This window comes from Streptomyces sp. NPDC058678, from assembly GCF_042714835.1.
Lineage (GTDB): Bacteria > Actinomycetota > Actinomycetes > Streptomycetales > Streptomycetaceae > Streptomyces.
The window spans coordinates 6,786-61,992 of sequence record NZ_JBHXSG010000053.1 but is presented as its reverse complement, the minus strand read 5'-3'; the positions used below and the strand labels follow the sequence as shown (position 1 = coordinate 61,992).

The following is a 55,207-nucleotide window of genomic DNA, read 5'->3' as shown; positions in this document are numbered from 1 at the left end:
TCGCGGCCACGCGCACAAACTAGCCACACCCGCAAGTAGAGATCAAACCTGCCCGTCAGGGCACTGCGATCCGCCCTGGCGGCAAAGCCCAGCTCCTTGCCCTGCTCCGCAGAGATTTCGTTTCCTCCCCCGGCTAAAGCCGGGGGTATCCACGAAAGGGACTCCGATGACATCAACGGCAGTACCGGCGACGGTCGTCGTGGACGGAGCCTATGAACTCGCCGAGGGCGGCCGCTGGGTCGACGGCCGGTACGTGTACGTCGACATCCTCAGCGGTCGGCTCTTCGAACTGCGCGACGACACCGAACCGGCGGCTCCGCGCGAACTGGCCCGACTGGACGTGCCGTTGGGGGCCGTCGCGCCGGTGGGCGACCAGCCGGGCGCCTGGATCGCCGCCGCGGGCACCGGCATTGCTCTGCTCACCCCCGACGGCGCCCTGGAATGGCTGGACCGCCCCGAGGACCGCACCCCGGTCCGCAGCCGGATGAACGACGGCGTCGCCGACCCCGTCGGCCGCTTCTGGGCCGGCAGCATGGCCTACGACGGCACCCATGGCGCAGGTTCGCTGTACCGAACGGACTCCGACGGCACGGTGGTACGCGTCCTCGACGGCCTGACCATTGCCAACGGCCCGGCGTTCACCGCCGACGGCACCACCATGTACCTCGCCGACACGGCCGTCGGCACCGTCCTGCGCTGCCGGGTCGACACCGTCACGGGCGACCTCACCGGTGTCCCGGAAACCTTCGCCCAACTGCATGACGGCGAAGGCAGCCCCGACGGAATGACCGTCGACGGGGAGGGCTGCCTGTGGGTCGCGATGTGGGGCGCGGGTGCGGTCCGCCGCTACCACCCCGACGGCCGCCTGCTCCACACCGTGACCGTCCCCGCACCGCACCCCACCTCGGTGTGCCTGCACCCTCACGACAACCGCCTCTTCGTCACCACAGCCCGGTACGGGGTGAAGAGTCCGACCGCCACCTCCGGCGCTGTGCTCAGTGTCGCCGTCCCGATCAGGGGAAGCGTGGCCTGCACCTGGCGCGGACGACGCTGAAACCGACCGCCCTCGTCCCTTGAGCGTCACCATGTTTTCAGCGAATGAATCCCGGTAGCGAGTGCGGGCAGCGGTGGGCTCGGATGTCAGAGGGGTCTGGAATCCTCTGGGCATGGATATGACGTGGCAGTTGACCATCGACTGTGCAGACCCGGAAAGGTTGGTTTCCTTTTGGTCGGATGCGCTGGGGTATGTGCCGGAACCTCCGCCGGGTGGGCACTCCACATGGCGTGAGTACTGGGCGGATATGGGAGTGCCCGAGGAAGAGCTGGAGGGCGCGGGGGATACCCCGGAGTCGATCGTCGACCCGACGGGGAAGGGGCCAAGGGTGTGGTTCCAGCACGTTCCCGAGCCCAAGATCACGAAGAACCGGCTGCACTTCGACCTCAAGGTGGGTGGAGGGCGGAGTGTTCCTCTGGCTGCCCGCACGGAGCGGGTAACCGCTACGGTCGAACGGCTCACGAAGGCCGGCGCGACCGTTTCGCGGATCACGGATGAGCCAGACTCGGAGCACTACGCCGTGCTGATGCAGGACCCCGAGGGCAACGAGTTCTGCGTCGTCTAGACACCGTGTCGACCATGCCGGTACGTCGACTCCTACCGGCTCGCCCGGACGCAGTAGCGCCGCCGCCGTTGATTTTGGTCGCACACGGCCTGAGTCGAGGTGAACCACACCCATACATCCCGCCTGCGACGGCGCCGCCCCGCCGACCACGGGGGTCGTCGGGGCCGCGCCGTTGTGTCGTCGGTAGGCGTCAGCTGATGTAGCCGGCCACGTCCGCGAGCACCTGGGTGGTGCTGCTGGCGTAGAAGGCGACCTTGCCGTCGGAGCCGACCGGCACGATCACCTGGTTGGCGATCGTCTTGCCCTGCACCCAGTTCAGGTTGGAGGCCGTCGGACGGCTGCCGCCGTCGGCCCAGGCGGTGAGGTAGCCGCTGCCGGTGGTGCCGGTGACGGTGACGGTCAGCACCACGGCCTTGACGCCGGTGGACGGAATGGCGTCGCGACCAGAGATCTGCAGGGCCAGCGTCTTTCCGGCGCCCAGCGCCGTCGTCGTACGGGTGTCCAGCAGGCGCAGCGGGGTGACCGTGTGGAAGGCCGAGCCGCTGGTGGAGAAGTAGCCGGAGACGTCGGCGATCACATGGCTGGTGCCGTGGACGTAGAGGCTGACGTTGCCGTCGGAGCCGATCGGCACGACGACCAGGTTGGGGATGGTGGTCCCGGTCGCCGACCAGTTGACGTTGGAGGCGGTCGGGCGGGTGGCGCCTTCGGGGTAGGCCTCCAGGTAGCCGGAGCCGACGGTCTGGGTGGCCGTCAGATTGAGCACCACGGAGGAGGCGGCGGTCGGCACGCCCCCGTGGCCGCGGACCTTGAGGCTGACCACGGCGTTGGTGATCTTGGTGGTGGTGGAGATGCCGACCTTGGAGCGGGTGTCCAGCAGGCGGGCCGGTTTCAGTGCCGTGTACCTGGAGCCGGTGGTGTTGTTGGTGTAGTAGCCCTGGACGTCGGCGATCAGGTGGGTGGTGCTGCTGGTGTAGAGGTCCACCACGCCGTCACCGGCCACCGTGACGGTCGACGAGGCGGCGATGGTCTGGCCGGCGCCGGTCCAGTTGAGGTTGCTGGTCGACGGCTTGGCGGTGCCGTCGGCCCAGGCGATCAACGAGCCCGCGCCGGTGGTGCCGGTGACCGTGAGGTTGAGTACGACACCGGTCACGCCGCTGCTGGGGATCCCCCCGGCGCCCTCGATCTTGACGGGGGCGGTGCCGCCCGCGGCCAGGGGTTTGGTGGACGGGATGGAGCTGAGGCCCCACCCGGTGCCGTTGCGGGTGTCCAGTAGGCGCTTGGGACTGCTGAGCGGGTGGAAGGTGGAAGCACCGGTGGCCGCGGTGCCCTTGGCCGCGCACAGGGAGGTGATCAGGCCGGCCTCCTTGGGCGAGCCCAGGCCGGTGACCTCGTCGTAGCCGGCCGCCGCCGTGTAGCCGGTGGCGTATACGGAGTTGTTGCCGCTGGTGACGTCCCAGAAGTTCGTCGGGTAGCTGCTCCGCGCGGCCTTGTAGAGGGCGTTGTTGAGGAAGCCGACCCGGCCGTTCGTCTGGCAGGCCGTGCCGGCGTTGGCCTGGACGATGGCGGCGGCCCACGTCGGGGCCGCGCCGCTGGTGCCGCCGATGATGCCGGGGACGGGGCTGGAGGAGACGCTGTCGTCCTGGTAGTAGATCGGGTATCCGGTGTACGGGTCGGCCAGGGCGGAGACATCCGGAACGGCACGCTTGGCGGTGGTGGCGACACCGCCCTGGTAGACAACGGGAGCCCAGCGCGAGGAGATGCCGCCGCCGGTACCGCCGGTGTCGTTGTTCCACGCCGTCTGCGTCGCGGTGCTGCCCGAGCCGGTCATCGTGGTGCCACCGACGCCGGTGACGTAGGGCTGGCTCGCAGGGTCGTCGACGGCCTTGGCGGTGGAACCGGTGGAGAGGTAGCAGTCGCTGGAGCCGTCGTCGCCCGAGGCGGCGACCACGCTCTGGCCCTGCGCCGCGGCCTCCGCGAAGATGACGTTCTCGGCGCTCGCGGTCGCGCTGATCTCGGCGGCCTCGCACAGACCCCAGCTGGAGGAGATGACCTGCGCCTGGTCGTCGGTGACCATCCGCTGGTAGACGTCGAGCACGTTCTGGTCGGTCGCGGACTGGGCGTCCACGCCTTGGTAGTCGACGATGCTCGCGCCCGGCACCAGACCGATCAGGTCCTCGATGTCGAGCGCCGACTCCACGCCGACCGATCCGTCGGTGGCAGGCGCGCCGGCCCCTGCCGCCGTGTCGACGTACACGGTGGAGACGGGGGTGCTGGTGCCCACGCAGGACTGGTACGCGGCGATGCTGCCGGCGTCGACGTTCTCCAGCTCGAACACGGCCACGGTCTGCCCCGCGCCGGCAGTGCCGGAGCTGCTCATACCGTAGGTGCCGGCCAGCTTGCCGGGGCTGTAGTAGTCGGTGCCGTCGGTGAGGCCCGAGCTGGTGAAGTCGGTGCACAATCCCGGGCTGTAAGCGTGCGGGGCCACGGCGCGCGAGCCGCGTCCGGCGGCAGAGCTGGTCTTGCTCGCCTCACGCACGCGTGAGTGGTGGCTGGTGATCGTGTTGATGTCGCTCAGGCCGACGATCCCGGTCACCGACGCCGCTATGTCCGCGGGCAGCGCGGGGGCCGCGGTGTTCATGTAGTCGGTGGTTCCGTCCTCGAGCCGGACGTTCCGGAAGCCGGTGTCGAAGGCGTCGGACGCCTTTGCGACGGTGGTGGTGACCGGGATGGACAGGCCGTCCGGGCTGACCTTGCCGGGAGTGAGGCCGGCCGCCTTCAGCGCCTGGGATATTCGGGCGATGGTGGCCGGCGTCGGGCCGAAGACCGAGGCGAACTGTCCCTTGGCCAGGTACTGGTGGTACCGGGGGTTGCCCGGGGTGGACACCGCGGTGACGAAGTCGGCCAGCGTCTGCGGGTCACGCGGGGCGAGGTTCACGCCGATGTGCAGCGTGGTTCCCGAAGCTGTCGTGCCGGCCGCGGTCGCGCCGGCCGGGACGCGGGGGGCCGTGCCTATGCGCTTGGGCGGGTGCGATCCCGTCTCGGCCCCGTCGGTGACCGCGCCATAGGCGGCGGTGGCAGCGACGGCGACGGTGAGAGCAACAGCGGCGGTGGTTACCGCCGTGATCCCCCGAGCTCGTCCGCCGTTCTTGCCCGCCGCGTGTCTGGGACGTCCCAGCGCGGCATGGACCTTCTTGGACATGCAGAAACTCCCCTAGAAACTGACACACCGTCATATCTGCAGTTCAGGTAAGAACGGTGGTCGAAGCCCGCACTCTGGCAGCCGGCCCGCGCGCCAGCATGTGCGCACGCAGGAGCAAATCCTCCCTGACCAGATGTGTGTGTTTTTCTTATCAAGTGTTGACAGATGTTGTCTTCAGTCCCAGGGGAACCATGGAGGGATCTTTGCGACACACAGAGACGAGGGTGAGGTTCCCGAGATGCGATAGGGGGTGACCGAGAGTCAGGTGGTTCTCGTGAGCCCATCGGACCTGAGAACTCCGCACGCGTCATGCGTCCGGGCTGGTCTCAACCCGTCTGGTGCTGATGGCGGAAGACCTCCTGGAGCGCTGCTCCAAGAGGCGGCCTGAGCCAGGAATCCCCTGCCCTTCAGGGCGGGGAGGATTCAAAGTGAGCGTTCTTCACCTGAGTTTGAGCAGGTCAGACGGAGGGTGAGGTGGCACGGCCGCCGGACGCCCGCAGGGTCACGGTGGCCGCGACGCCCGCGAGGGCGCCCCAGAGCAGTGCGGCGGGCACCCCCTCACCGAGGCCGGACGCCACGTACAGCAGCCCCGAACCCATCTGCGTTCCATCCTCGCCATGCGCAGCGACTGCTCGGCCAGCAGTCCGAGGACCACCGCGCAGACCCCGCCCGCCGCCATCGCCGGGACGGACACCCGGGTGAGTAGTCCGGGCAGCCACCGCAGGGCGCACCAGACCACGGCGAGGAGCAGGACGTCCCCGAGGCGGTACAGGAGCCAGTCGCCGAGCGGTGTGCCGGCGGGACCGGACCAGGCGCCGAGCAGCAGCCACTGGCGCAGCAGGTCACCCGGCTCGGCGAGCAGCCCGCCGCCCGTGAAGGCCGTCTGCAGGGCGGCCGCGCTGGACTGGTGTGACAGGACGACCAGAGAGACCGCGACCACCGCGGTTCCGACGGTGGCGGCCAGCAGGGCGGCCCGCGCCGGAACGTCCTCGCGCGGCTGGGGTTCGGCGCCCTTCAGCGCCAGCCGCGCCACGAGCACCGTCCACGCGGCCGCGGCCAGCGCTACCGGTACCACGATCTGCCGCCCGGCCGAGGAGAGGGACGCCAGTTGCGGCAGGAACCGGTAACTGCCGTGCCCTTGGGCCGCTATGAGCCAGGGAGCGGACACCGTCACCGCCAGGGCACCCGCCACCAGGCCCCAGGCCCACAGCGCAAGCAGTGTGGCCCAGGTCCGGCTGCGTTCCGCGGGAAGTCGCCGGACCAGGAGGAGCGCCCCGGCCGCGTAGAAGACGAACACGGCGGCGAAGCGGATCTGGATCGCCGTGTGGTGCAGGCCGAGATAACGGGAAGCGTCGGTCCCGTCGAGGTACCCGCCCGCGGTCCCGCCGGAGGGTTCGTACGCCCAGGGCAGCAGCCAGCTCTGGAGACGGGCGACAGCCTCGTAGCCGAGCACGTCGCCGGCGCCGTCCAGTTGCAGCGCGTCGGCACTCGCCCCCGCCCACCACAGGAGCAGCGTCAGCATCATCCCGCCCGCCACCGCCGGTATCACCGCGCGCCGGTATTCCACGTCCTGCCCCCTGGGTGTTCGCGTGCTGTCGCCACATGTCACCGTGGCCCAGGGGACCTTACGGGGCCGCGGTCACATGCGGATCACAGCCCGCTTCGTCTTGCCCGCGCTGCGGGTTCCTTCGCCATCCCCCGGGGCCGAAGCGCGTACCGCCGTGACCGTCGCATCGGACCCGATGACGCAACGGCGTGCCCTGTCTGCCGCACCTGCCTTCAGGGACCCACGGCTTCGGCGCCGGGAGCAGCGCACCGGCTGGCTCACGGCCTCGCGATGGTCTACCTCGTGGCCTACGCGCCTCGTGGCCTACGCGGTGAGTACGCGAGCCGGCGGCTGACCGCTGACCTCGCGCACACCCGGTTCCTCGAGGGCGCGAAACCCTTGTCGAGGGAACGGGCGGGCCTTCGCCGAGCGTTTCGGAACCGGATCCAGCAGCCACGCCGCCTGATGCCGCCGTTGCTCGACGGATGCCTTGCGGGCACCGGCCTGATCACGAACGGCTGACCATTGCTCAGCCCTCCCCGTCGTAGTACCTGTCGTAGAAGGCGGAATGCTCCTCCACCGAGAAGCCCTCGAACGCACCCTCCGCCTGGAGCTCGCGCAGGCGGTCCAGCGCCGCTGCAGCAGAAGGCGAGGGATGGGCCGAGAGGTGGGCCTTCGTCGCCTCGAGTCCGTGCCCGAGCAGAAGCTCGATGTCGATCGAGCACGCCGCGTCGAAGCTGGCTTCCTTCGCATTCCAGACAAGGAGAGCGTCGTCGATGTCGCCGCTGTTGAACAGCTGAACGCAGCAGAGTTTCAGCAGCTCGGTGTCGCCTTCGCCCTGGGCGCGCCGCTCACGCTCCGTGTGTTCTCTGAGCAGTGCCCGGATCTCGTCGAGGTCCGGGCCAACAGGGCGGAGCCCGTAGCGGCGCAGACTCTCCTCGTCATCCATCGGCGGTCTCCCTTGGTCGTCCGGCCAGGACCGTGCCCTATCGTCCCGCAAGCAAGCTTCGGCCGGACGGGCGGTCCCACTGCCGATCGCCCCATGTCCACCGACCCCGGTTTGGGGTCATCGGTCACTGGTGCGGACGACGGCCCGCGGCAGCCGACCTCACCCAAGCAAGTTCAGCAGCGGTTTCCCGCCAACGGTGCGGCGCCGTCCTGCGCTTTCGCAGCCGATGCCATCACCATCTCGGTCCAGTACTCCGGTCGCAGCTGTGGATCTTGGTGGATTGCAGTCGACAAGCAGCCGAGTACGGAAAAGTAAGCGGAGTGAGGACTCACTCATTGACGGAGTGAGTCCTCACTCCGTACTCTCGCAGTCATGACAGCACCCAAGGAGAACCAGACCACCCGCCGCCGCGCCCCCGGCATGTCGCCGGAGCAGCGCCGCCAAATGATCATCCAGACCGCGATCCCGCTGATCGCCGAGTACGGCGCCGCGGTGACGACCGCGAAGATCGCCCGCGCCGCGGGCATCGGCGAGGGCACGATCTTCCGGGTCTTCGCCGACAAGGACGAGCTGCTGCAGGCCTGCGTGGCCGAGGCGCTCTCCCCCGAGCACGCGGTCCGCGAGCTCGACGCGATCGACGTGTCCCAGCCGTTGCCCGACCGGCTCGCGGAGGCGGCCGAGGCGCTGCAGGCGCACATCGCCAGAATGGGCGCCATCGCCGGCTCGCTGGGGCATCGCGGCGGCAAGCACCCCGGCACGGTGCGCGGCGCGGGCCGCCACGAGTCGACGACCCGTATCCGCGCGGCCCTCGCGGAGCTGCTGGAGCCCGACAAGGCTGCCCTGCGCCGACCGCCGGAGCAGATCGCGGCCATCTTCTTCGGGCTGCTCTTCACCCAGCCGCGTACGGAGGACGAGCCCGACCTGACCCCGCAGGAGCTGGTGGAGGTCTTCCTGCACGGGGCGCTCTCAGGGGATGCCAAGTGAGCGCGTGGAAAAGGCGCCTGGGGGTTACGGCCCTGGCCGTCCTGGCCCCCGTCCTGGTGTGGCTGCTCGCGGACCCACTGCTGGGGCACCGGCTGCGGCTCGCCGACGGCGAGCAGACGCTCGACATCGGCGCCGTGCCCGTGGCGGTCGTCGCACTGCTCGCGTCGCTCTCCGGCTGGGGACTGCTGGCCGCCCTGGAGCGGTTCGGGGTGCGGCGCGCCCGCGCCATCTGGACCGGGGTGGCCGGCGCCGTGCTGGCCGTGTCCTTCCTGCCGTTCATCGGTGACGGCATGGACGGCGGCACCCGGGTCTCCCTCGTTCTGATGCACCTGGCGGTGGCGGCGGTGCTGATCCCGGGGCTGGGCGGCAGGCCCCCCGAGGCAGGAGCCGGTGCCGCCGGGGGGTGACCGCCAGCACCGAGTACGCCGCGAGCAGCACCAGATGCACTGGTAGGCAAGGTGCCGCGCACCGCCGGGCAGCGAATTGTCCCGCCGGAGGCGGCGCGAAAGGGCCGCGCCATGACGACTGGGTCGCCATCGGCCTGCTTGCGGAGCCCGTCGCGGGCGTCTACCGGTTGCTCATCCGCCGCCGCCACCGCACCACCGGCGAACTGGCCTACTCCCGCTGCTGCAGCCCCCATCCGGTGCCGATCGGCACGCTGGTAGGCGTCGCCGGGATGCGCTGGAGGATCGAGGAGACCTTCCAGACCGGCAAAGGACTCGCCGACCTGGACGAGCACCAAGTCCGCCGCCGCACCCCCTGGCTGCGCTGGGTCACCCTGGCCATGCTCGCGCATGCCTTCCTCGCCGTCGTCCGCGCCCGCGAGCACCGCGCCCCCCGTGCCCGACGGGCTCATCGCACTCACCTGCAACGAGATCCAGCCAGGCGTCCGCCTCGGGCGGCGGAGCAGGGCACAGTCAAGGTCGACTTCGCTCGGGCCGATGACTGCGACCGCGGGCTTCTCGCCGATCCGCCGCCCGGGACCGACCCGGGGCAGATCGACGCGGCCCGGCGCGCCCTGCGCTGCGGGGCGCTCGCCGCACTGCGCGCCGCGACGCGGGACCCCCTCACGCCGGGACGCTTCCTGCGGAACGTGGCAGGGGCCTGGGAACGCACGGCGTTCCGCTTCCCGAACGATCCGGTGCGGGCCGAACGGCAGTTGTGCGGCAACTGAGTTGGCGGACAGGGCCCGGCGTCGGCGGCCGGGAACAGTGGCTATACGTTGCTTTCCGACCGCCCCCCCCCCCACGGAAGGAAAGCCCGTGCGCCCCCAACGCCTTCGCTCCGTCCTCGTCGCCGTGTGCGCCACTGCGACCGTCGCTCTCACCGGCGCCGCCCCGGCGGTCGCCGCTCCTCCCGTACGGGTGGCGACCGTCGCCCCCGGACTCACCCCGCTCACCGACCTGTTCGCCGAGCGGCTGCTGCTCGCCGACAAGGTGGCCGCCGCCAAGTACGGCACCGACAAGCCGATCGACGATCCCGCGCGCGAGCAGCAGGTCCTCGACGACGTGGCCGCGCGGGCGGCCGGGCTCGGACTGGATCCGGACGCGGTGAGCGCGGTCTTCCGGGACCAGATCGAGGCGAACAAGCTGGTGCAGCGCGGGCTGTACACCCGCTGGGACACGCATCCCGAGCAGCGGCCCAGCGAACGGCCGGACCTGGTGAAGGAGGTCAGGCCGGCGCTGGACCTCATCACCACGCAGGTACTCGCCGCGTTGCAGGAGACGGAAAGGGCGCGGGCCTCGGCTTCGTGCGAACCCAGGCTGTCCGTCGCCGCCGTGCGGTCCGCGTACGGGCATGACCTGGACCTCCTGCATCTGGCGGGACTCGGACGGGCGCTGCCGTCCGTGTGCGGCGGCTAGTCCCCGCTGTGGTGCGGGCGTAGGGGTGGGCCGGGCACCTAGTCCGCGAGGTGCCGCGCCTGGCGGATCGTCTCGGCCAGCTCCCGTACGGACTCGTCCTCGGTGGTGTCCGCCAGGTCGTCGGCGTGGGCGGCCAGTTCCTTCAGTGGCCGGGCGCCCGGCAGTGCGGCCCAGCGGTCGTCGCCCCTGCGCAGGGCATCCGCGAAGTAGGCGGCGACGGCCGTGACCTGAAGGCGGGGGCTCGCACTCCACAGGGAGTCGTCCAGGGAGCTGGACTCCAGCTGGCCGGATTCCTCGTGCGGGGTGCGGGTCTTGGGGTCCTGCCAGCGGACGGTCGCGGTGGCGAGGTGGCCGTCGGCGCCGGGCTTGGTGCGGACGGAGTAGAGGGCGGTCACGGTGTGGCCGGGGCCCACCTCGCCGCCGTCCACGCGGTCATCGCGGAAGTCGTCGTCGGCGACGCGACGGTTGTCGTAGCCGACCAGACGGAACTCGGCGACCGTCTGTGGGTCGAAGGCGACCTGGGCCTTGGCGTCGCGGGCCGTGAGGTCGATGTTCTTCGGGAGCTGCTCGCAGAAAACCGTACGTGCCTCGTCGGGGTCGGAGACGTACGTCGTGTGGCCGTCGCCCTTGTCGGCGAGGCGTTCCATCAGGGCGTCGCCGTAGTCGCTGCCGACGCCGACGCCGAACAGGGTGATGCCGTGTTCGCGGCGGGCGCCGTCGATGCGTTCGAGGATGGAGTCGGGGTCGGTGTCGCCGTCGTTGGCGAGGGCGTCGGAGACGAGGACGACCCGGTTGGTGGCGCCCTCGCGCAAACCCTTGACGGCCGTGGCGTAGCCGGTCTCGACGCCGGCGCCGAGGTTGGTGGAGAAGGTGGGCTCCAGGTTGTCGATCGCGTCGTGGATCTCACCGCGGTTGCCGTCGAGGCGGGTCATCGGCAGGACGGTCTCGGCCTTGTCGCTGAAGGTGACGATGGCGACCGAGTCGTCGTCGCGCAGCCGGTCCGTCATCACGCCCAGGGACTTCTGGGCGAGGTCGAGGCGACCCGGTTCCGCCATGGAGCCGGAGATGTCGATGACGAAGGTGAGGGCGGCGGGCGGGCGTTCGCCGCTCTGCTCGGCCGCACCCCGGGTCGCGAGGCCCACGCGGACCAGGGACCAGTCGTCCTCGTCGGTGCGGGCGCCGTCGACGGTCACCGTGAAGCCGTTGCCGTCGGGGCGGTCGTAGTCCTGACGGAAGCTGTTGACGAACTCCTCGGGGCGGATCGTTGACGGGTCGGGCCGCTGTCCGTCGGCAAGAGTGCGGCGGGCGTAGCCGTAGGAGGCGGTGTCGACGTCGAGGGCGAAGGTGGAGAGGTAGTCGGGCGAGGGGGCGACCTCGCGCGACTCGTCGTCGGGGCTGTCACCGTCCTGTTCGCCGGTGCCCCGGCTGTAGTCGGGAGCGGGAAAGCCGGTCACCCCGTCCGCGCTGCTGTGGTCACCGCTGTCACCCGCGCCGCACCCGGTGAGCAGCAGGCCGCCCGCCGTAGTGAACGCGAGCAGGGCGGCGCGCAGCCGCCGTATTCGATATCGCTCCATCTTCCATGCCCCCTTGGTCTGTTGACGCCTTGTCTGTGACTGTGACGGCGCAGGGGGACGGAACGTGCGCTACGGAGCGTTGCGGATGGATCTCGAAGAGGGCACGGAAGACGGCCACCGAGACCGGTAGGTGATCCTCCGGTGACCTACGACCCCACGTCCTTGCGGGCGAAACCCCGGAAGGCCAGCGCGAACAGCACCACGGCGTACGTTATGAAAACGGCCCTGCCCTGGATCATGCCGGACCACGCCGGACCACTCCGGACCACTCCGGATTTGGGCTGGATGGCGCCCGGACTGGCACTACCTCGGCCAAGCGCCGCTCGCCTGGTAGGGGGTGGGAGAGGAATTCCCCGATCGTGGCGACCAGTTCGCCTTCGGGGAGTTTCACCCCCGTACGGCGACGCCGGCACTTCGGCCCGGGCCGGTCCGGCGACCACGCGGGGCGCCCCGGTCACGGCGAACGAGGGTGCATGCGCGTCGGCTGTTGATGACAGCCGCGCCCACCGCGATCCGCACCGACGGATCCTGCACCGTCCACCAGTGATGCGCCGCTGATGCCCCGAACCGATGCAAGAGCAACAGGGCCACAACCGCCCAGAACAACAGACACGGCACGACGAGTGCGAAGAACTCACGCACCGAAAGCCAGCCGGACACCCGCTGCGTCAGACCTGTGACCATCAGCGTCACCACACGAAGGTATGCACTGCCAAAGCCGATGACTCGCATCGTGGCATGCGCTGCGGATAGGACGAGAACCGCCGAACAACGCGACAGCTCTCGTCGCCCTCGCGGTAGCCACACCGCCGAATGATCTGCGGAATGTGCGGATCCCCCGCAAGAGTCGGATGGGCCGACAAGGGGACCCCGAACGCCAGGACCTCCTGCAGATGCTCTCCGGCCCAGACCCCGCACACTCGTTCACCATCGGCGACGACCACGGCCACCGGCCCGTCATGCGCCTCAAGCTGCTCAAACGCCCACGTCGTCAACGCATGCACCACGACGCTCTCCGGATGTACGACGACGAGACGGTACTCCTCACCACCGCCGTTTCCGGGCGTCGACGCGACGGATGCCGTCCCACCGGGCGGCACTGCCTCCAGCACCGACTGCGCGTCATCGACGATGACACACCACGCGCCGCTGACATCGCCGTTCACCTCGTACGGCTTCCGCACAACCCCCGCGACCAGCGGCATATCCCGGAAACGACTCGGAGCTACCGTCCGCGTCTCAGTTCCCATCCACGCCTCCCCCCGATTTCTCCCGATCGAGCATCTCACCGGTAGGGCCCGACTCACAGCGGTACTCGAACTCCCGGCCCGCGCTGTCCCTCTGCAACCGGGAGCCGTGCATCCCAGCACACGCTGCGCTCCCTCGTGCAACCTCCAGCTCGTGACAGGACCTTGCTGAGGTGCCCCGGTCGGGCGTGACCGTCGTGACGATCCGACGTTCGGCGGGTTGTGACGACTCGGCCGTGGATCATGGACGATGACTTGTGGGCAGGGGTCGAACCGCTGCTGCCGCCCTGGCCGAAGCGGTCGCCGGGGCTGAGGCCAGTAGATGATCGGCCCTGTCTGCAGGGCATCCTGTATGTCCTCCTGCACCAGGACATCGCCTGGCAACTCCTCCCGCCCCACGCGTGCGTGGACGGCTCCCACGTGCGCGCGAAAATGGGGGAGCTGCGACCGGTCCGTCTGCTCCGCCAGTCCAAACGCCTCGCGGTCCGCCCGGAACGACGTGTCGAACTCCACGACCCCCTCCTCTCGTTGGCTTGCGGCCCCATCTGCTGCAGACGCCTCAAGAAGGCCGGATCATGATCGCGCTACGAGCTCATACGAAATGGTTTGAGCGAGGCCGTGCCCCGCTGCTACTTTCGTGGCGGACCGTGAAGCCGTCGTATGGAGGTGAGACCCGTGAACACAGTTACCCATGGGTGCTCCCTCAACCCGTCACGGTCCGGCGGCTGACGTTCGGTGTCGCCAGGAGCGCCTGAGATCGAGGCACTCCTGGAAGGACACTCCGATGAACACGAAGCCCTTCACATCTGGCCTGAGCGAGAACGCGGTGATGATCACGCGCGTCGCGGACAGGCAATGGCATGCACTGGATGACGACCTCGTGGTCGGCCGCGGGCATGCGCAGCACCGGCCCGACGGACGCTTGTTCGTCAGCATCGACGCCTGGCACGACTCCGTCTTCGACCGGCTCGCCAAGGCGATGCTGGCGGAACTGCCGGCCCCGCTGTACACGGTGGTCGACGAAGCCGACGTCGAGCTGACGGCCGGCTGGCGGCGGGCCGGTTTCACGATCCGGCGCCGCGAGTGGGAGTACGCCGTGCCGACCGACCCGCGGGTCACCGGGCTCGAATCCGTCCAGCCGCCTTCGGGCGTGACGATCGTGCCCGCCGGTGAGGTGGACGAGAGTCTGCTGCGGGCGGTGGACCGCGCGATCCGTGACGAAGTCGAGGCGACCGTCGGGTGGCAGTCGATGCCCGCGGAGGTAATTCCCCGCCCCGAAGGCGACACCATCGTCGACCCGTCGAAGTACGCGGTGGCCGCGGCGCCGGACCGCTACCTGGGTCTGATCCGGGTGGTGACGGTGAACCGGCCACGCATCGGGCTGCTCGCGGTCCGGGGCGGCGAGCAGCGCCGCGGCATCGCGCGGGCGTTGCTGGCCCACGCGCTGGGGACGCTGCACCGCTCCGGGTTCGCCGCGGCCTGGACTGAAGTCCATGAGTCCAACCAAGCGGCCTCGGCGCTGTGCGAGGGCATCGGCGCCCGGCCGATGAGCAGCAACCTGGAGCTGGTGCGATGACGAAGAACAAGAACGTCATCGAAGTCGAGGGCAAGGTCGTCGAGTGTCTGCGCAGCGCCATGTTCACCGTGGAGCTCGAGAACGGCCACCACGTGCTCGCGCACATCAGCGGGAAGATCCGCAAGAACTACATCAAGATCATGCTGGAAGACCGGGTGCTGGTGGAGCTCCCGCCGTACGACCTGACGCGCGGCCGGATCGTGTTCCGGTACCGGAACTAGCGGGGGGTCGGCACCTTTCGCGGTAGCTGATCCCGGGGCCCCGGTCACGGCGTTTCCGTGACCGGGGCCCCGATGATGGCTCGCACAGCCGCGGCGGCCACCGCTCCAGCCGCCAGCAGGTCCGGCCCGAACCGAACCCCAGCTTCAGGATCTCCGAACGGCAGAGCCGGTCCCTGATCATCACCAGCAACCGCGCCCAACGACTGGCATCCACGCTTCCCCAACCTGTCGTCGCCGAGTCCCTCCTGGACCGGAATGACCAACGCCAACCACCAGGTGATCACGAACGGCCCAGCCACTGGCCGAAGAGGCGACCCAAGAGCTCCACTGACAAGCCCGGCACCCCTTCGAGGCTGACTAGAGCACGGGCGGCCCCGCCTCGATGCGGCGGAGTACGGGAGGCAGGCGGTCCAGGTCGGGGCCGGTCTGGACCTGCCGCTCGTCCCACCAGGTGGCGCCGGCGTCGCGCAGCGGACCGATCACGTCCTTGGCCTTGGCCGCGTCAGGGGGCGTGGCACCGCCGAGCACGACCTCGAAGGGGTGCTCGGCCCCGGCCGCACGGTGCTTGCGCACATAGCCGACCAGATCCCTTACCTCGGCCGCATCCGGTACATGACCATGCCGGGCCGTCTCGAAGAGCGGCACCGCACCATCCCACCGCGCTGCCCGCCGCATTGGCGGGCGACGCGGCCAGAAACCGCCGATCCACACTGGCGGACCGGGCCGCTGCACAGTGGCAGGCACCAGTGTCACGTCCCGAACCTCGTGGTGCCGGCCGTGGTGGTTCACCGGCTCGCCGGACCAGAAGCGCCTCAACAGCTCCAGTCCCTCGTCCAGCCGCTCGGCAAGGAGGCGTGGCTCGGCATCGTCGCCGAAACTGCGGTACTCGTCCTCGATCGGACCGCCCAGGCCGGCGGCGAAGATCACCCGGCCGCCGCTGAGGTGGTCCAGGGTGGCCACCTGGCGGGCGAGTTGCTGCGGACGGTAACGGGGGACCGGCGTCAGCAGGGTGCCCAGCCGGATCCGGGAGGTCGCCAGCGCGGCCGCGGTCAGCAGCATCCAGGGGTCCCCGAAGGGACGCCCCTGATGTTGTCGGTGCAGAACGTGGTCCCAGACGAAAAGCCCGTCCCAGCCGGCCTGTTCGGCGGCAGCCGCCACGGTCGCGACGTTACGGGCGTCCGCGAAGTCACCGAAGTTGGGGATGTTGATGGAGAAGCGCATCCCAGCAGGATGCGCAGTTGGCCGCGAAGGGGCAATCGGAGTCCTGGCCAGGCGGCTTCACAGCACACGGCCACCTGGTGCATTACGTGACCGCAGCCCTTGGGGAAGCACGGGTTCCGTCCACACCTTCTTGACCTGACGCCGGACTCCTCCCATGCCCTGCAGTCGTTGCGGTTGCCCGCGACCGGTCGGCCGGCAGCGACGACCAGGCTGGTATTCGCGTCGATGACGACCTGGTGGTTGGTGGAGTACCGGTAATTCTTCGACGGGTTCGCGATGCCGTGGTCGCGGGGGCCGAGGTCGTCGATGATCCGCCCGGCCGTGGACTTCGAGACGCCGAAGAGCGGGGCAAGCTGCCGCAGGGGCAGGTTCGTGCGCCAGTAGGCGGCCATCAGCAGCGCGCGGTCCTGAACGGCAGGCTCCAGGGCCTGCCCGGCCTCACCGCATCAACGCCCTCACGGCGCAGTGCGGTCACCAGCTTGCGGAACAACCGGGGGCTCAACCCGGTGAACGGGGCTATCCAGGAAGGCTCCGACGCCGCAATCACACCAGCCACATGGTGATCGTCGGCTTCACATGCACCTCATCGACATGGCCGTAGAGTGATGCGCCATGCGAAGCCTGGCCGGTCTGCCGAAGGCCCATCTCCATCTGCATCTCGAGGGCGCGATGCGCCCTGCCACTCTCGCGGAACTCGCCGACGAGCATGGCGACCAACCGCCGGACCTGCGCGGCGACTTCGCGTCGTTCGAGGACTTCATGCCCTTGTACCGCGTCGCCGCGCGGCTGGTCCGCGAGGGCCCACGGGAGAACCTGCTGCGGCTGGTACGGGAGGTGGTCGAGGACGCCGCCGCTGACGGAGCGGTGTGGATCGAGCCACACGTGAACCCCCTGACCTACGAGGCCGATCCGCATGCCGCGCTCGACGTGCTGGACGCGGTGATCGACGAAGGCCGCCGATCGGCTGCCCGGCTGGGCATCGGCTTCGGCGTCGTGGTGTTCGCCCGGCGAAACGCCGATCCTTCCGAGGCCATCGAGACCGCCCGGCTCGCGGCCCGCCGGGCAGACAACGGGGTGGTCGCCTTCGGCCTGGCCGGGGATGAAGCCCGGTATCCTCCGGAGCCGTTCGCCGGGGCATTCACCATCGCCCGTGACGTCGGCCTGATCTCCGCCCCGCACGCAGGCGAACTCGCGGGCCCGGCCAGCGTACGCGCCGCCCTCGACGTCCTCGGCGCGCGGCGCATCGCCCACGGCGTACGAGCGGTGGAGGACCCTGCACTCCTCACCCGCCTGGCTGGGGAAGGCGTAGTCCTCGACGTCTGCCCCACCTCGAACGTCGCCCTCGGTGTCGTGAAGTCCCTGTCCGCCCACCCCCTCCCGCTGCTGCTGGACGCCGGCATCCGCTGCACCCTCAACGCCGACGATCCCCTCCTGTTCGGCCCCGGCTTGCTGGATGAGTACGAAACGGCCCGCTCAGCCTTCGCCCTCAGCGACCCCCAACTCGCCGCAATAGCCCGCACCTCGATCGAGTCCTCCGGCGCCCCTCCCATGATCGTGGACGAAGCCCTTACACTCATCCGCGACTGGCTGGACACCTCTGACCATGCCAAGACACCGGCAGGTCAAGAGGCACTGCGACTGCACCCCTGAGTCGCCATCGGCAACAAGCAGCTGGACCTTGCGGGACAACCTTGAGGACGAGCTGCCTGCTTGGATTTCCAGGACGGTGGTGGCCGCGCCATGGGACGTCGGACGTGGCCATCAATGACATCGACTACCTGGATCTCGACTACCAATTCGGAGTCCCTTTTACCGCGAGCATCAGTTACCCGTTCCCGGACCCGAAGAGCGGGCCCGAACGCGAGGTGAACCTGCAGGCCGCCGACAACTACCGGCACCAGGAGGAGGAAGCCGCCGACTTCCTCGGAGAAGGAGCAGGAATGCCGCCGAACCGGCACGGCCGAAGTGGCCCCGGCTGACGACGACCCAGGCTTCCGCAACATCGGCTGCCAGATTGTCTGCAGCCCCGACATCGCCGCCGAGATCGCCCAACGGCTGCGCGACGTCGTCAGCGAGATCCTCGGCGACGCCGTCTTCGACTACTGCGTCGAATGACACCCGCCAGCACGGGAAGGATCACCGCATGTGCGTCCCCACCGCCCCGCACCGCGCGTACGGTGACGATACGACCCGCAAGGAGGTGCCGATGAGCGCGCAGCCCGAGGAAGCCCCCGTCCCGCCGGCCCCGGCCGCCGCCGCCCAGCTGCTCGCGCAGCTGCGTGCCGACCGCCGAGCCGACGTGTGGGTGCCCGCGTTCGAGCAGGACTGGGCACGCGCTCTGGACGATGCCCGGCACAGCTACAGCCTCGCCCCGGTCCATGACGTCGTACGAATTTGGCAGGCCCGCCTCGCCTCCGCTCCGGCAGTCGACGCGTTCCTCGCCGGCGGCTGCGACGACTCCGACGGCATCGACCTGGACCAGGTGCTCGGGACCCGTACGTGAGCGATCAGCCGCCCTGGCCCGCACGCCTGTCGCCCCAGGCCGCAGGCACCGCAGGGGAGTTGCCCGACCACGCCCGCGAGATGCTCCGGGACGTCCTGGACATCGCCGGGCGTGACCCGTGGTCCTTCCCGTCCTTCAACGCCCGCGACCCCGAAGGCGAGGACGTCCGCTCCGCCTCGGTCGGACAGCTCACCGCCGTCTACTGGATCAACCGCCCGGCCGGACGCCTGTACGTCGTGGACATCGTCTGGCTCGGCTAGTCACCTCGCGACAACGCCCCGGCCCCGGCTTTGCAGCTGCCGGGTCGGGGTGTTTGCAGGCTAGTGCACTTGATCGGGTGATGTCGGTCAGCCGTCCATGATCAGGCCGGCTTCGGTCAGGCTGAAATCGGCTCTGGCCGCAGTTTGGTGAAGCCCCAGGTCAGCGAGGGGAACAGGGGATCTGTCCAGGCCGCTGGCCGGCGGTCGAATACGAGCGGGCCGCGTGCACAGCAGGTACCAACGCATCCTGGACGAGCGGCCGTTGGGTCCTCGCCGTGTCCTGGTTCGGCTCCGGGTACGCGCCCCTTCTGCGACCGGCAAAGCTGAGACCGCCGGACGTTCGTCGAGCAGATCGGCGGGTTGGCCGAACGGCACCGCCGCTCCAGCATCGGGCCGGCGAACTGGCTGCGGTCGATCGCGGTTGAACCGGGCGGGGCCGTCCGGCCGCACGGCTGTGCCGCCGACTGGGGCTGGCCGCGGGCCGGATCGGGCTGTTGAGACTGCTGATGCACCGACCAGGGCCGCTCGTCACTTCGCTCCGTCCGGCGTTCAACGGGGTGAGGAGCTTGACCGAGAGCTGAGGGCTTTCCGGACAGGGCCGCCCGGCTGGGGTGTGTGGGGGTCCAGTCGGGCGGGCTGAGGAGGCGCCGTCGGCGGCTACCGCAGACGGGGTGCTCAGCTGGCTGGGCTGTCCGATTCGGTTGGGCTGTTGCGCCGCTGGTAATCCCAGTGAGCGAGTATGCGGTGGTCCTCCTGGTGGGGGCCGATCTCGCCGAATCCTGGAGGGAGCTCCCCGACGCGTTTGTAGGCTTGTTCGGTGCGGGGATCGTCGCGGCGAGCGAGAGCGTAGACGATCTCCAAGCGGAGGAGCTGGTGCTCCTCGTCCAGCAGGGCGACGAGGGCGCCCGTGATGGCGGCCGTCCGTTCGTCGGAGGCGCCCAGCGCGATGGCGGCTCGAGCCCGGACGTCGAAGTCGCAGTCCCGGGTGAGGGCCAGCAGGGCATCTCGGAACGCGGGCGTGAGGTGGGCGGCCAGGTCTGCGGCGGTGGAGCGCCGAACCTCGGGGTCGGAATCGCGCGACAGGGCGAGCAAGGTGGTGGCGGCAGCCTCGGTCGGCGGGACTTCCCGCGAGATCAGGCTGGGAACCTGGCTGCGCACGCGCGGGTCAGGGTGGTCGGCGTATCGCAGACCGATGGCCTCTTGGTTGGGGTGCTCCCCGTCGGCATAGACCTCCAAGACCCTGGCGAGCACCATGCCGTCCGGTTCGTCGAGGGCCCAAGCAGCGAGGAACTCAGCGTCCTGCGCGGTGTCCTGGCGTTGGTTCCACCACGTCATGGAGTTGCGGCTCCACACCACGTCGGCGAGGAACCTGCGGTGGACGGGGTCGGGGTGGTGCTGCAGGGCCTTCAGGTCGGACCAGTCCTGCGGGCTCTGGCGCTGACCGACGGCGTATCTGGCGGTGGACCAGTTGATATGGGTCTCGTCCGGGGCCCAGTACGGGACGGCGCGTGCCACCAGCTCCGCCACCGGCGCCAGGATGCCGAACAGCTCTTCCAGTGAGGTGAGGATGGCGCTGTGGCCCGCCCGGACGGTGAGTCATCCGAGGGAGACCTCCTCGACGTCCGTGTACCTGTCGTCGTTGACGAGGCGGCGCGTGGCCGGGCCCGCGGCTCCCGTTCGCCGGTGCAGCTCCTCCTCCTCGCCCGTCTGTACCCAGTGCCGCGCGAGGTCGAGCAGCTGTTTGCGGCAGCCCTCGGGGAGCCGCAGCTGTGGGTCGTTGCCGAGCACGGCACCGACGAGCGTTTGAGCCGAGGTCGACGGCTCGCAGGAGCGGTGTCGTGCCGTCCGGCAACGTGCGGTCGGGGTCGGCGCCGCCGTCCGTCAGGGCCTCGGCAGTCTCGTGGTCGAATGCGGCCACGGCGGCGCAAAGCAGCGGGAGGCCGTCGGGGCCCGGAGCGTTTGGGTCGGCGCCTTCTGTGAGAAGAGCTTTGACCGTGTCGCGGTCCTTGGCGGCTACGGCTGCCACGAGCCGGTCGGTCAGCTCGTGTTGCGGTGCTGGCATCTGCCCCCAGGTTTCCTCGACCAGCACGGTATCCGAGCAGGAGGGGATGCCGATCGTGGGTTTTAGCATGCCCGGGCTGCGTCTACCGTCCCGTCGGGTGCACAGCCGCTACGGACGGCAGTTGGACGGCTGACCTTAAGCGGAGTTCGCCGCCGGTCCTATCGGGAGGGCTGCCCCTGGGTCTCTGACCGGCCCTACTTCTTCCTGAGGACGATGTCGAAGCCTGCCGACGTCCACGACCCTTCCAACCGACGGCTGTCCGGAGTCGGTGTTCCCGCCCGGTGGCGGTCGAAGGGGCGGATGAGGGACTCCTTCACGCCGAACACCGAGTCGCTGTCGAGACCGGGGTCGCCCGCGACGAAGATGTGCGTGATGAGTGAGTGGAAGCCGGGTGCCGTCACCTTGAAGTGGAGGTGCGAGGCCCGCATCGGTGAGCGGCCGGCGTGTTGGAGGAGCAGGCCGACGGGGCCGTCGTCGGGGATCGGGTACGGCGTGGGCGTGAGCGCCCAGAACCGGTAGCCGCCCTCGGAGTCGGCGAACAGGTGCGCGCGCCCGGCGAGGGCACCGTCGTCGTACTGGACGTCGTACATGCCGTCGTCGTCGGCTTCCCACACCTCGATGCGGGCCCCAGGGACCGGGTTGCCGTCCGTGTCCGTGACCGTGCCGTCGACCCACGACGGCTCGCCCTTCGCGCCGCCCGCGATGTCCCCGCCGAGTTCGATCTCGGGGGAGTCCTGGACGAAGAAGGGGCCGAGGACCGTGGACTCCGTCGATTCGCCGAGGCCCGGTTCGTTCACCGCGACGGTGAGCATGGAGATGCCGAGGACATCAGAGAGAAGGACGAACTCCTGGCGGGTGTCGGTCGTGATGTGACCGGACGCGGTCAGGAACTCGATTGCCGCGCCCCATTCGGCTTCGGTGAGCCGGGTCTCGCGCACGAAGGCGTGGGCGTGCCGCACGAGCGCCTGCATGACCTCGCGGAACCGTTCGTCCTTCGCGGTGTCGAAGCTCGCGACGACCTGGTCGGTGAGTTCTTGTTCAGTCGTCCCAGTCATCTCAGGCATCGCAGTCATCAATTTGCTCTTTCGTACTAAGGGCGGTGACCGGCACCGGCATCGGGGTGTCGCCCCGGTACGCGCGGCCCAGCAGTTCGCGTGTCTCGTCGCGGGTGACCCGGCGCGGGTTGGAGTCCGGCACTTGGGCCATGACCAGGTCGGCGGCCCGCTCGAGTTCCTCCTCGGCGAGCCCCAGCTCGCGCAGCGAGGACGGGGGGTCGAGCTGCGCGTAAAGGGCGAGCAACGCGCCGAAGGGGTCGCTGTGTTCGTCGAGCGCCGCTCCGAGGTAGCGGGCCGCTTCGGGTGCCGCGGGGAGGTTGAGGCCGACGACGTGCGGCAGGACCACCGAGTGGAGGGCTGCGTGTTCGAGGTCGTACGCGCCGCCGAGGACGTGACACACCTTGTGGTGCAGCCCGGATCCGGCTCCCGCGAAAGCGACCGCGCCGAGGTAGGTGCCGAAGAGGATCTCTCGGCGGGCCGCGACGTCCTGGCCGTCGGCGACGATGTGGGGCAGTGCGGATGCCAGGGAACGGACGCCCCCGACGGCCAGCGCGGAGCTGATCGGATTGTGCCGGGGCGCCCACCACGCGTCGACGCAGTGGGCGAGGGCGTTGAGGCCGGACGTCACCGACAGCCTCGTCGGCAGCGACAGCATGAGTGTGGCGTCGTAGACGACGACCCGGGGGAGCACCTTCGGGTCTACGCCGGTGCGCTTGTGGCCGTCCTCGGTGAGGCCCCAGACGGGGGTGGCCTCAGAACCGGCGTATGTCGTGGGGACGGCGAGGATCGGCAGCCCGGTGGTGAGCGCCGCCGCCTTGGCGGTGCCCGTTGTCGACCCTCCGCCGACGCTCAGCAGCAGGTCGGCCGTGTGCTGGTGGGCCGCGGCCCGCACGGCCCGCGCCACCTCGGCCGGCACGTGCGGCCGGACGCCGCCGAAGACCGCCACGACCGGGATGTCCTTGCAGATGTCCTCGGCCAGGGCCCGCTCCCCGTCGGCCGCGATCACCAGGACCCGGCTCGCGCCGAGCCCCGCGACCGCGGCCGCCACGTCCTTGCGAACCGTGCCCGAGCCGAAGACGACCCGCTGGCCCCAGGACTCGTAGACGACCGGCGAAGGGGCGAGGGTCATGCCTTCACCGCCCGCGCCCGGGGCACGGCGCCCGCCGCGAACGCCCCGACGAGCGCGGGGACGGCGAAGGCGTAGAAGGCCCACTTGACGTCGGCGCCCGAGGTGAGGACGAACGCGCCCAGGGACGGGCCGGCGATCGCACCGAAGCGGCCGATGGACAGGGCCCAGGCGAGGCCGTTGCCGCGCACGGCGTCCGGATACCTGGTCACGATGAACGCGTTGCCGAGGATCTGCGAACCGATGAACCCGAACCCGCTGATGAACATGAGCACGAACATGACGGGCGTCGGCGGGCGGGTGCTCATCGCGATCAGGCTCACCGTGCCGACCAGGAACGCGACGACCACCACACGCTTGGCGCCGAGCGCGTCCGCGACCCGGCCGCCGACGATGGCACCGACACCGACGCCCAGCCACATCGCCGCCGTCTGCAGCAGCGCCGAGCCGAGGGAGAAGCCGGCGGCCTGCATGATGCTGGGCAGCCAGGTGCTGATGCCGAAGACGAGCAGGAGGCCGCAGAACGACATGGCCCAGAAGAGCAGGGTCGACACCGCGAGGCCGCCCGTGAGCAGCGATCCGAGGCCGAGCATGCGGCCCGGGTCCGACGTCGGCGCGGCGTCCGACGGGGCGAGGCCGAGCTGCTCCTCCACCGCTCTCGCCTCGGCCGTGCGGCCTGTGCGGTTGAGGTGGAACGGGCTCTCCGGGAGCCGGAGCACGAGCGGTATGGCCAGGAACACGGGGAGCACGCCGATCACGTACAGCCAGCGGTACGAGACGTCGGGGAGCAGGGCGGTGCCGAGCAGCGGGGAGAGCAGGGCGCCGGCCGCGTAGCCGCTCATGACCAGGGTGACGTTGCGGCTGCGGCGGCCCGGCTCGCTGAGGTCGGCGACGTAGGCGTTGATCGTCGGCAGTACGACGCCGAGGCCGAGGCCGACGACAAGGCGTCCGGCGCCGAACGACGGGACGCCACCGGCGAACGTGCAGACCGCCATCCCGAGCGAGAACACGGTGGTGCCGACGAGCAGGAGCCGGCGTGGGCCGGTGCGGTGGAGCAGGGCTCCGGCGAGGGCGGCGCCGACCAGCATCCCGATCCCGACGAGGGAGCCGATGGTGCCGGCCTCGGCCTTGTCGATGCCGAGCGAGGGGTCGCCGAGGATCGCGGGGACGCTGACGCCGTACACGGCGAGGTCGTAGCCCTCGAGGGACGCGACCACCCAGGCGGCGATCAGCATGAACGTGCTCGCGGACACTCCGCGGACCTGCGGACGGACGGCGGACTGTGTCGTCATGGCCGGATCCCTTCTCCAGCTGTGGCAGGAGCCTGTGCCGGCTCGACTGCTGAGGCGAGTGTGGTCAGAAGTGCCGGGACGTCCGAGATGACGCCCGCGGTGCCGAAGATGTAGAAGTCGGGCCGCCACAGCACGGCTGCGCGGCCGGTCTCGTCGAACCAGCGTCCGTAGACGCCGCCGACATCGGTGATCCCCTCCGTGGTGAGGCGGCGCTCGGTGAGGTGGTGGACAGCCACGCCGAGACGGGCGGCCACCTCCGTGGTCGAGGCGTCCAGCGAGGCGCCGGCCCGGCCGTCCACGAGGAGCACGAATCCGCGTCCGAGGACCTCGTCGAAGAGCCCTTCGGCGCCGCGCGACTCCACCCGGCCCTGCGGCATCAGGTGCCCGGCCTGCGGGGACTCGTCGCGCAGGCCGGGGCCGAGGCCCGGGAAGCGCATCTTCTCGGGGCGCCCGTCGGCCTCGCGCAGTGCGATCAGGCGGGCGTCCCGCTCCGCGGCGGCCACCGGATCGCGCATGGTCTGTACCCGGCCCAGCTCGATGCCCTTGGCGATGATGGCCCGCACATGCGGCTCGCGTTCGCTCTGATAGGTGTCGAGGAGGGCGTCGTCGGCGCCGCGCAGTACGGCGTCGAGCTTGAAGGCGATGTTCTGGGCGTCGCGGATGCCCGAGCACATGCCCTGTCCGAGGAACGGCGGCATCTGATGGGCCGCGTCCCCGGCGAGCAGGACCCGGCCGCTGCGCCAGCGCTCCGCGACGAGCGAGCGGAACGTGTACGTGGCGACGCGGACGAGTTCGGCCTGCGAGCGGCCGACGTAGTCGGCGACCCGTGCCCACACCCGGTCGGGCTCCCGCTCGACGGGGAAGGAGTCCGCCGAGTCGAGCATGAAGCTGAACCGGTGGTGCCGGGGGCCCAGCGAGATGATCGACACGGGCTGCTTCGGGTCGCACACCTGACGGGCCTTGGGAATGTCCGTGGGGCCGGTCAGGCGGAAGTCGCAGACCATCCACGGCTCGGAGAACCCGTAGTCCTCCTGCCCGGTGCCGAGCCAGGTGCGGGTGAAGCTGTTGCCGCCGTCGCAGGCGACGACGTACCGGGCCGAGACGGCCGTGTCGCTTCCCTCGACCTGGATGTCCACGCCTTGGTGCGTGTTCCGCAGGCCGTTGACCCGGGCGTCCATGCGAATCTCGACGTTCTCGAGGCCGCGGACCAGGCTGTCGAGGGTGTCCTCCAGGTAGGGCTGGTACATCATGTACCACTCCGCCCAGCCCTGGCCGCCGACGGCGGCGAAGTCGTGCTCGATGAGGAGCTCGCCCGCGCCGTTGCGCCACTCGTAGTTCCGCTGGACGTGCAGGGTGGGCAGCAGATCGCGGGAGATGCCGAGGCGGTCGAAGGTCCGCATCGTCTCGTCGTCGAAGATGGCGGCGCGCGGAAGGTTGTAGAGGGTCGGGTAGCGCTCCAGCACGACCACGTCGTGGCCTGCCTGACCGAGCAGCGCCGCGGTGGCCATGCCGACGGGCCCGTACCCGATGACGGCGACGTCGTACACGTGCGTTCCCTTCCGCTCAGACACCCGCGAGCGCGGGCGTGGTGGTGAGGCCGAGGAGCTTCTCGGCGTTCTGGTGGCCGATCTTGAGCCGGTCGGCGTCGCTGATCGGGGCGTTCCGCAGGAACGTCGTGGCCGTCTCGATGTCCTCGAAGGGGTAGTCGGTGCCGAAGAGTATGTGGTCGGCGCCCATCGAGAGCAGGGCGGTGAGCAGCGGGGCGGGGGAGCAGACTCCGCTGGTCGTGATGTAGAGGTTGTGCCGGATGTACTCCGAGGGGCGCCCGCGCTTGAGTTCGATGCCGTGGTGCGCGTGGAACTCCCAGCGGGAGTCCATGCGCCACATCACGTACGGCAGCCCTTCTCCCATGTGGCCGAGGAGCAGCTTGGCGTTCGGGAAGTCGTCGAAGACCCCGCCGAAGATGAGTCGCAGGGCGTGGGTGGCGGTGTCGATTCCCCAGCTCCACATCGGGCCGACGAGTTCGGGGTGACCGGAGAGCACGTGCGCGGTGTCGACGCCGTTGGCCGGGTGCAGATAGAGCGGTACGTCGAGGTGCTCGGCGCGCTCCCAGACGACGCGCAGGGCGGGGTCGTCCAGGTACCTGCCGTGGGTGTGCGCGTTGACGAGGGCGCCGCGCAGGCCGAGCTGGGTGACCGCGCGTTCCAGTTCGTCGGCGGCGGCCTCGGGGTCCTGCAGGGGCAGGGCGGCGAAGCCCGAGAAGCGGTCGGGGTGCCCGGCGATGACGCCGGTGAGGAAGTCGTTGACGGTGATCGCCTGGCGTACGGCGGCCTGCGGGTCCTTCTCCGCCTGGAGGCCGGGGGAGTTGAGTGAGAGCACCTGCATGTTCAGGCCGGCGGCGTCCATGCCGTCGAGGCGTTCCTCGGTGAGGTCGAGGAGCCGCCGGGAGGCCTCGGCCCAGGCATGGGGCTGGGCGATGGAGGCGGTGGAGGTGCCGTGACCCACCAGGTCGGGGGTCACGAAGTGTTCTTCCAGGCCGATCAGCTTCATTCGGAGTTCTCCTCGGGGGATGTCGTACGCGGGATCTCGTACGCGGGCTTCGTTCTGCGTTCGAGGTCCCGTATGCAGGCGGGGTGCGGCGGCGCCCGGCTCGGTGTGAGGGGCCGGGGCGGATGAGAAGCGCGGGTGTGTGCGCCGAAGCAGGAGTGGCTTCGGGCGGCTGCGAAACGGGCCGCCGGTGTGCCGGGAGCAGTCGGGGAAGGGCGACCCCGTCACCGCTCCCGCAGTTCACCAGAACGTAACGCGTTCCGCAATAGTGAATGTAAGATCTGTTGTATCGGCCGCCTCGATAGGCTGACGGCGTTCATGCACCGGCAGGGGAGAAGGCTGCGCTGTGACCACGACTGACCCCAGGGAGAACGGGGAGCGGCAGGGCATCCAGTCCGTCGAGATGGCGATGAAAGTCCTGTTGGCGCTGGAGAGCGGCGGCGGTGCGCTGAGTCTGTCGGCGATCGCGCAGGCGAGCGGCATGCAGCCCAGCAAGGTGCACCGCTACCTCGTCAGCCTCGGCCGCATCGGTCTGACCTCACAGGATCCCGCCTCGGGCCTGTACGACTTCGGGGCCGCCATGCGCCGTATGGGCGCCGAGTCGCTGCGCCGAACCAACGAGGTGGCGGTGGTGAGCGGCCATGCGACGCAGCTCCGCGACCGCACGGGCCACTCCGTGAACCTCGCGGTGTGGGGGGACCGCGGCCCCATCGTGGTGAGCTGGGCGTACGGCACCCGTCCGCTGCCCCTGACGGTGCGCGTCGGCGCCACGCTTCCCCTGCTCACGTCGTCCGTGGGGCAGGTCTTCCTGGCCCACCTGCCCGAGAGCCTCACGGAGGAGGTGCTGGGCGAAGAGCTCCGCGGCAAGGAGGGGGAGTGGACGAGCGAGCGCCTCGCCGCCACCCGGGCGCGGATCCGCGACGACGGACACGTCGTGACGCACAGCGGCGTCATCCCGGGCATCATCTCGGTCGCCGCGCCCGTCTTCGCGGCAGGCGACCCGCTGCCGCTCGCCGTCTCCGTCGTCCTGCCCGAGAGCCTGGGCACACCGGACCACCTCGCCGAGGTGACCCAGGAGCTGCGCGACACCGTGGCCGCCGCCTCGCACGAGCTGGGACACCTGGCGTAGAGCCCCAGGGCCTGTCCGGCGGATCATGCCGGAGACGCGGGGCATTCCACGCCCACCTGCGGCGTTGTCGTCGGTTGCCGACTCCCCCCACGCTCGAACAACCTCGCGCGGGGGGCCCCCATCGCGTCGACGCCCTCCTCCGCCTTGCCGTTGGACGCACCATGCCCCGCTCACGTGCGCCGATAAGGCGCCGCTGCTTTCCTCCGACCTGATCCGCCGGACAGGCCCTACGCGACAGGACGCGGGCCGGCCACCTCGTCGTAGTAGGACTCGGCGGAGGGGCCGAGGATCTCGTGGGCCTCCAGGAACATCTCGTGCGCCTCGTGGCCCACCCAGCCCGCGGGAAGGAGATCGGTCGGCAGGTCCGGGTCGCGGAAGGGGAACTTGCGGTAGTCGTAGGTCAGCCGCATGCGCTCGACCATCGCCTCCTCGGGGCTGAGGTGCCCGGCCCGGTACGACGGCATCCGGCTGCGGTAGGTGCGCAGCAGCTCCCGGTAGTCCTCGTTGAGGGCGGCGAGGTCCCAGCCGCGCGCCGCCATCTCACGGTCGACAGGCAGACCGCCCGACTGGCAGCGCAGGGTGTCCAGGCGTACGGCCGGCTCGTCCGCGAATTTCTCCCGGACCTGCTGGAGCCGGTCGTGCGGGGAGACGTAGGTGGACGGGGCCAGGGGGCCGAAGCCCAGCCAGGCCAGCTCCTTGCGGATGCGGTCGCGTACACCGCGCTCGGTCTCGGGGACCGAGTAGATGACCATGTGCCAGTGCCGGTCCCAGTCGGACGGGGCCCGGTCGAAGATGCGTGAGCGGCCCTCGTCGAGCAGCTGGAGGCTGCGTTTGTTGAGCGTGTAGACCGTCTCCCTGCCCTCGCGCCGGACGTCGAACCAGTCCTCCTTGCGCAGGCGCGCGAGGACCACCCGCACGGTGCTCTCGCCGACACCGAAGCAGCCCATCAGTGCGCTGAGGGTACGCAGCCGGGCGGCGCCGCCGCGATAGCGGACGTAGTCGCCGAACAGGTCGAAGACGATCGATCGAGGCTTCACGAAACCGACTATGCCACAGGGACGGCCGTCGTGACGACGAGTCGCCCGACCGGGAAAATGCCTGCCTCCGCTGGAGAAGCGGCTTCGACGAAGCGCGACAAATTATTCACGCCCGTGTATCCATTGACACGAGATGCGTCCGGGCCTGAGTCTGGGCTCGTACTCGACGTGGAGGCAGGAGCCATGGTTAATCGGATCGCTTGCGTGGGAGGCGGCCCCGGCGGGCTGTTCTTCGCAGCGCTCGTCAAGCAGGCCGATCCGTCGGTCGAGGTGACGGTCTTCGAACGCAACCGCGCGCAGGACACCTTCGGCTTCGGTGTGGTGTTCTCGGACGCGACCCTTGCCGCCATCCACGCGGCGGACCCGGTGCTGCGCACGGCGCTCGCGGACCACGGCCGGCACTGGGACGACATCGAGGTGCGGCTGAAGGGGCAGCGGATACGGTGCGGTGGCAACGGCATGGCCGCCATCACCCGCAAAACCCTGCTCCAGTTGCTGCACCAGAGGGCCGAGGAGGTCGGGGTCGAGCTCCGGTTCAGTCACGAGATCCCCGCGGATCCGGCCGAGCTGGCCGACTATGACCTGATCGTGGCCGCCGACGGGGCGAACTCCGGGTTGCGCGACCGGCTCGCCGACGTGCTGGTGCCGGAGGTGGAGGTCGCGACCGCGAAGTTCATCTGGTTCGGCACGGACTATCTCTTCAACGGCCTGACCTTCGTGCACGAGCACGGCCCGCACGGCACGTTCGCCGTGCACGGCTACCCGATCAGCGACAGCGTGAGCACCTTCATCGTCGAGACGAACGAGGAGTCCTGGCGCAGGGCGGGCCTCGACGAGTTCGACACCGCGCAGCCGCCCGGCCCGAGCGACGAGAAGAGCAAGGCGTACCTGGAGAAGCTCTTCGCCGAGCAGATCGACGGGCACGAACTGCTGGTCAACAACTCCCGCTGGGGCAACTTCCGCACCCGGCGCACCCAGCGCTGGCACAGCGGCAACGTCGTCCTGCTCGGCGACGCCGCGCACACCGCGCACTTCTCCGTCGGCTCCGGCACCAAGATGGCCCTGGAGGACGCCGTCGCCCTCGCCGGCAGCCTCCTCGCCCACCGCGACGACCTGCCGAGCGCCCTGGAGGCGTACGAGGCGGCCCGGCGCCCCTCGGTGGACAAGATCCAGGGCTCCGCCCGGCCGAGCCTGTCCTGGTGGGAGCACTTCGGGCGCTACCACGACGCGTTCGAACCGACGCAGTTCGCCTTCCATTTCATGTCCCGCAGCATCGGCAAGGAACGGATCGGGCGCCGCGACCCCGAGTTCGTCGACCAGGTCGTACGGGACTGGCGGGCGGCACACGACGGACGCGATCCCCTGGACACCCCCTTCAGGGAGTTCAGCGGGCGACGGCTGACCGCACAGGAGCTCACGGCGTTCCGCTCCGAGGGATGCCTGTGGCTCACCGCACCCGAGGTTGAGTCTCGACTACCGCAGATCTACGACGAGTTGGCCGACGCCCTGAGTGGTGACACGCCCCCGGACCTGGTCGCCGTACAGGGCGGAACCCCGCTCACCCGGTCGTTGCTCGCCGAACAGGCCCGGCTGGTGCACGGCATCCCCGCACTGATCGTGGAGGACACGATGGACGACGACCGTGCAGAAACGTTGTTGCTGTCCGGGCGCGCCGACCTGGTGGCGGGGGAGCAGGCATGAGCACCGACCTGACGCCGCTCTTCGCGCCCGAGGGCGTGGTGGTGATCGGCGCCTCCCGGCAGAGCGGAAAGCTGGGCGCCGCCATGGCCCGCTCGCTGGCCCCCTTCCCCGGCGCCCGCGCCCTGGTCAACGCGCGGCGCCCGGAGCCCGGCGAGGGCGTGTACGCCTCGGTCGCCGAAGCGGCCGCGCACACCGCCGGACGGCTCGACCTGGCGGTCCTGTGCGTGCCCGCGGTCGGCTGCGCGGACGCACTGGCCGAAGCGGCCGCCGCAGGCTGCCGTGCCGCGCTGGTCTGCGCCGGCGGTTTCGGTGAGGCGGGCCCGGAGGGCGAGGCGCACGCGGACGCCCTGCGCCTCGTCGCCCAGGAGACCGGGATCCGGCTGCTCGGACCGAACACCTCCGGATTCTTCGCCCCCCACCTCGGACTCACGGCCAGCTTCGTGCCCGCGGCAGGACAGCTCCCGGCCGGGGACATCGCGGTGGTCGCGGCCAGCGGCGGCGTCAACCACGCGCTCTCCTTCGACCTGGTCGCCGCCGGCAACGGCATCAGCCTCGGCGTCGGCATCGGGGCAGGCCTCGGCGTCACCGCCGCGGACGTCCTGGCCCACCTCGCGGGGGACGGTCGTACGACGGCCGTGGCGCTGCATCTGGAGACGGTGCCCAACGGGCCACAACTGGTCGAGGCCGTAAGGCTGGCGGCCTCCGTCAAGCCGGTCGTGGCCCTGGTCGTCGGCCGCAGCGACGTCGGTGACTTCGCCCGGTCGCACACCGGAGCGCTCGCCACCTCCTGGCGTACGACGCGGGCCGCGCTGCGGCAGGCCGGGGCAGTGGTCGTGGACGACGAACGGGAGATGGTGGACGCGCTCACCGCCCTGTCCCGCATCCAACTGCCTCCCCTCCCGGACCCCGGGCTCGCCATCGTGACCGCCCAGGCCGGGCCGGGGCTGCTGCTGGCGGACCGGGCGGGCGCCGACGGCATCCGGATGCCGGAGCTGGCCGAGAGCACGCAGCGGGCGCTCGGTGAACTGCTGCCCCCGCTCACCTACCAGCGCAACCCGGTCGACACAGGCAGGCCCGCCGAGACCTTCGCGCGCGTGCTGGCCACGACGGCCACGGATCCGGCGGTGGACCTGCTCGCCGTCTACGCCCTCACCGAACCCGACAGCGTCGACCTCGCCTCGGCCGCCCAGGGCGCCGGCCTCGGTACGGACTCCCCGGCCGTGGTGGTCGTCGGCGGCCTGCCCGAGGATGTCGCCGAACAGCGGGCGCGGCTGCACAAGGCGGGGATTCCGGCGCTGACCGGGCCCGCTTCCGCCGCCAATGCCGTACGGGCCCTGGTGACGCATGCCCGACAGCGGGCCGTGCGCACCGACGGGTCGCTGCGGGAGACGACCGCTGGCGTGCCGTCCATGCCGCCGGGCGGCGTGTCCATGCACAAGGCGGGGATCCCGGCACCGGCCGGACCGACTTCCGCCGCGAATGCAGTCCCGGCCCCGGTGACGCATGCCCGACCGCAGGCCATGCGCACCGACGGGTCGCTGCAACAGACGGCCGCCGCCGTGCCGTCCGGTCCGCTGGACGAGGACGCCGCCAAGACGTTCCTCGCCTCGCTCGGCATCCGCACCCCGAACCGTCTCGCCTGCGACACGCGCGCCGATGCCCACCACGCCCTGCGTCTGCTGGGCGGGCCCGTCGCGGTCAAGGTGCTCGACGCCGCGATCCTCCACAAGACGGAGATCGGCGGAGTCCACCTGGGTGTGCGCACCCCCGACGAACTCGACGCGGCCCTGGACGCCATCGGCTCCGACCGCCGCTACCTGGTCGAGGCCATGGCCCCGGCCGGCGTCGACCTCGTGCTCGGCGCGCGACGGGACCCCGTGTTCGGGCCGGTCGTCCTCGCCGGGCTGGGCGGCACGGCCGCCGAGGCGCTCGCCGACGTGGCGATCCGGCTCGCCCCGCTCTCCGTCCCCGAGGCCGCCGGGATGCCCGACGACCTGGCTGCCCGCGCCCTGCTCGACGGCTGGCGCGGTGGGCCCGTGCTGGACCGCGCCGAGTTCGGGCGGGTCGTTTCGGCACTCGGCGCCTGCCTCGCTGCGAGCCCCGACACCGCCGAGATCGAGATCAACCCGCTGCGGCTCACCGCCGACGGACTGATCGCACTGGACGCCGTGATCGTCCCCGCCGCTTCACCCGCACAGCACCGCTAAGGAGAACGACCATGCCCAGGCCGAGCAGCAAAGGCGCTGTGCCCTGGCCCGCGGAGTACGCCAGGCGCTACGCCGACAAGGGCTACTGGCAGGGCCACGCGATCGGCGACCGGCTCCACGCCGTCGCCGACGCCGCTCCCGACACGGTCGCGCTCGTCGACGGCGACCGGCGGCTGACGTACCGGCAACTCGCCGAGCACGCGGACGCCGTGGCACTGCGGCTGGCCGCGCTCGGGCTCCGCCCGGACGACCGGCTCGTGGTGCAACTGCCCAACACCGCCGAGTTCGTGATCCTCGCCTACGCCTGTCTCCGGCTCGGCGTCATCCCGGTGATGGCACTGCCGGGACACCGCAGACACGAGATCGGCTACCTGGTCGAGCACAGCGAGGCCGTGGCCATCGCGGTGCCGGACGTTCTCAAGGACCACGACCACCAGGCGATGGCCTTCGAGGTCGCCGACGGCTCACCGACCCTTCGGCACGTCCTCGTACTCGGCGACAAGGTCGGCGACGACGCCGTGGACCTGCGGGAGCTGTGCGCCGCTCCCGGCACGCCGGCGGACCGGGCCGCCGTGGACGCGTACCGGTCGGACAGCCGCTCGATCGCCGTCTTCCTGCTCTCCGGCGGCACGACCGGACTGCCCAAGCTGATCACCCGCACGCACGACGACTACCTCTACAACGCCCGCCGCAGCGCCGAGGTCTGTGCATTCGGCGCCGACACGGTCTACTTCGCCGCGCTGCCCCTCGGGCACAACTTCCCGCTCGCCTGCCCCGGCCTGCTGGGCGTGCTGCTGAACGGCGGCCGGGTGGTGCTGGGTTCCCCCAACCCGGAGAAGGCGTTCCCCATCATCGAGCGAGAAGGCGTCACCGCCAGCGCCCTGGTCCCGGCCATCGCCCTGCGCTGGCTCGACCACCACCGCGAACACCCCGGAACCGACCTGAGCTCGCTGCGCATCCTCCAGGTCGGCGGCTCCCGGCTCGCCGACCACGTGGCCCGCCGTGTCCGCCCCGAACTCGGCTGCACACTCCAGCAGGTGTTCGGGATGGCCGAAGGCCTGCTCAACTACACGCGCCTGGACGATCCGGAAGACGTCATCTGTACGACGCAGGGGCGCCCCATGTGCGAGGACGACGAGCTCCTCGTCGTCGACGAACTGGGCAACCCGGTCTCCGACGGGATCCCGGGGGTGCTGCTCACCCGCGGGCCGTACACCCCGCGCGGCTACTACCGCGCCCAGGAGCAGAACGCCCGCGCCTTCACCGAGGACGGCTGGTACCGCACCGGCGACATCGTGCGGCTGCTTCCCGACGGCAACCTCGTTGTCGAGGGCCGCGACAAGGACATGATCATCCGGGGCGGGGAGAACATCTCCGCCGAGGAGATCGAGAACTTCGCCTACCAGACCCCCGGCGTCGCCCGCGCCGCCGCCGTGGCGATGCCCGACGCACAACTGGGCGAGCGCGTCTGCCTCTACGTCGTACCGGAACCGGGACACACGGTCGCCCTCGACGACATCCACCTCGTCATGGAGAACGCGGGCACCGCCCGCTTCAAGTTCCCGGACCGGCTGGTGACGGTGCCCGAACTCGCCGCCACCAAGGTCGGAAAGATCGACAAGAAGGCCCTGCGCGCCGACATCACGCGCCGCCTCGACGCCGAAGGAACCCCAGATGACCAGTGACTCCGTCATAGCCCCGGAGGAGACGGACCCCGAACTCCGCAAGCTGTACGACGGCTTCGCAACCGCCGGACTCATCCCCCTGTGGACCGAGATCGGCAACCTCATGCCGCTCACCCCGCAGCCCGAGGCCGTCCCGCACGTCTGGTCGTGGGACACGCTCCTCCCGCTCGCCCGCAGGGCCGGCGACCTCGTGCCGGTCGGGCGCGGCGGTGAGCGCCGCGCGATAGCGCTCGCCAACCCGGGCCTGCCCGGCCGACCGTACGCGACTCCCAACCTGTGGGCGGCGGTCCAGTACCTCGGCCCGCGCGAGGTCGCCCCCGCGCACCGGCACTCACAGGGCGCCTTCCGGTTCATCCTGGAGGGCGAGGGTGTGTGGACGGTCGTCAACGGCGACGCGGTCGAGATGCGCCCCGGTGATCTGCTCCTCACCCCGTCGATGCACTGGCACGGTCACCACCACGTCGGCGACGCGCCGATGGTCTGGCTGGACGGCCTGGACATCCCGCTCGTGCACCGCCTGGACGCCGGGTTCTTCGAGTTCGGCGAGGACGGGGTGTCGGACCGCTCGACCCCGTCCCGCTCGCGCAACGAACGCCTCTGGGGCCACCCGGGACTGCGCCCGATCGCAGCCCCCAGCACCCCCGACTCCCCGCTCATGGCCTACCGCTGGGCCGACACCGACGACGCCCTCACCGCCCAGCTGGAGCTGGAGGACGAGGGGTACACCGGCGTCATCGAGCCCGGCCATGCCGGCATCCGCTTCACCAACCCCGCCACCGGCCGCGACGCCCTCGCCAGCCTGCGCACCGAGATGCACCGCCTGCGCCCGGGCACCACCACCGCCACCCGCCGCACCGTCGGCTCGTCCGTCTGGCAGGTCTTCCGCGGCAGCGGCACCGTCACGCTCGACGACCGCGAGATCGAGGTGTCCGTCGGTGACCTGATCGCGGTCCCCTCCTGGTGCGCCCTGACCATCGCCGCCGACACCCAGCTCGACCTGTTCACCTTCAACGACGCGCCGCTCTACGAGGCACTGAACCTCGCCCGCACCGAAACGACCGGGAGCACCTCCTCATGAAGCTCGCCACCATCCGCACCGCCGACGGCACGGTCGCCGTCCGCCTCGACGGCGACCGTGCCGTGGAGACCGGCACCCCCGACGTCGCCGCCCTGTTGCGCCGCCCCGACTGGCGTGCGTACGCGGCTGCCGCCGAAGGGCCGGCGCACGACGTGGCGGTTCTCGACTTCGCCCCGGTCGTCACGACGCCCGCCAAGATCTTCTGCGTGGGCCACAACTACCGCGCCCACATCGCGGAGATGGGCCGCGAGATGCCGTCGTACCCCGCTCTCTTCGGCAAGTTCGCCAACGTCCTGCTCGGCGCCCGCGACGACATCGTCCACCCGGGTGAGACGGAGGAACTGGACTGGGAAGCCGAACTCGGTTTCGTCATCGGTTCGCAGCTGCGCCGCCGGGCGACCAAGGAGGAGGCGGCGGCCGCGATCGCCGGCTACACCGTCGTCAACGACATCTCCATGCGGGACTGGCAGTGGCGTACCCCGCAGTGGCTGCAGGGCAAGGCGTGGGAGGCCAGCACGCCGGCCGGGCCCTGGCTGGTGACCGGCGACGAGATCGACGACGCGGCCGACCTCGAGATCCGCCTGGAGGTGGACGGGCAGATCATGCAGCGCTCGCGCACGTCCGACCTGCTGTTCACCCCGGCGGACATCGCCACGTACCTCAGCACGTTCACGACGCTGGAGCCGGGCGATCTCGTCCTCACCGGTACCCCGGGCGGGGTCGGCGCGGCCCGCGACCCCAAGGTGTTCCTGAAGCCGGGCCAGGTCGTACGGACCGTGGTCGAGGGTGTCGGGGAGTGCGTGAACACGGTCGTCGAGGACAAGCCGTGAGCAAGCCGGAACGGGTTCTCGGGTGGGTCGAGGACGGACAGTACCGGCTGCGACAGGCGGTCGACGCGTTGCCGGAGAACGCGGCCACCGAACCGTCCGCGCTGCCCGGCTGGACCCGTGGCCATCTGCTCACCCACCTCGCCCGCAACGCCGACGCCCTGGTCAACCTGCTGACCTGGGCCCGGACAGGCATCCCGACACCCATGTACACCTCGCCGGACCAGCGCGTCACGGACATCGAGGCGGGCGCCGGACGGCCTCTCGCCGACCAGCGGGCGGACGTACGGGAGTCCGCCGCCCGCTTCCGGAAGGCCGCCGACGCACTCTCGGCCGACGCCTGGTCGGCCACCGTCGTCAGCGCGCAGGGCCGGGAGATCCCGGCGTCGGAGGTGCCGTGGCTGCGGGCCCGCGAGGTGTGGATCCACCTGGTCGACCTGCGGGTCGGCGTCGACATGGACGCGCTGCCGCCCGACTTCGCCTGGGCCCTGGTACGCGATGTGGCCGGGTGGCTGTCGGCTCGCGTCGAGCCGGGCATCGGCGCCGAACTGGCGGCGCAGGGCCACGGCACCGTCGTACTCGGCACGCCCGCCCCGGGCGTCACGGTCACCGGACCGCCGTACGCCCTCGCCGCCTGGCTCACCGGCCGGGGCAGCACCCAAGAGCTGCGTGAGCTGCGTGTCACGGGTGGACTCCCGGACCTTCCACGCTGGTTGTGAACCCAGCTTTCGTCACCCGATCACTGATTCACCCGATCACTCGACCACTCGATCAAAGGAGACCGACATGAGCGAGACCTTCGTACTGGTGACCGGAGCCTGTCACGGCGGATGGGCCTGGCGCCCGGTCGCGACAGAGCTGAGAGCCGCCGGGCACCTGGTGCACACCCCCACCCTGGCCGGGCTGGGCGCCGACGACGACCCGCGCGGCGTGACCCTCACCGACTGCGTGAACAGCCTCGTGGACTATGTCGAACGCGCCGGGCTGACCGACATCACCCTGGTCGGCCACAGCTGGGGCGGCTACGTCATGACCGGCGCGGCGCCGAAGCTCGCTGCCCGGCTGCGGCGCCTGGTCTTCTGGAACGCGTTCGTGCCGCAGGACGGCGAGTCCCTGATCGACGCGTGCCCGCCGCACTACGGCGAGATGTTCCACGCCGTGGCGTCCGCCTCCGGCAACGACACAGTGACGTTTCCCTTCGAGGTCTTCCAGCAGGCGTTCATGCAGGACGCCAGCGAGGAGACCCAGCGCCTGATCCACTCCCTGCTCGTCCCGCAGCCCCTCGGCACCTTCACCGAGAAGCCGGACACGACGGCGTTCGCCGCACTCGACATCCCCACCGCCTACATCCTGGCCACCGAAGACCTCGCCCTTCCCGGCGAGTGGGCCTGGGCCGACCGCTTCCTGCCACGGCTCAAGAACCCCCTGGTCATCGAGACCCCGGGCAGCCACGAGGCCCTCTTCACCCGCCCCGCCGAACTGGCCGACGCGTTCGTCCGGGCCTGTGCGGCATAGGCGGCCACCCACATCACGCGTTGGGCCGCGACCGACCGCCGACATACCCCACTCTCTCGAGCCGCCATCGCCCAGGCGGAAGCCTGGCCGATGCGGCGCATGGGAGGTCGATCAGGTTCCGGACCGGGGAGGGAGCGCCGGTGGACGCCGCGCTGCGGCGACGTGCGGGTCCCGACGCTCACGGGCGGTGTACCAGCCGATCCCGAGTACGACGGCCAGCCCCACTTCGTCCACGTCGCCGCCGTAGTACATCAGGCGGGCCGCGCTGTGCAGGTCGCCGGCGGTGAAGGCGGTGCCGGGCGGCGGTGAGCTGTAGAGGGTCTTGGCCAGCACGGCGTGTACCGCACCGGCGGCCAGCAGGGTGCCTCCGCGGACGGCGGGGCTCCAGCGGCGGCGCAGCGGATCGAGCTGGCACACGGCGAAGGCAAACAGCAGCCCGGCGGCCACCACATGCGCGTGCACCACGGCGTGCAGGAGGGCGCTGTGCTCCGTGGCGGCGAACAGCCGGGTGCGGTACAGCAGGCACAGGCCGCCGACGTCCAGTAGCGCCGCCAGCGGCGGGAAGATGAGCCGGCTCACGGGCCGGGAGTGCGCGAGTGCGAGCAGGCCCCGGCGGGCCGGGCCGGCGGGAAGCGCGCGCAGGGCCAGGGTGAGGGGACGGGCCAGGGCGATCAGGAGGGGGCCCGCCATGCCGGCGAGGAGATGCTCGGCCATGTGCCTGGTGAAGGACCCTCCCTGTGTTGGCCCCCCCGCCGCCCAGGTGATGGCGAGGACGCCCGCGGCGAAGGACGCGTCCCGTCGGCGGGTCCAGGCGTCTCCCCGGCGCCGCAGCCGCGCGGCCCCCGTCCCATAGGCGGCGGCCACCAGCAGCCCCGCCACGACCATGCACAGCCCGGCCGCACCGAGACCGGTGGCCGCGTCCGGGTGGACGTGCGCGAGCCTCACGCCGCCGTACCGGCCCTGTCGCGGCGGACCGCACGCAGGCCGAGGACCACACCGACGAGCAGCAGGGCCAGGCCGGCGAGGTTACCCGCCCAGTCGTACGGGGTGACGTCCACGCCGTAGCGGATCTGGTGGACTCGCAGCAGCTTGTGGTCCACGATCCCGTCGAGCAGCTGGAACGCCCCCAGCCCGAGGAAGAATCCGGCCCGTGCGTTGGCCGGCGCCAGCGTCCGGCGGCGGCGCAGGTCGGCGTAGAGGAAGGACCCGGCGACGAGCCCGAGCAACTCGGCCGTGTGCAGCAGCCCGTCGGACAGCAGGCCGACGCCGGTGGTGGACCGGTCGTAGAAGTGGTGCCAGCCCAGGAGCTGGTGGAAGACGATGTCGTCGAGCGCCGCCATCACCGCCTCCCGGCCGGTACGCCGGGCAGGCGTACGTCTGCCATCACGAACGGCGTGAGCCTCACCCGGCCCCCGCCCTCGTACTCGTCCACGACGGAGGCCGGAGCACCAGCGCCCGGACCGCTTCCACCCAAAGCGACCAGTGGACGAACGTCTGCGTAAGCCGGCGCACCCACAGCGCCGGCAGCCGCACCCACTGATTCGCACCGTTCGCCACCACGCACCGTCACTCGCCTCGCCCAGCCGGTGGAAACGCAGCGTGCGAGCACGGGGTCCACATGATCCGCCCCGCGAGCGGGTGCGTGCTTCAGCGCCCGCGGGGCGGCTCGGAATGCGGCCTTGCGCCCGAACGGCGTGCATGTGCGGCCGTCCGGGCGTGTGCGGTGGCCGGGACCTCTGGATGGCTAAAGCCTGACTGCGGTGCCCTGGCACCGACATGCAGTACGGCGTCGGGGGTACTGCACTCGCCCGTCCTGACAAGGAGCACCCCCATGACCTTCAATCCCCTGGAACAGCGGGGCATCCCGCTGGACCGCCAGCTGCGCAGCTGGCGCGAGCTGAACGTGCAGCCGATCGACCCCGACCGGTGCGACCCGTACACGCGGTGCCGAATCATCACGATGAACGGCATCGAGGTCGAGGCGATCATGTTCAGCCACACGCTGGCCCGGAACACCGTCGATCCCGAGGTGAAACGTCAGCTGGCCCGGACGCGTTACATCGAGGCGCAGCAGCAGAAGGTCGTCAACTGGCTGCTGCCCGGCGTGTCCTCTGTGCTGGAGACGACGATCGCGTACGAGCAGGTCGCGGTAGACCTCACCGCTTGGGTGGCGCGGATGGAGCCGGACCCGTATCTCAAGCAGGCATACCAGTTCGGCGTGCTGGAGGACTTCGACCACCTGTACCGGTACGCCAACCTGTACGAGATGATCGAGCACCGCAAGGCGGAGTCGATCGTCGACGGGTTGACGGAGGTCATGCCGGGCCGGCCGACGAAGTACCACCACCGCGACCCGTACGACAACGTTCGCGACGCGTACGCCAAGGGCGAGACGGACCCGTTGTCGAAGCTGCACGCGCTGACGATCATGTCGGCGGAGCAGCAGACCATGAACTTCTACATGAACACCGGCCCCACCTACATGGAGCCGATCGCCCGGCAGCTCTACCAGGAGATCGGGCTGATCGAGGAGGAGCACGTCACGCACTACGAGTCCCTGGTGGACCCGGGTGAGACGTGGTGGGAGCAACTGGTCAACCACGAGTACAACGAGTGCTACCTGTACTACTCCTTCATGGAGCAGGAGAGCGACCCCAGGGTCAAGGCGATCTGGGAGCTGCACCTGAACATGGAGCTGGAGCACCTGCACACGGCCTGCGACCTGATGCGCCGCCACGACGGCCGGGAGCCGCAGGAGGTCCTGGCGCCGGAGCTGCCGAACGTGCTCACCTTCGAGCCGAACAAGCAGTACGTGCGGGAGCTGCTCGACACCCAGATGGACCTGACGACGCTCGGTGCCGGCTATGTGCGCGAGGCGCACGAGCGGTTCGAGCGGATGCAGGAGCAGATCCACGGCGGCGAGGAGCCGCCGAGCGAGCAGGTCATGGTGGAGCACGGCGAGATGTTCGGCCGTGAGTACCGCGTCCAGTCCGAGGGCGAGCACCCCGACCCCGCCATGCGCGAGAAGTGAGGGAAGCAGGGATGACCGAGCTGCACACCCCGCAGGCCGGGGACGACCAGGCCAAGGACACGGATGTGGTGGCACTGCTGATGCGCCAGCACGGTGACATCCGCAACCTCTTCGACGAGGTCGAGCAGAGCGAGGGGGAGGAGCGCCGCGATGCCTTCCGCCGTCTCGTACGCCTGCTGGCCGTGCACGAGACCGCCGAGGAGGAGGTCGTGCACCCCTTCGTGCGCCGGGCGGTGGACGGTGGCCGGCAGGTCGTCGAAGACCGCCTCGCCGAGGAGAAGGCCGCCAAGGAATCACTGTTGGCCCTGGACGAAATGGACCCCGACGATCCCCAGTTCCTGCCGCGGCTGAGGCAGTTGCGCACGGACGTGCAGGAGCACGCGCGGGCGGAGGAACGCTACGAGTTCTCCCACATCCGCCGCAGCACCGACGTGACCGAACTCGCCGCCATGGCCAAGGCCGTCAAGGCCGCCGAGGCCATGGCCCCCACCCGGCCCCACCCCGGGGTCGAGTCCGGCGCGGCCAACGTGGCCCTCGGCCCGGTGGCCGCCCTTATGGACCGCACCAAGGACACCGTCCGCAAGGCCATGGGCAACGGCTGACAAACGGCGGTACACACCGCATCCACGCCTGCGGGAGCACCGTCCTCGTGCGGTGCACCCCCAGGCGAACGTCCTCGAGGTCACCCAGCCGGTTCGGGAGAAGCCAAGCCATGCCGAAGTCCCTCAAGGATCAGACGCCGCAGGAACTGGGCGGCCAGAGCAGTGTGCTGGCGCGACAGCGCCGTGATCACGCGGAGATCGACCGCCTCATGGAGCTGTACCGGCGCAGTGCCGGCCAGGAACGGGAACAGGCGCTGAAGAACCTCGTCCAGCTGGTCTTCAGCCACGCCTTCGCGGAGGAGACCGTGCTGTGGCCGGCGGTGCGGCGCTCGGTCCCGAACGGAGAGGAGCTGACCGCCCGGGTCGAGGAAGAACACCAGCAGATCAACGATCTCGTGGCCGACATCGAACGGCTGCCTCCCGGCGACCCGGAACGCGAGGACAAGGTGGAGCGTGCGTTCGCGCTGATCCGGCAGGACATCAGAGACGAGGAGGACCTCCTGCTCCCACGGCTGCAGGACGCGGTGGGCACGGCCCGACTACGGCGCCTGGGCTCCCTCTGGGAGACGGTACGCCGCACCGCGCCCACGCATCCCCACCCGGTCGTCCCCCGCCGCCCACCCGGCAACGCCCTGCTGGGCGTGCCGCTGAGCCTCTACGACCGCATGCGGGACGCGCTTGGACCCACGAACTCGAACCGGGGAGGCAGCGGGGCGTCCGGCCGGTGATGCCCCGTGCCGTCAGCCGCTTCACCCACGCATCCGCGCGCAGCGCGTCGGAGATGACCGGTTTGGACAAAGGGCACCATGATCGGCTCGTCACGATGGACGACGTCCTGTCCTTCGTCGGCCCGACACCCGCATGATCGCTCCGACTCGGAAGCGGGGAGGCCGACATCGGCAGCCACCAGACGTAAAAGCGCCGGTGCCGGCGGGCTTGCGATGCGTGAACCTGTGTCGTCAGCCGGGTGGAGGCCGTGTTCCGGGGTAGAACGGCTGTTGGCTCCTGCGATTGCTGAGAGCCGGAGCACGCCCCGAAGAAGGGGCTGCTCCCGGGCATGAACGAAGGAACGACCAGTATGGCCAGCGGCATCGTGAAGTGGTTCAACGCCGAGAAGGGCTTCGGCTTCATCGAGCAGGACGGCGGAGGCCCGGACGTCTTCGCGCACTACTCCGAGATCAAGGGCAGCGGATACCGCGAGCTCACCGAGGGCGAGCACGTCACGTTCGACATCGGCCAGGGCCAGAAGGGCCCGCAGGCCCAGAACATCATCCGAGGCTGACCGCGCGCAGAGTGTCGCGCAGAGTGTAGAGCGAGGCGGCTGCCGGTCCGCCCGCCGCCTCGCTGATCGTCTGTGCTGGTTCCGTACAGGCGCGAGGCTGCCACTTGCGACGCCCGGTGCGCCTTGAGCGGTAGGGCCGTGACCACCGCCCTCGCGTGGCCCGCTGACCGGCGAACCTGCGAGGTCGGCGCACAGGTGCGTCAAGTGGACCGGATGTGGCACGTCAGGTCATCGGTTCGGGTGCAGGACGACCTTGGTGTAGCCCTCGACGCGCTTGTCGAACTTCTCGTACGCCTGTGGCGCCTCCTCCAGCGACAGCTCGTGCGAGACGACGAAGCCGGGCCGTGCGCGGCCCTCGATGATCATGTCGCGCAGATGCCGGTTGTAACGCTTCACGTTGCACTGGCCGGTGCCCAGGCGCAGTCCCTTCTCGAAGAGCCTGCCGATGGCCACCAGCAGCATGCCCTGTTTGGCCTGATCGTCCGGCCCGCCGGGGTCGGAGGGAACGTACAGGCCCGGAATGCCCAGCGCTCCGGTCGGCCGCACCGTCTCGACGAGCGAGTTCAGGACGGTTGCCGGCTCCTCCCGGTCCTCGCCGCGTGCCTGGGCCTGGTAGCCCACCGCGTCGATGCCCTTGTCGGTGCCTTCTCCCTCCGTCTGGTCCTTGATCTGCTCCACCGGATTGCCCTCGGCGAAGTTGACCGGGATCGCGCCGATCTCCTCGGCCTTCTGCAGCCGCTCGGCCACCCGGTCGACGACGAACACCTTCCTGGCGCCGCGCAGCAGGGCGGAGTAGGCGGCCATCAGGCCGACCGGCCCGCCGCCGTACACCGCGACGCTCTCGCCGGGACGGACGTCGGCCAGCTCGTTCCCGTGGTAGCCCGTCGGGAAGATGTCGGCGAGCAGGACGAAGTCGCTCTCGTTGGCATCGCCCTCGGGGAGCTTCAGACAGTTGAAGTCGGCGTACGGCACCCGTACGTACTCGGCCTGACCTCCGCTGAACGGTCCCATCGCGACGTAGCCGTACGCACCGCCCGCGAACCCGGGGTTCACGGTCACGCAGAAGCCCGTGAAGCCGGCCGTGCAGTTCTTGCAGAATCCGCAGGCGACGTTGAAGGGCATGACCACCCGGTCACCCCGCTTGAGGGACGAGACTCCGTCCCCGGTCTCCTCGATGATCCCGAGGTTCTCGTGGCCGAAGACAATGCCCGGCTCGGCCGCGGTGCGGCCCTCGTACATGTGCAGGTCGGAGCCGCAGATCGCCGTGGACGTCACGCGGACGATCACGTCGTTCGGGTGCTGGAGTCCAGGCTTCTCCACTTGCTCGACGGCAACTTCGAACGGTCCCTTGTAGACGACGGCCTTCATGCTTACGCACCTCCACGCGGTAGTGCTGCTGTCGTGCCCTCGTGTTTTTGTGCCCTATCTCATGGTCCGTCCGTTGTGCGCCATCCGACAAGTTGTCTACTGTCGTCACATAGTCATCTCTGTAGAAGTGAGAGAGCCCGAACAGTGATACGACGCCTCGGCACCCTGCTCGTCTCCGTGTCCGGACTGTCCGGCACCACCTATCCGCCCGGCACCGCCGTGTCGATCAGCGGTCGGGGGTCGGCGGTCGACGGTTTCGTCGACGGAGACTGGCTGCCCCTCGCCTGGTGGGAGTTCTCCGAGGGCCGCACCGAGGACGCCGTCCCCGAAGCCTGAGAGGCAAAGTTTCACCTCCTGGGCCCCGGGCGCCAGGCGCCGGTTCACCTGATCGGCCCGCCTGCGGATGCCGCCCGCGGCCGCACCGCCGACGATCAAAACATGCCGGAACCCACATCGAAGGCACGTCTGGTCGGCGAACTCACAGCCGAGTTCGTCGGCACCATGATCCTCATTCTGTTCGGCTGCGGTGTCGTCGCACAGGTCGTCGCCGGTGGCGCGCTGACCGACGGTGGCCTGGGCGACCACGACAGCATCGCGTGGGCCTGGGGCCTCGGCGTCGTCCTAGCCGTCTACGTGGCGGCGCGGATCAGCGGCGCCCACATCAACCCCGCGGTCACCCTTGCGCTCGCGGCCTTCAAGGGCTTCCCGTGGAGCAAGGTCCTGCCGTATGCGCTGGCCCAGACGGCGGGCGCGTTCGTCGCTGCCCTGCTGGTGCGCTGGAACTACAGCGAGGTGCTGGCGAGGGCCGACCCCGGGCACACCGACAAGACGGAGATCGTCTTCTCCACCCTGCCGGGCAACGGCGGGCTCCCGATCAGCCAGCTCGGGGCCTTCCGCGACCAGATCATCGGTACGGCCCTGCTGGTGCTGCTGGTCTTCGCGGTCACCGACCTGCTGAGCACGCCGCCGGGCGCGAACATGGCCCCGTTCATCATCGGCCTGATCGTCGTCGCCATCGGCATGGCCTGGGGAACCAACGCGGGCTACGCGATCAACCCGGCCCGTGACCTGGGACCACGGCTGGCGGCGTTCCTCACGGGCTACGGAGGCGCTTGGCGTGATCAGAACGGCGACCTCTACTTCTGGGTGCCGATCGTCGGCCCTCTGGTCGGCGGCCTGGTCGGTGCGCTGCTCTACCGCCTGCTGATCACCCCCTTCCTGCCGGCTCCCGGGGCCGAGCAGGAAACCGGCCGGGTGCCCGCACCGGAAAAGTGAGAGGGACGACCATGCCCGAATTCGTCGGGGCGGTGGACCAAGGCACCACCAGCACCCGCTTCATGATCTTCGACCACGACGGCAACGAGGTCGCACGCCACCAGCTCGAACACGAGCAGATCTTCCCCCGCTCCGGCTGGGTGGAGCACGACCCCGTGGAGATCTGGGAACGCACGAACTCCACGATGCAGAACGCCGTCCGCCAAAGCGACCTGTCCGCCGCCGATCTGGCGGCCATCGGAATCACCAACCAGCGGGAGACCACGGTCATCTGGGATCCCCGCACCGGTCAGCCGTACTACAACGCGATCGTCTGGCAGGACACCCGCACCGACTCGATCGCAGCGGCGCTGGAGCGGGAGCACGGCGATCTCATCCGGCGCAAGACGGGGCTGCCACCGGCAACGTACTTCTCCGGCGGCAAGATCAAGTGGATCCTGGAGAACGTCGACGGCGTCCGAGAGGCGGCCGAGGACGGCCGGGCCGTCTTCGGGAACACGGACGCCTGGGTGCTGTGGAACCTCACCGGCGGTCCGAACGGCGGCATCCACGCCACGGACGTCACCAACGCCAGCCGCACCATGCTGATGAACCTGGAGACCCTCGACTGGGACGACGAGCTCCTCGACATCTTCGGCATCCCGCGGGCCATGCTCCCGACCATCAACCCCTCCTCGCACCCGGAGGCGTTCGGGTCCACCCGCACCACCCGTCCGCTACGGACCGCCGTACCCATCACCGGCGTCCTCGGGGACCAGCAGGCGGCCACCGTCGGCCAGGTCTGCTTCCGCCCGGGCGAGGCGAAGAACACCTACGGCACCGGCAACTTCCTGGTCCTCAACACGGGCACGGAGATCGTCCGGTCCAGCAAGGGTCTGCTGACCACACTGGCGTACCAGTTCGGGGACGCGCCGGCGGTGTACGCGCTGGAGGGGTCCATGGCGGTCACCGGGTCCGCCGTGCAGTGGCTCCGCGACCAGATGCGGATCATCTCCTCTTCCGCCGAGGTCGAGACACTGGCCCGGCAGGTGGAGGACAGCGGCGGCATCTACTTCGTACCGGCCTTCTCCGGCCTGTTCGCGCCTTACTGGCGCTCCGACGCCCGGGGGGCGATCGTCGGTCTCGCCAGGTTCCACACCAACGCACACCTCGCCAGGGCGACCCTGGAGGCCATCTGCTACCAGAGCCGCGACGTGGCCGAGGCGATGGAGCAGGACTCCGGGGTGGCACTGGACGTGCTGCGGGTCGACGGCGGCGTCACCGCCAACGACCTGTGCATGCAACTCCAGGCCGACATCCTCGGCGTACCCGTCAGCCGCCCTGTCGTCGCCGAGACCACCGCGCTCGGCGCCGCCTACGCCGCGGGGCTCGCCACCGGCTTCTGGGAGAGCACCGACGAGCTCCGCCTGCACTGGCACGAGTCGAAGCGGTGGGAGCCGCAGTGGAGCGACGAGCAGCGGGAAAAGGGCTACGCAGGCTGGAAGAAGGCCGTGGAACGCAGCCTCGACTGGGTCGAGGTTGAATAACCGGGACTCGGGCGCACGGCCAGAAGTTCGCAGTGACCGTCGGCAAGATCACCTGGGCGCTCGGCGGGAAGCTGCGCGGCTTGTGCAGGCGCATGTCGACCGTGGTGCGGGAAGGTGCTCTGCAAGGGCGCCTTCCCGCACGGGAGTTGGCGCGGGCCTGCGTCACTGCTTCTGGGTGAGGAAGCGGGCGGCGGCGCGGGATCACCGCTACGGCGTCCCGGGCACCGCGATGACGCAGCCCTCGCGTTCCTGGTAGGGCCCCGCCCGCCGGGCCGGGGAACGCGACGGGCGCAACCCGACCGCCGTCGGCGCGGATTGCGTGGCCTGGGCGTTCTTGGCCTTGTCCACCCAGCCGCGCACGCTCTCGTAGCTGATGCCGAGTTCCCGGGCGACTGAGCTCGCATGTCCCCATCTCCGGGTGCTCATCAAGGTCCGGGGATGCTTCAATCGGCTACCGGTCACCCTCGACCCCGTGGAGGGCACCGGATGAACCCACCGGAACGAAACCCACCGGAACGAAACCCAGCGGGCACGGACCCGCTGGGCGCACCATCGTGCCCGACACCACCCACCTATGGTCATCAGCGCGTCAGAGTCGAGCTCAGCGAGGCACCGGATCTTTCGAGGCGGGCAGCGGTTCTGCGGTCTTCGGGACCAGCGCGCGGATGGAGGGGGTGGCGACCATGGCGAGGGTGGCGAGGAGGATGAGCGCGGCGGCCGCGTAGAGGGTGGCATGGAGGCCGAGGAAGAGCACGGCGGGTCCGGCGGCGAACTGGGCGAGCGGGAGCGCGAGGTAGGAGCCGAGGTCGTCGTAGGCGTAGACGCGGGCCAGGCCCCTCGGGAATCTGCTCGTTGAGGGTCGAGTACCAGGCGACGCCGGCCTGCTCGACACCCACGCCCGCCAAGAAGTTGGCCACGACCAGCACCCAGGTACACGGGGCGAGCGCGAGCAGCAGCGGGGTCATCGCCGTCAGACCCATCAGCGCGCAGCCGATCAGGATCGCGCGCCGGGGCCGCCAGCTCAGCGACAGTACTGCGCCGGCGATCGCGCCGAGCGAGGACGCGGCGACGGCCAGGCCCCAGCCGGTGCGGCCGATCCCGGTGGTGTCTGCGACGGCCGGGCCGAGGACCGGTGAACGAGGCGGTGTGGCCGGCGTTGAGGAAGCAGAAGGCCACCACGATCACCCACACCCAGCTGCGGGAGGTGAACTCCTGCCAGCCGACGCGCAGTTCGTGCACCAGGCCGGGGCTGGGCTCGGGCGGCGCGACCTGGACGCGGACCAACGCGAAGGACGCGGCGGCGAGCGCGAAGCTGAGCGCGTCGACGGCCAGGCCCCAGCCGGGGCCGACCGCGGCGACCAGTACGCCGCCGCACGCCGTCCCCAGCGACCAGCCGGCACTGCTCGTCTCCTGCGCACGCGACAACACCATCCGCACATGGACCGAAGACACCGTGCGCAGCGCTCTGGACGGCGCCGCCCCCCCACCAGCCGCGCTCGCCGCAGCCTCCCGGCACACCGACACCGGCGTGGAAGTAGCCGTCAGCTACGCAGCAGCCCACGTGCAGATCTGGAACGCCCACACCGGCCAGCCGGGCCCGACCCTGCCCCTTCCCGCCCACCGTCCCGCAACCGTCCTCGCCTTCAGCACCCCAGCCGACGAACAACCCCAACTGCTCTACACCTCAGGCGATCACACAATCGCCCTCTGGGACCCCACCACCTCAGAGCGACGACCAGCCGACCCTGACCGGACACATCCTTCCCGTCCGCTCCATCGCCACCTGCCGCACCACCAGCGGGCAAAGCCTCGCCATCAGCGGCAGCGACGACCACACCGTCCGCCTCTGGGACCTCCACACACGCCAGCAGACCGACATCTGGAAACACGACTTCGCCGTCCTCACCGTCGCCGCAGCCACCCACCCACGCGGCGCCCTCTGCCTCGCCTCCGGCAGCGCCGACGGCACCGCCCGCCTCTGGCACCCCGGGACTCCCACCGCACTGCACACCTTCCGCTGCGACCAAGGCTTCATCAACGCCCTCGCCCTCGACCTGCACGCACCCGACGGCCCGCTCCTGGCCACAGCGGGCGACGACACCCTGCGTCTGTGGGACCTCGACACCTGCCAGCCCCGCAGCGACCACCTGCGCGGCCACACCGACACCATCGAGGCCCTCACCGCCTGGAGCACCCTCATCCCCACCCCCCGCTCCTACATCGCCAGCGCATCCCGCGACGGCACACTGCGCATCTGGCAGACCACCACCAGCCGCTGCATCCTCCAACTGGCCACCGGCACCCGCGTCCACACACTCAGCGCCCGCCCCCACAGCGACAAGCCGGCCGTCACCCTCACCATCACGGGCGAAGCCGGCGTCGCCGTCTTCAACCTCCGCCTCGACGGGTAGCGCAACCGGCCACACGCGCCCCCTTCGCGCCCCCCGTCATATGCCAAAATCCGCACAGAGCCCCCCACAGCAGCCACACGATGATCGTCCGGCACAGGCCCGCAGGGGGAAACGAGCCAGCCGGCCCGCCAGCGCCCCCGAACGAGCCGACACCGGGCACCCGGAACCACACGCAGGCCTGCACCCGCACACCGCACAGGCCCGCCGACCGGCAGGCGCAGCACGCACCCGCGCCCGCCGACGTAAGGAGCGGCGCATGACCGAGGAGACGTACTTAGGAGTACGGCTCGTTACAGCACCGGACCACGGCGTCTGGCGCCTGGGCAAAGCAAAAAAGCCGCTCAAGTACAACAAGATCGCAGCCGGCGACACCGACCGCTCCAGCGGCAACCGATGGAGCCTGGTCGGCCACGGGACCCTCTACTGCGCATCCGACATCGAAGGATGCTTCGCAGAAGCCCTGGAACACTTCCGCGTCGATCCCGAACTCCGCGCCGTCATCAAGGAAGACTGGCGCGAACCGTACTTCATGCCGCCCGGCACCCTGCCCCTGGACTGGCGCACCCGCCACACGCTCGTCAGGCTCCAGCCGGACAAGAAAGCGCGGTTCCTCGACGTCGACGACGGCGCGACCCTGGCCAGCCTGAGCGAGAACCTGCAGCCCGAACTCAAAGCCCTCGACGTCGACAAACTCACCCACGAGCACATCCAAGGAGCCGACCGCCGCGTCACACGGCGCATCGCGGCCTGGGCCATCGCCCAACGCACCCCGCAGCAGGCCCAGCTGATTCACGGCGTCGCCTACGGCTCACGCTTCGCCTCCCGGCGATGCTGGGCCATCTTCAGCGGCTGCGATCTCCAGCAGGTCGAGACCCAACCGGTCTGGCCCGAAACAGAAGGCCTCAGCACCGTGGCCGCCCACTACGGACTCACCATCCGGTAGACGACCCGCCCCGGGGGAGGGGGGAGAAAAAACCTCCTCCAAACGCCATAGCCCAAACGAACGATCCTCGCATCCCAGCCGGGCGCCGGTCCAGACACCGGCACCCGGCAAATCTGCACCTCAGAGGCCAAAACGCCGGTCAAGCATCCCAGTTGGCCCAGAAGAGAGGAGCGGAGGAAAGAGCGGAACCGGTAGGGAAGCCGGTGGGATTTGGGTACCTTAACGGTGTGTCAAGAAGGAAGGCCCCGCAGTGATCAGACAACGCCACGGCTTATCCCTCACAGCAACCCGTTCCTCCCGCCTGCGCAACCGGCAGCTCCTGTACCGCCAGCACCCCTTCGAACAGCCCAGCACCCGATCGTCCCGAACGACCGGAGTGCACCGCTGACACACCGGCACACCATGCCGAGGCGTCCGTCGAGGTCACGCTTCCCCACGGACACACACGCCAAGAAGCACCGCCGTCACCTGGCCATCACCAGCCGCTCGCACAGCCCGTTGTCTGACCAGCGATCGCGCAATCCCCAGCCGGCGCCCAGTCATGACACGAGGGAGACAAACCATGCCCGCAGCCAACGACTCCGCAGCCACCAAAAGCGGAGAAGCCGCCCGCACCGCGCACCGCCACACCGTGCGCATGTCCATCGCAGACATCGCCCGATTCTTGCAGGACAACCTCGGCCAGCGCCTCACCGCACGGATCACCAACCTCAGCGACCACCGCCAGGTCGGCAAATGGGCATCCGGCGAAAACGCCCCCCGCCCCGAAGCCGAAGAGCGCCTCCGGGCCGCACTCCAGGTGTTCCACCTCATCCAGGACGCGGAAAGCCTGTCCACCGCACGCGCATGGCTCATCGGCATGAACCCTCAACTCAACGACGAAGCCCCGCTCACCGTTATCGCCGAAGGCCGCTACCGCGACGTCATGGTCGCAGCCCGCGCCTACGTCGACGGCGGATGACCAGGCCGGTAACCCGCTGGGCACAGCGAGAACTTTGAGTCGACGCTTAGCTGAGGTCCCAAGGCCTGGAAGAGATCTGGTGCATGCCAGCGCGGGCAACCAGAATGCGCGCGAGTCGGTCGGCGAGGGCTGGGGCCTCGGTGAGTTTGCCGGGGAGAACCATAAAGGTATCGTCGGCGAGTTCGCTAATCTTCATTTCGACCGAGCGTGTCTCATCGCTGCGGCCCAAATCTACTTTGACGCAGGCGACTGCAGAGTAGGCGGAGGGTTCGGCGCCAGGTGCGAGCCTGGCGAGGGCCTTGCGGACGGCATCAGCGCGGGCTTCGTCCACGTCGAGGTCCACATCGGGGATCCGGTACGCGTCCTCGTTGAGGCCAACCACGCTGACGTCGCCTGAGTGGTTCATCAAGGTGGCCTCGTCAGGGTCGAGCCAGAAGACCGGACAGCGGGTTAGCCGGGGTCCATGCAGAATATGGCTCTTCCACATACGTAAAGCGGATGTGAAACCCAGAGATTCTAAAAGGTCGCCAGTCCGGTAGCCGGTGGCCAGCAGAGTAAAGTCCGCGCGCAGTGGCCTACTCGCGCCGTATGCATCTAAGAGGACAGGGGCACCGCCAGCGGTGTAACTAAGAGTATGCCGGAGGAACAGGCGGGCACCACGTAGGGCGGCCTCGGTAAGGAGCACGCGGTGGAGGATGCGGGTGTCGATTCCCACGTCGTCAACCAGATAGCTGCGGTGCACTTCGGAGAAGTCCACCTCCGGGAGACGTGTGCGGGCGTCGTCTGGCCTAAGAGTGGTGAACTGTACGGCTGCTTCCAACCACCGGCTCTCGGTCTCCTCGGCCCGATCAGGGTCACGGACGAGAGCCACAGAGCCGCTACTCACGGGGTCGAGCGATTCAGGAACGAGCATACGTATCTGCTCATGACCGTATGCGCAGTTGCGGGCCACTCGAAGGGCGGTGGCCCGGTCAGTGATGGCGCTAGCGTGGTAAGTCCCGCTGTGCAACCAGCCTTCATTGTGTGAAGAACTACCCGCGCCTACTCGGCCAGCCGCTTCGATGACCAGGACATCGAACCCGAGTCGCGCCAACTTGTAGGCGATGAAGAGCCCGCAGATACCCGCGCCCACAACTGCAACTTCCGTATTCACGGTTGCGCAATCCCTGGTCACGCGCCTCCCAAATTTACTGGCGCGCATGCGCGCCAGCGAATCGTGACGATCACAGAGTCCTCAAGGGCCTCCCATAGGTGCTGGACTCCTGGCCCGAACAGCACGTAGTCGCCGCACTCCTCAAGGACAACCTGCATAGGAAACTCGCCAGGGAAACGAAGTTGAAAAACACCAGACACAAGGAGGGCCAAACTATTCTCGCTCGCCGATGCGCTGGGCTCGCTCCGCGTGTCGCCCGCCTTGTGGACACCCCACTTCACCGCTAGAGGACTGTCCCTGCGCAGGCCGGACCGATTATCAAGGAAGTCACCCACGAACCAGCCCCCACGGGAGGCGAAGCGGGGATCCTCGGCGTTGCCCGTGGAGATGCGGCGACCATCATCGACGCCGGAGGCAGAGCCAAAAGAGGGTTTCTCTGAGGTCACGAAATCCATCCCAGTGATCGTGAGCTGCGATCAGGTATCGCGGCCGAGTGAGAAGACAGGCGTGCGGTTCCGGAGTATTTCGTCGCATGTGGTGATCAGCGACCCCAGCAGGTCGGGTACCCCACGGTGGCCAGACCTCAATATCAAGCTAATCCGCTCGTTGAAATGAAGATTCGCGCCAATTTCGAGGATCCCGCAGCGGTTCGAAATATCCTCGAAACCAGTGAACGAGAGTAGTGGGGAGTTGGGAAGCAGGTAGAGGTCAAAGGACCCGCGGGAATCAGCAGACAGCGGAGGCATCCGCCGCAGCTTGTCAATGCTCGGCTCTAGGTCAAGTTGGGCGTAGTCGGCGGGGACCATCCACTGCTCACGCGGAAGTGCAGGGTCAACGAGCGCGAACCGTGCGCGTAGGTGCCTGCGATCACACAAATGGTGGATCTCGCGGAACTCCCGGGACCAGCTTTCCAAGCTACGTCCCACCACCGTTAGCTCAGAGGACTCGGCAATCCTAGCCAGGATCTGCGGGACGGACAGCCGTCGGATCAGCTCTTGCCGTCCGAAGAAAACACTCTCCAACCCCGCCCGCCGGATTACCCCGCCAGTTGCGGGACTCTCCACCTGCGCCTGAACGATGCGTGACACAAGCCGATCCCACTGGCGATGCACAGGGTCAGTGAAGTCCAGTCGGTCAAAAGCATCAAGTCCGGCCGGCAGAGGTAGCCCCGCCTCGTAGAGGACTGGGATGACCGTCACTCCCCGCCCGGCTGCGTAGGCCCACTCGGCAGTGATCTCGTGTGACGCGACGGAGTGCGAGGTACAGACAACGACCAGAAGGACACACGAGTCGAGGGCATCCGCAATCTTGCTGCGCCAGTTGTCACCAGCCTTGATCCCGGCAGTGTCCATGTAGCCAACGATCCCGGCGTCATTGAGCCGGTCCTTTAGCGCCCTGGCAATGTCTTCGTCCTTACGCGAATAGCTGATGAAGATGTCGCCGGGCCGCTCGATCACGTTCGCCCCTCGTTCGTCAGGGGCACGCTTCCGTGCCCATGCAAATGCCGCACGTGCACATATTCCTAGTATCGGCATCGACGTACCCTCACGTCTAGTACTCCAGCAACTGTTCGCTATCTGGCCTGATCAGCGGCATCATCGGGAGTGAAGCGGGCTGATTGTGTGTCAGGGACGGTCTTGCCGGACCGCCCCTCCAACGAAAGCCATCGAGAACTGGCCGAGCTGTGATGAGGTCAGGCTCCCCGGGTGAGGTCCAAGGCGGTGGCACGTTGCGGAGGAACTGGTGCGCTTTCGGCGGCTGAGGTGTACCGCAGCGAGTGGGACGGCGCGCAGGCCGTACGCGCCGCCGCCCGTGACTTCCGCCGTGTCCGTCTGGGCCTGTCGCCGGTCGGGCGACAGGAGGCTGGGGGCGACGGCAGGATGGTGTTGGAGATTCTGAGGGGGCGGGTGTGCAGCTGACCATCGACACACAGACCGACACGTACGAGCAGGCGATCGCGGCCGTACAGGCCGCATACGGACTCAACCCCACCGCCGTGGCGAGCGATTGGCCGCAGGCCCCTGCGCCCGGGCCCGGCCGGACCCGGTGGACCTGAGCGGCGAGGACCTGTGGGAGGGCTGGACGGACCGGATGCTGTTCGACACCGTCGCGTCCGTGATGCCCGGAGCCCGGGCCGTCTGAGCAGTTCACTGCGCCGCTGGGTAAGAGCTTTTCTTCCTAGCGCGTTGAAGCATGGCGCTCCGAGATCCAGATGGTCAGCAGATGCTTCCTCATGGGTGCAACTTGGTCAATTCCCTGTGTGAGCTTGCCCATTGAGCGGTGTGCATCGTGAAGGTGCTGGTCACGGGTCCGGCGTGAGTTGTCTTCGGCGTACTCGTGCTGGTCATGGGCGGCAGTCTGAGGTGTAGATCGTCTGGCAAGTGCGGTTTTGCGATTTCTCGCCCGCCGTCTCGGGTTGCGCTCGTACGCTCCGGCCCATGGTGGACCCCGAGGTGCATGAGCGGATCACCGCGCGCCGCGCGGAACGGGGCGCACCGAAGCTGCTGAGCTATTGCGGCAGCAGAAGCTCTTGGTCGGGCCGCTGCGGGAGCAGCGGCCGGCCCGGGTAATAGGGTGCGGACCATCGGGATGGTGTGTCTGATCCCGGCGATTAAGCAGGATCATATAAACAT

Annotated in this window: 53 protein-coding genes and 5 pseudogenes; 33 read left to right on the top strand and 25 right to left on the bottom strand. The window is 69.7% G+C overall.

From position 1 onward, the window contains the following. Positions 1 to 166: 166 nt before the first annotated feature. The gene (locus tag ACFWWR_RS35955) at positions 167 to 1,054 is read left to right on the top strand and encodes an SMP-30/gluconolactonase/LRE family protein (protein WP_383874959.1); all 888 of its coding nucleotides are present in this window, start codon (positions 167 to 169) and stop codon (positions 1,052 to 1,054) included. A gap of 112 nt (positions 1,055 to 1,166) precedes the next feature. Beyond that, positions 1,167 to 1,619, top strand: coding sequence for a VOC family protein (locus ACFWWR_RS35950; protein WP_383874960.1), 453 nt, complete (start codon positions 1,167 to 1,169; stop codon positions 1,617 to 1,619). A gap of 190 nt (positions 1,620 to 1,809) precedes the next feature. Here the strand turns inward: ACFWWR_RS35950 and ACFWWR_RS35945 are convergent, their stop codons facing one another. From ACFWWR_RS35945 to ACFWWR_RS35935, 3 genes and pseudogenes are all read right to left on the bottom strand, one after another. Next, positions 1,810 to 4,818 carry a protease pro-enzyme activation domain-containing protein gene (locus ACFWWR_RS35945; RefSeq protein ID WP_383874962.1) on the bottom strand — a complete coding sequence of 1,003 codons (3,009 nt, stop codon included), beginning with the start codon at positions 4,816 to 4,818 and terminating at the stop codon, positions 1,810 to 1,812. A 458-nt stretch (positions 4,819 to 5,276) separates the two neighbouring features. Continuing rightward, positions 5,277 to 6,385, bottom strand: a pseudogene (locus tag ACFWWR_RS35940) (hypothetical protein). A gap of 508 nt (positions 6,386 to 6,893) precedes the next feature. Further along, positions 6,894 to 7,313: a hypothetical protein gene (locus ACFWWR_RS35935; protein ID WP_384307748.1), complete on the bottom strand. Its 420-nt coding sequence runs from the start codon at positions 7,311 to 7,313 to the stop codon at positions 6,894 to 6,896. Positions 7,314 to 7,685: 372 nt separating this feature from the next. Between ACFWWR_RS35935 and ACFWWR_RS35930 the strand changes: the two genes are divergently transcribed. The 4 genes and pseudogenes from ACFWWR_RS35930 (at position 7,686) to ACFWWR_RS35915 (ending at position 10,159) form a co-directional block, all read left to right on the top strand. Further along, positions 7,686 to 8,297 (top strand): TetR/AcrR family transcriptional regulator, encoded by a 612-nt coding sequence (locus ACFWWR_RS35930; RefSeq protein WP_383874968.1) that lies wholly within the window; start codon positions 7,686 to 7,688, stop codon positions 8,295 to 8,297. Next, positions 8,294 to 8,704 carry a DUF6069 family protein gene (locus tag ACFWWR_RS35925; RefSeq protein WP_384307745.1) on the top strand — a complete coding sequence of 137 codons (411 nt, stop codon included), beginning with the start codon at positions 8,294 to 8,296 and terminating at the stop codon, positions 8,702 to 8,704. The genes ACFWWR_RS35930 and ACFWWR_RS35925 overlap by 4 nt, the downstream gene beginning before the upstream one ends. A gap of 21 nt (positions 8,705 to 8,725) precedes the next feature. After that, positions 8,726 to 9,178 (top strand): annotated as a pseudogene (locus tag ACFWWR_RS35920) (IS701 family transposase); the annotation flags it as partial. A 381-nt stretch (positions 9,179 to 9,559) separates the two neighbouring features. Continuing rightward, positions 9,560 to 10,159 (top strand): chorismate mutase, encoded by a 600-nt coding sequence (locus ACFWWR_RS35915; RefSeq protein ID WP_383874970.1) that lies wholly within the window; start codon positions 9,560 to 9,562, stop codon positions 10,157 to 10,159. A gap of 38 nt (positions 10,160 to 10,197) precedes the next feature. Here the strand turns inward: ACFWWR_RS35915 and ACFWWR_RS35910 are convergent, their stop codons facing one another. From ACFWWR_RS35910 to ACFWWR_RS35900, 3 genes and pseudogenes are all read right to left on the bottom strand, one after another. Continuing rightward, positions 10,198 to 11,733: a von Willebrand factor type A domain-containing protein gene (locus ACFWWR_RS35910; RefSeq protein WP_383874972.1), complete on the bottom strand. Its 1,536-nt coding sequence runs from the start codon at positions 11,731 to 11,733 to the stop codon at positions 10,198 to 10,200. A 146-nt stretch (positions 11,734 to 11,879) separates the two neighbouring features. Continuing rightward, a pseudogene (locus tag ACFWWR_RS35905) lies at positions 11,880 to 11,999 on the bottom strand (ABC transporter permease); the annotation flags it as partial. A gap of 423 nt (positions 12,000 to 12,422) precedes the next feature. After that, complete coding sequence (locus tag ACFWWR_RS35900; RefSeq protein ID WP_383874976.1) at positions 12,423 to 12,983, bottom strand: hypothetical protein; 561 nt, start codon at positions 12,981 to 12,983, stop codon at positions 12,423 to 12,425. 240 nt (positions 12,984 to 13,223) lie between these two features. Between ACFWWR_RS35900 and ACFWWR_RS35895 the strand changes: the two genes are divergently transcribed. The 3 genes from ACFWWR_RS35895 to infA all read left to right on the top strand — a co-directional run bounded on the left by ACFWWR_RS35895 (position 13,224) and on the right by infA (position 14,777). Next, a complete protein-coding gene (locus ACFWWR_RS35895) occupies positions 13,224 to 13,559 on the top strand; it encodes a transposase (RefSeq protein WP_384307742.1) in 336 nt (111 codons plus the stop codon). Between the two features lie 205 nt (positions 13,560 to 13,764). Further along, positions 13,765 to 14,556, top strand: a complete 792-nt coding sequence (locus tag ACFWWR_RS35890; protein ID WP_384307739.1) for a GNAT family N-acetyltransferase — start codon at positions 13,765 to 13,767, stop codon at positions 14,554 to 14,556. Continuing rightward, positions 14,553 to 14,777, top strand: a complete 225-nt coding sequence (gene infA / locus ACFWWR_RS35885; RefSeq protein ID WP_383874982.1) for a translation initiation factor IF-1 — start codon at positions 14,553 to 14,555, stop codon at positions 14,775 to 14,777. The genes ACFWWR_RS35890 and infA overlap by 4 nt, the downstream gene beginning before the upstream one ends. A gap of 357 nt (positions 14,778 to 15,134) precedes the next feature. Here the strand turns inward: infA and ACFWWR_RS35880 are convergent, their stop codons facing one another. Beyond that, positions 15,135 to 15,998: an LLM class flavin-dependent oxidoreductase gene (locus ACFWWR_RS35880; RefSeq protein ID WP_383874984.1), complete on the bottom strand. Its 864-nt coding sequence runs from the start codon at positions 15,996 to 15,998 to the stop codon at positions 15,135 to 15,137. A 131-nt stretch (positions 15,999 to 16,129) separates the two neighbouring features. Further along, positions 16,130 to 16,554: pseudogene (locus tag ACFWWR_RS35875) on the bottom strand (transposase family protein); the annotation flags it as partial. A 56-nt stretch (positions 16,555 to 16,610) separates the two neighbouring features. Here ACFWWR_RS35875 and add point away from each other — a divergent pair. The 5 genes from add (at position 16,611) to ACFWWR_RS35850 (ending at position 18,761) form a co-directional block, all read left to right on the top strand. Beyond that, the gene (add, locus tag ACFWWR_RS35870; RefSeq protein ID WP_383874986.1) at positions 16,611 to 17,648 is read left to right on the top strand and encodes an adenosine deaminase; all 1,038 of its coding nucleotides are present in this window, start codon (positions 16,611 to 16,613) and stop codon (positions 17,646 to 17,648) included. A 104-nt stretch (positions 17,649 to 17,752) separates the two neighbouring features. Further along, entirely contained in the window at positions 17,753 to 17,977 is a 225-nt protein-coding gene (locus ACFWWR_RS35865; RefSeq protein WP_384307737.1) for a hypothetical protein, read from the top strand. Further along, positions 17,964 to 18,113 carry a hypothetical protein gene (locus ACFWWR_RS35860; protein ID WP_384307734.1) on the top strand — a complete coding sequence of 50 codons (150 nt, stop codon included), beginning with the start codon at positions 17,964 to 17,966 and terminating at the stop codon, positions 18,111 to 18,113. Before ACFWWR_RS35865 ends, ACFWWR_RS35860 begins: the two co-directional genes overlap by 14 nt. Before the next feature lie 28 nt (positions 18,114 to 18,141). Beyond that, positions 18,142 to 18,501: a DUF6247 family protein gene (locus ACFWWR_RS35855; protein ID WP_384307731.1), complete on the top strand. Its 360-nt coding sequence runs from the start codon at positions 18,142 to 18,144 to the stop codon at positions 18,499 to 18,501. Further along, positions 18,498 to 18,761 carry a hypothetical protein gene (locus ACFWWR_RS35850; protein ID WP_383874994.1) on the top strand — a complete coding sequence of 88 codons (264 nt, stop codon included), beginning with the start codon at positions 18,498 to 18,500 and terminating at the stop codon, positions 18,759 to 18,761. Before ACFWWR_RS35855 ends, ACFWWR_RS35850 begins: the two co-directional genes overlap by 4 nt. Before the next feature lie 675 nt (positions 18,762 to 19,436). Here the strand turns inward: ACFWWR_RS35850 and ACFWWR_RS35845 are convergent. From ACFWWR_RS35845 to ACFWWR_RS35810, 8 genes and pseudogenes are all read right to left on the bottom strand, one after another. Beyond that, positions 19,437 to 20,288 carry a HEAT repeat domain-containing protein gene (locus ACFWWR_RS35845; RefSeq protein WP_384307728.1) on the bottom strand — a complete coding sequence of 284 codons (852 nt, stop codon included), beginning with the start codon at positions 20,286 to 20,288 and terminating at the stop codon, positions 19,437 to 19,439. 69 nt (positions 20,289 to 20,357) lie between these two features. Continuing rightward, a complete protein-coding gene (locus tag ACFWWR_RS35840) occupies positions 20,358 to 20,549 on the bottom strand; it encodes a hypothetical protein (protein ID WP_384307756.1) in 192 nt (63 codons plus the stop codon). Positions 20,550 to 20,625: 76 nt separating this feature from the next. Next, a pseudogene (locus ACFWWR_RS35835) lies at positions 20,626 to 20,823 on the bottom strand (hypothetical protein); the annotation flags it as partial. Positions 20,824 to 21,017: 194 nt separating this feature from the next. After that, positions 21,018 to 21,878 (bottom strand): dioxygenase, encoded by an 861-nt coding sequence (locus tag ACFWWR_RS35830; RefSeq protein ID WP_384307726.1) that lies wholly within the window; start codon positions 21,876 to 21,878, stop codon positions 21,018 to 21,020. Position 21,879: 1 nt separating this feature from the next. After that, positions 21,880 to 23,007, bottom strand: coding sequence for a maleylacetate reductase (locus ACFWWR_RS35825; RefSeq protein ID WP_384307723.1), 1,128 nt, complete (start codon positions 23,005 to 23,007; stop codon positions 21,880 to 21,882). Then, on the bottom strand, positions 23,004 to 24,296 hold the full coding sequence (locus ACFWWR_RS35820) for an MFS transporter (RefSeq protein WP_384307720.1): 1,293 nt from the start codon (positions 24,294 to 24,296) through the stop codon (positions 23,004 to 23,006). The genes ACFWWR_RS35825 and ACFWWR_RS35820 overlap by 4 nt, the downstream gene beginning before the upstream one ends. Next, positions 24,293 to 25,843, bottom strand: coding sequence for a bifunctional 3-(3-hydroxy-phenyl)propionate/3-hydroxycinnamic acid hydroxylase (locus ACFWWR_RS35815; protein WP_383875003.1), 1,551 nt, complete (start codon positions 25,841 to 25,843; stop codon positions 24,293 to 24,295). Before ACFWWR_RS35815 ends, ACFWWR_RS35820 begins: the two co-directional genes overlap by 4 nt. 16 nt (positions 25,844 to 25,859) lie before the next feature. After that, on the bottom strand, positions 25,860 to 26,846 hold the full coding sequence (locus ACFWWR_RS35810) for an amidohydrolase family protein (RefSeq protein ID WP_384307717.1): 987 nt from the start codon (positions 26,844 to 26,846) through the stop codon (positions 25,860 to 25,862). Positions 26,847 to 27,189: 343 nt separating this feature from the next. On the opposite strand from ACFWWR_RS35810, the gene ACFWWR_RS35805 reads away from it, so the two are divergent. Further along, positions 27,190 to 27,972 (top strand): IclR family transcriptional regulator, encoded by a 783-nt coding sequence (locus ACFWWR_RS35805; RefSeq protein WP_383875006.1) that lies wholly within the window; start codon positions 27,190 to 27,192, stop codon positions 27,970 to 27,972. Positions 27,973 to 28,199: 227 nt separating this feature from the next. Here ACFWWR_RS35805 and ACFWWR_RS35800 read toward each other — a convergent pair whose 3' ends face one another. Next, positions 28,200 to 29,009 carry a PaaX family transcriptional regulator C-terminal domain-containing protein gene (locus tag ACFWWR_RS35800; protein ID WP_383875008.1) on the bottom strand — a complete coding sequence of 270 codons (810 nt, stop codon included), beginning with the start codon at positions 29,007 to 29,009 and terminating at the stop codon, positions 28,200 to 28,202. Between the two features lie 183 nt (positions 29,010 to 29,192). Between ACFWWR_RS35800 and ACFWWR_RS35795 the strand changes: the two genes are divergently transcribed. The 7 genes from ACFWWR_RS35795 to ACFWWR_RS35765 all read left to right on the top strand — a co-directional run bounded on the left by ACFWWR_RS35795 (position 29,193) and on the right by ACFWWR_RS35765 (position 38,022). Beyond that, positions 29,193 to 30,710 (top strand): FAD-dependent monooxygenase, encoded by a 1,518-nt coding sequence (locus ACFWWR_RS35795; RefSeq protein ID WP_384307715.1) that lies wholly within the window; start codon positions 29,193 to 29,195, stop codon positions 30,708 to 30,710. Beyond that, positions 30,707 to 32,917, top strand: coding sequence for an acetate--CoA ligase family protein (locus ACFWWR_RS35790; RefSeq protein ID WP_383875011.1), 2,211 nt, complete (start codon positions 30,707 to 30,709; stop codon positions 32,915 to 32,917). Before ACFWWR_RS35795 ends, ACFWWR_RS35790 begins: the two co-directional genes overlap by 4 nt. 11 nt (positions 32,918 to 32,928) lie before the next feature. Next, entirely contained in the window at positions 32,929 to 34,602 is a 1,674-nt protein-coding gene (locus tag ACFWWR_RS35785) for a (2,3-dihydroxybenzoyl)adenylate synthase (RefSeq protein ID WP_383875013.1), read from the top strand. Further along, complete coding sequence (locus tag ACFWWR_RS35780) at positions 34,592 to 35,680, top strand: cupin domain-containing protein (RefSeq protein WP_384307712.1); 1,089 nt, start codon at positions 34,592 to 34,594, stop codon at positions 35,678 to 35,680. Before ACFWWR_RS35785 ends, ACFWWR_RS35780 begins: the two co-directional genes overlap by 11 nt. Further along, on the top strand, positions 35,677 to 36,510 hold the full coding sequence (locus ACFWWR_RS35775) for a fumarylacetoacetate hydrolase family protein (RefSeq protein ID WP_384307710.1): 834 nt from the start codon (positions 35,677 to 35,679) through the stop codon (positions 36,508 to 36,510). The genes ACFWWR_RS35780 and ACFWWR_RS35775 overlap by 4 nt, the downstream gene beginning before the upstream one ends. Continuing rightward, positions 36,507 to 37,226, top strand: coding sequence for a maleylpyruvate isomerase family mycothiol-dependent enzyme (locus ACFWWR_RS35770; RefSeq protein WP_384307707.1), 720 nt, complete (start codon positions 36,507 to 36,509; stop codon positions 37,224 to 37,226). The genes ACFWWR_RS35775 and ACFWWR_RS35770 overlap by 4 nt, the downstream gene beginning before the upstream one ends. A 67-nt stretch (positions 37,227 to 37,293) precedes the next feature. Next, positions 37,294 to 38,022 (top strand): alpha/beta fold hydrolase, encoded by a 729-nt coding sequence (locus ACFWWR_RS35765; protein WP_384307704.1) that lies wholly within the window; start codon positions 37,294 to 37,296, stop codon positions 38,020 to 38,022. Between the two features lie 111 nt (positions 38,023 to 38,133). Here ACFWWR_RS35765 and ACFWWR_RS35760 read toward each other — a convergent pair whose 3' ends face one another. Both ACFWWR_RS35760 and ACFWWR_RS35755 read right to left on the bottom strand, forming a co-directional pair. After that, entirely contained in the window at positions 38,134 to 38,967 is an 834-nt protein-coding gene (locus tag ACFWWR_RS35760) for a cytochrome c oxidase assembly protein (RefSeq protein WP_384307702.1), read from the bottom strand. Beyond that, a complete protein-coding gene (locus ACFWWR_RS35755) occupies positions 38,964 to 39,362 on the bottom strand; it encodes a DUF2243 domain-containing protein (protein ID WP_384307699.1) in 399 nt (132 codons plus the stop codon). The genes ACFWWR_RS35760 and ACFWWR_RS35755 overlap by 4 nt, the downstream gene beginning before the upstream one ends. A gap of 491 nt (positions 39,363 to 39,853) precedes the next feature. Here ACFWWR_RS35755 and ACFWWR_RS35750 point away from each other — a divergent pair, with 491 nt between their 5' ends. The 4 genes from ACFWWR_RS35750 (at position 39,854) to ACFWWR_RS35735 (ending at position 42,937) form a co-directional block, all read left to right on the top strand. Then, the gene (locus ACFWWR_RS35750) at positions 39,854 to 41,053 is read left to right on the top strand and encodes a hypothetical protein (RefSeq protein WP_384307696.1); all 1,200 of its coding nucleotides are present in this window, start codon (positions 39,854 to 39,856) and stop codon (positions 41,051 to 41,053) included. Positions 41,054 to 41,064: 11 nt separating this feature from the next. Beyond that, positions 41,065 to 41,655, top strand: coding sequence for a hemerythrin domain-containing protein (locus tag ACFWWR_RS35745; RefSeq protein ID WP_383875028.1), 591 nt, complete (start codon positions 41,065 to 41,067; stop codon positions 41,653 to 41,655). A 110-nt stretch (positions 41,656 to 41,765) separates the two neighbouring features. After that, complete coding sequence (locus tag ACFWWR_RS35740) at positions 41,766 to 42,383, top strand: hemerythrin domain-containing protein (protein ID WP_384307693.1); 618 nt, start codon at positions 41,766 to 41,768, stop codon at positions 42,381 to 42,383. 350 nt (positions 42,384 to 42,733) lie between these two features. Beyond that, positions 42,734 to 42,937, top strand: coding sequence for a cold-shock protein (locus ACFWWR_RS35735; protein ID WP_383875031.1), 204 nt, complete (start codon positions 42,734 to 42,736; stop codon positions 42,935 to 42,937). A gap of 228 nt (positions 42,938 to 43,165) precedes the next feature. Here ACFWWR_RS35735 and ACFWWR_RS35730 read toward each other — a convergent pair whose 3' ends face one another. Then, positions 43,166 to 44,305: a glutathione-independent formaldehyde dehydrogenase gene (locus tag ACFWWR_RS35730; RefSeq protein WP_383877603.1), complete on the bottom strand. Its 1,140-nt coding sequence runs from the start codon at positions 44,303 to 44,305 to the stop codon at positions 43,166 to 43,168. A 144-nt stretch (positions 44,306 to 44,449) separates the two neighbouring features. On the opposite strand from ACFWWR_RS35730, the gene ACFWWR_RS35725 reads away from it, so the two are divergent. From ACFWWR_RS35725 to glpK, 3 genes are all read left to right on the top strand, one after another. Then, positions 44,450 to 44,641, top strand: a complete 192-nt coding sequence (locus ACFWWR_RS35725; RefSeq protein WP_383877602.1) for a hypothetical protein — start codon at positions 44,450 to 44,452, stop codon at positions 44,639 to 44,641. Positions 44,642 to 44,743: 102 nt separating this feature from the next. Beyond that, positions 44,744 to 45,580 (top strand): MIP/aquaporin family protein, encoded by an 837-nt coding sequence (locus ACFWWR_RS35720; RefSeq protein WP_383877600.1) that lies wholly within the window; start codon positions 44,744 to 44,746, stop codon positions 45,578 to 45,580. 11 nt (positions 45,581 to 45,591) lie between these two features. Continuing rightward, a complete protein-coding gene (gene glpK, locus ACFWWR_RS35715) occupies positions 45,592 to 47,106 on the top strand; it encodes a glycerol kinase GlpK (RefSeq protein ID WP_383877598.1) in 1,515 nt (504 codons plus the stop codon). 207 nt (positions 47,107 to 47,313) lie between these two features. Here glpK and ACFWWR_RS35710 read toward each other — a convergent pair whose 3' ends face one another. Together ACFWWR_RS35710 and ACFWWR_RS35705 are read right to left on the bottom strand one after the other, a co-directional pair. Then, a complete protein-coding gene (locus tag ACFWWR_RS35710; RefSeq protein WP_383877597.1) occupies positions 47,314 to 47,532 on the bottom strand; it encodes a hypothetical protein in 219 nt (72 codons plus the stop codon). 175 nt (positions 47,533 to 47,707) lie between these two features. Next, the gene (locus tag ACFWWR_RS35705; RefSeq protein WP_383877595.1) at positions 47,708 to 47,998 is read right to left on the bottom strand and encodes a hypothetical protein; all 291 of its coding nucleotides are present in this window, start codon (positions 47,996 to 47,998) and stop codon (positions 47,708 to 47,710) included. A 799-nt stretch (positions 47,999 to 48,797) separates the two neighbouring features. On the opposite strand from ACFWWR_RS35705, the gene ACFWWR_RS35700 reads away from it, so the two are divergent. The 3 genes from ACFWWR_RS35700 to ACFWWR_RS35690 all read left to right on the top strand — a co-directional run bounded on the left by ACFWWR_RS35700 (position 48,798) and on the right by ACFWWR_RS35690 (position 51,421). Continuing rightward, positions 48,798 to 49,517, top strand: a complete 720-nt coding sequence (locus tag ACFWWR_RS35700) for a hypothetical protein (protein WP_384307753.1) — start codon at positions 48,798 to 48,800, stop codon at positions 49,515 to 49,517. 256 nt (positions 49,518 to 49,773) lie between these two features. Beyond that, a complete protein-coding gene (locus ACFWWR_RS35695) occupies positions 49,774 to 50,460 on the top strand; it encodes an RES family NAD+ phosphorylase (protein ID WP_384307690.1) in 687 nt (228 codons plus the stop codon). Between the two features lie 562 nt (positions 50,461 to 51,022). Further along, complete coding sequence (locus ACFWWR_RS35690; RefSeq protein WP_383877592.1) at positions 51,023 to 51,421, top strand: XRE family transcriptional regulator; 399 nt, start codon at positions 51,023 to 51,025, stop codon at positions 51,419 to 51,421. A gap of 46 nt (positions 51,422 to 51,467) precedes the next feature. On the opposite strand, the gene ACFWWR_RS35685 is transcribed toward ACFWWR_RS35690, so the two are convergent. From ACFWWR_RS35685 to ACFWWR_RS35675, 3 genes are read right to left on the bottom strand one after another with little or no spacing between them, the layout of a single operon-like run. After that, positions 51,468 to 52,574 (bottom strand): NAD(P)/FAD-dependent oxidoreductase, encoded by a 1,107-nt coding sequence (locus tag ACFWWR_RS35685; protein ID WP_383877590.1) that lies wholly within the window; start codon positions 52,572 to 52,574, stop codon positions 51,468 to 51,470. Between the two features lie 17 nt (positions 52,575 to 52,591). Beyond that, complete coding sequence (locus ACFWWR_RS35680; protein ID WP_383877588.1) at positions 52,592 to 53,029, bottom strand: signal peptidase I; 438 nt, start codon at positions 53,027 to 53,029, stop codon at positions 52,592 to 52,594. Between the two features lie 21 nt (positions 53,030 to 53,050). Next, the gene (locus ACFWWR_RS35675; protein ID WP_383877586.1) at positions 53,051 to 54,031 is read right to left on the bottom strand and encodes a toll/interleukin-1 receptor domain-containing protein; all 981 of its coding nucleotides are present in this window, start codon (positions 54,029 to 54,031) and stop codon (positions 53,051 to 53,053) included. A gap of 452 nt (positions 54,032 to 54,483) precedes the next feature. Between ACFWWR_RS35675 and ACFWWR_RS35670 the strand changes: the two genes are divergently transcribed. Then, complete coding sequence (locus tag ACFWWR_RS35670) at positions 54,484 to 54,630, top strand: hypothetical protein (RefSeq protein ID WP_383877584.1); 147 nt, start codon at positions 54,484 to 54,486, stop codon at positions 54,628 to 54,630. Positions 54,631 to 55,207 lie beyond the last annotated feature (577 nt).

Coding starts and splice junctions, on each gene's coding strand:
- ACFWWR_RS35855 (WP_384307731.1), top strand. CDS start 18,142: ATGTGCGTCCCCACCGCCCCGCACCGCGCGTACGGTGACGATACGACC.
- ACFWWR_RS35895 (WP_384307742.1), top strand. CDS start 13,224: ATGGACGATGACTTGTGGGCAGGGGTCGAACCGCTGCTGCCGCCCTGG.
- ACFWWR_RS35820 (WP_384307720.1), bottom strand. CDS start 24,296: ATGACGACACAGTCCGCCGTCCGTCCGCAGGTCCGCGGAGTGTCCGCG.
- ACFWWR_RS35955 (WP_383874959.1), top strand. CDS start 167: ATGACATCAACGGCAGTACCGGCGACGGTCGTCGTGGACGGAGCCTAT.
- ACFWWR_RS35910 (WP_383874972.1), bottom strand. CDS start 11,733: ATGGAGCGATATCGAATACGGCGGCTGCGCGCCGCCCTGCTCGCGTTC.
- ACFWWR_RS35890 (WP_384307739.1), top strand. CDS start 13,765: ATGAACACGAAGCCCTTCACATCTGGCCTGAGCGAGAACGCGGTGATG.
- ACFWWR_RS35785 (WP_383875013.1), top strand. CDS start 32,929: ATGCCCAGGCCGAGCAGCAAAGGCGCTGTGCCCTGGCCCGCGGAGTAC.
- ACFWWR_RS35735 (WP_383875031.1), top strand. CDS start 42,734: ATGGCCAGCGGCATCGTGAAGTGGTTCAACGCCGAGAAGGGCTTCGGC.
- ACFWWR_RS35740 (WP_384307693.1), top strand. CDS start 41,766: ATGCCGAAGTCCCTCAAGGATCAGACGCCGCAGGAACTGGGCGGCCAG.
- ACFWWR_RS35900 (WP_383874976.1), bottom strand. CDS start 12,983: ATGGGAACTGAGACGCGGACGGTAGCTCCGAGTCGTTTCCGGGATATG.
- ACFWWR_RS35775 (WP_384307710.1), top strand. CDS start 35,677: ATGAAGCTCGCCACCATCCGCACCGCCGACGGCACGGTCGCCGTCCGC.
- ACFWWR_RS35690 (WP_383877592.1), top strand. CDS start 51,023: ATGCCCGCAGCCAACGACTCCGCAGCCACCAAAAGCGGAGAAGCCGCC.
- ACFWWR_RS35810 (WP_384307717.1), bottom strand. CDS start 26,846: ATGAAGCTGATCGGCCTGGAAGAACACTTCGTGACCCCCGACCTGGTG.
- ACFWWR_RS35950 (WP_383874960.1), top strand. CDS start 1,167: ATGGATATGACGTGGCAGTTGACCATCGACTGTGCAGACCCGGAAAGG.
- ACFWWR_RS35930 (WP_383874968.1), top strand. CDS start 7,686: ATGACAGCACCCAAGGAGAACCAGACCACCCGCCGCCGCGCCCCCGGC.
- ACFWWR_RS35935 (WP_384307748.1), bottom strand. CDS start 7,313: ATGGATGACGAGGAGAGTCTGCGCCGCTACGGGCTCCGCCCTGTTGGC.
- ACFWWR_RS35880 (WP_383874984.1), bottom strand. CDS start 15,998: ATGCGCTTCTCCATCAACATCCCCAACTTCGGTGACTTCGCGGACGCC.
- add (WP_383874986.1), top strand. CDS start 16,611: ATGCGAAGCCTGGCCGGTCTGCCGAAGGCCCATCTCCATCTGCATCTC.
- ACFWWR_RS35680 (WP_383877588.1), bottom strand. CDS start 53,029: ATGGATTTCGTGACCTCAGAGAAACCCTCTTTTGGCTCTGCCTCCGGC.
- ACFWWR_RS35830 (WP_384307726.1), bottom strand. CDS start 21,878: ATGACTGGGACGACTGAACAAGAACTCACCGACCAGGTCGTCGCGAGC.
- ACFWWR_RS35945 (WP_383874962.1), bottom strand. CDS start 4,818: ATGTCCAAGAAGGTCCATGCCGCGCTGGGACGTCCCAGACACGCGGCG.
- ACFWWR_RS35825 (WP_384307723.1), bottom strand. CDS start 23,007: ATGACCCTCGCCCCTTCGCCGGTCGTCTACGAGTCCTGGGGCCAGCGG.
- ACFWWR_RS35710 (WP_383877597.1), bottom strand. CDS start 47,532: ATGAGCACCCGGAGATGGGGACATGCGAGCTCAGTCGCCCGGGAACTC.
- infA (WP_383874982.1), top strand. CDS start 14,553: ATGACGAAGAACAAGAACGTCATCGAAGTCGAGGGCAAGGTCGTCGAG.
- ACFWWR_RS35795 (WP_384307715.1), top strand. CDS start 29,193: ATGGTTAATCGGATCGCTTGCGTGGGAGGCGGCCCCGGCGGGCTGTTC.
- ACFWWR_RS35695 (WP_384307690.1), top strand. CDS start 49,774: ATGACCGAGGAGACGTACTTAGGAGTACGGCTCGTTACAGCACCGGAC.
- ACFWWR_RS35755 (WP_384307699.1), bottom strand. CDS start 39,362: ATGGCGGCGCTCGACGACATCGTCTTCCACCAGCTCCTGGGCTGGCAC.
- glpK (WP_383877598.1), top strand. CDS start 45,592: ATGCCCGAATTCGTCGGGGCGGTGGACCAAGGCACCACCAGCACCCGC.
- ACFWWR_RS35730 (WP_383877603.1), bottom strand. CDS start 44,305: ATGAAGGCCGTCGTCTACAAGGGACCGTTCGAAGTTGCCGTCGAGCAA.
- ACFWWR_RS35720 (WP_383877600.1), top strand. CDS start 44,744: ATGCCGGAACCCACATCGAAGGCACGTCTGGTCGGCGAACTCACAGCC.
- ACFWWR_RS35750 (WP_384307696.1), top strand. CDS start 39,854: ATGACCTTCAATCCCCTGGAACAGCGGGGCATCCCGCTGGACCGCCAG.
- ACFWWR_RS35780 (WP_384307712.1), top strand. CDS start 34,592: ATGACCAGTGACTCCGTCATAGCCCCGGAGGAGACGGACCCCGAACTC.
- ACFWWR_RS35745 (WP_383875028.1), top strand. CDS start 41,065: ATGACCGAGCTGCACACCCCGCAGGCCGGGGACGACCAGGCCAAGGAC.
- ACFWWR_RS35765 (WP_384307704.1), top strand. CDS start 37,294: ATGAGCGAGACCTTCGTACTGGTGACCGGAGCCTGTCACGGCGGATGG.
- ACFWWR_RS35790 (WP_383875011.1), top strand. CDS start 30,707: ATGAGCACCGACCTGACGCCGCTCTTCGCGCCCGAGGGCGTGGTGGTG.